The 43,145-nt window shown below is 39.6% G+C and carries 27 protein-coding genes (1 of these 27 only partly in view); 12 read left to right on the top strand and 15 right to left on the bottom strand.

Going from position 1 to position 43,145, the window contains the following annotated elements:
• Window positions 1-206: 206 nt before the first annotated feature.
• The 10 genes from ESV85_RS16995 to ESV85_RS16950 form a co-directional block, all read right to left on the bottom strand.
• Complete coding sequence (locus ESV85_RS16995) at window positions 207-1,097, bottom strand: alpha/beta hydrolase fold domain-containing protein (protein WP_146919697.1); 891 nt, start codon at window positions 1,095-1,097, stop codon at window positions 207-209.
• Between the two features lie 165 nt (window positions 1,098-1,262).
• Window positions 1,263-3,143, bottom strand: a complete 1,881-nt coding sequence (locus tag ESV85_RS16990; RefSeq protein WP_146919695.1) for a DUF885 domain-containing protein — start codon at window positions 3,141-3,143, stop codon at window positions 1,263-1,265.
• 152 nt (window positions 3,144-3,295) lie between these two features.
• Window positions 3,296-4,765 (bottom strand): M20 family peptidase, encoded by a 1,470-nt coding sequence (locus ESV85_RS16985; protein ID WP_146919694.1) that lies wholly within the window; start codon window positions 4,763-4,765, stop codon window positions 3,296-3,298.
• 315 nt (window positions 4,766-5,080) lie between these two features.
• Window positions 5,081-7,501, bottom strand: a complete 2,421-nt coding sequence (locus ESV85_RS16975) for an outer membrane beta-barrel family protein (RefSeq protein WP_146919692.1) — start codon at window positions 7,499-7,501, stop codon at window positions 5,081-5,083.
• A gap of 21 nt (window positions 7,502-7,522) precedes the next feature.
• Window positions 7,523-7,669 (bottom strand): hypothetical protein, encoded by a 147-nt coding sequence (locus ESV85_RS22350; RefSeq protein ID WP_191322041.1) that lies wholly within the window; start codon window positions 7,667-7,669, stop codon window positions 7,523-7,525.
• Between the two features lie 257 nt (window positions 7,670-7,926).
• On the bottom strand, window positions 7,927-8,742 hold the full coding sequence (locus ESV85_RS16970) for a helix-turn-helix domain-containing protein (protein WP_146919690.1): 816 nt from the start codon (window positions 8,740-8,742) through the stop codon (window positions 7,927-7,929).
• A 378-nt stretch (window positions 8,743-9,120) separates the two neighbouring features.
• The gene (locus ESV85_RS16965) at window positions 9,121-10,164 is read right to left on the bottom strand and encodes a flavin monoamine oxidase family protein (protein WP_146919688.1); all 1,044 of its coding nucleotides are present in this window, start codon (window positions 10,162-10,164) and stop codon (window positions 9,121-9,123) included.
• A 266-nt stretch (window positions 10,165-10,430) separates the two neighbouring features.
• On the bottom strand, window positions 10,431-11,237 hold the full coding sequence (locus tag ESV85_RS16960) for an SDR family oxidoreductase (RefSeq protein ID WP_146919686.1): 807 nt from the start codon (window positions 11,235-11,237) through the stop codon (window positions 10,431-10,433).
• A gap of 478 nt (window positions 11,238-11,715) precedes the next feature.
• Window positions 11,716-13,155, bottom strand: a complete 1,440-nt coding sequence (locus tag ESV85_RS16955; protein WP_146919684.1) for an alanine/glycine:cation symporter family protein — start codon at window positions 13,153-13,155, stop codon at window positions 11,716-11,718.
• A 248-nt stretch (window positions 13,156-13,403) separates the two neighbouring features.
• The gene (locus tag ESV85_RS16950) at window positions 13,404-13,763 is read right to left on the bottom strand and encodes a VOC family protein (protein WP_146919681.1); all 360 of its coding nucleotides are present in this window, start codon (window positions 13,761-13,763) and stop codon (window positions 13,404-13,406) included.
• A 441-nt stretch (window positions 13,764-14,204) separates the two neighbouring features.
• On the opposite strand from ESV85_RS16950, the gene ESV85_RS16945 reads away from it, so the two are divergent.
• A complete protein-coding gene (locus ESV85_RS16945; protein ID WP_146919680.1) occupies window positions 14,205-14,912 on the top strand; it encodes a hypothetical protein in 708 nt (235 codons plus the stop codon).
• Between the two features lie 56 nt (window positions 14,913-14,968).
• Window positions 14,969-15,187, top strand: a complete 219-nt coding sequence (locus ESV85_RS16940) for a hypothetical protein (RefSeq protein ID WP_146919678.1) — start codon at window positions 14,969-14,971, stop codon at window positions 15,185-15,187.
• Window positions 15,188-15,198: 11 nt separating this feature from the next.
• Here the strand turns inward: ESV85_RS16940 and ESV85_RS16935 are convergent, their stop codons facing one another.
• Together ESV85_RS16935 and ESV85_RS16930 are read right to left on the bottom strand one after the other, a co-directional pair.
• Window positions 15,199-16,365, bottom strand: coding sequence for a PQQ-dependent sugar dehydrogenase (locus tag ESV85_RS16935; protein WP_146919676.1), 1,167 nt, complete (start codon window positions 16,363-16,365; stop codon window positions 15,199-15,201).
• Window positions 16,366-16,503: 138 nt separating this feature from the next.
• A complete protein-coding gene (locus ESV85_RS16930; RefSeq protein WP_146919674.1) occupies window positions 16,504-17,469 on the bottom strand; it encodes a glycoside hydrolase family 43 protein in 966 nt (321 codons plus the stop codon).
• A gap of 903 nt (window positions 17,470-18,372) precedes the next feature.
• Here ESV85_RS16930 and ESV85_RS16925 point away from each other — a divergent pair.
• Genes ESV85_RS16925 through ESV85_RS16915 form a run of 3 tightly spaced genes read left to right on the top strand, consistent with a single transcriptional unit; the run spans window position 18,373 to window position 25,093 of the window.
• A complete protein-coding gene (locus tag ESV85_RS16925; RefSeq protein ID WP_146919672.1) occupies window positions 18,373-21,618 on the top strand; it encodes a SusC/RagA family TonB-linked outer membrane protein in 3,246 nt (1,081 codons plus the stop codon).
• 48 nt (window positions 21,619-21,666) lie between these two features.
• Complete coding sequence (locus tag ESV85_RS16920; protein ID WP_146919670.1) at window positions 21,667-23,691, top strand: RagB/SusD family nutrient uptake outer membrane protein; 2,025 nt, start codon at window positions 21,667-21,669, stop codon at window positions 23,689-23,691.
• Window positions 23,692-23,749: 58 nt separating this feature from the next.
• Complete coding sequence (locus tag ESV85_RS16915; protein WP_146919668.1) at window positions 23,750-25,093, top strand: Gfo/Idh/MocA family protein; 1,344 nt, start codon at window positions 23,750-23,752, stop codon at window positions 25,091-25,093.
• A gap of 134 nt (window positions 25,094-25,227) precedes the next feature.
• Here ESV85_RS16915 and ESV85_RS16910 read toward each other — a convergent pair whose 3' ends face one another.
• From ESV85_RS16910 to ESV85_RS16900, 3 genes are all read right to left on the bottom strand, one after another.
• Entirely contained in the window at window positions 25,228-25,410 is a 183-nt protein-coding gene (locus tag ESV85_RS16910) for a helix-turn-helix domain-containing protein (protein WP_223276031.1), read from the bottom strand.
• 180 nt (window positions 25,411-25,590) lie between these two features.
• Window positions 25,591-26,799: a hypothetical protein gene (locus tag ESV85_RS16905; protein WP_146919666.1), complete on the bottom strand. Its 1,209-nt coding sequence runs from the start codon at window positions 26,797-26,799 to the stop codon at window positions 25,591-25,593.
• 149 nt (window positions 26,800-26,948) lie between these two features.
• Entirely contained in the window at window positions 26,949-27,818 is an 870-nt protein-coding gene (locus ESV85_RS16900) for an AraC family transcriptional regulator (protein WP_146919664.1), read from the bottom strand.
• Window positions 27,819-28,198: 380 nt separating this feature from the next.
• Here ESV85_RS16900 and ESV85_RS16895 point away from each other — a divergent pair, with 380 nt between their 5' ends.
• The 7 genes from ESV85_RS16895 to ESV85_RS16865 form a co-directional block, all read left to right on the top strand.
• The gene (locus tag ESV85_RS16895; RefSeq protein ID WP_146919663.1) at window positions 28,199-30,166 is read left to right on the top strand and encodes an FG-GAP repeat domain-containing protein; all 1,968 of its coding nucleotides are present in this window, start codon (window positions 28,199-28,201) and stop codon (window positions 30,164-30,166) included.
• Window positions 30,167-30,286: 120 nt separating this feature from the next.
• Complete coding sequence (locus ESV85_RS16890; RefSeq protein WP_191322040.1) at window positions 30,287-31,645, top strand: DUF3748 domain-containing protein; 1,359 nt, start codon at window positions 30,287-30,289, stop codon at window positions 31,643-31,645.
• A gap of 3 nt (window positions 31,646-31,648) precedes the next feature.
• Complete coding sequence (locus ESV85_RS16885; protein ID WP_146919659.1) at window positions 31,649-32,596, top strand: dihydrodipicolinate synthase family protein; 948 nt, start codon at window positions 31,649-31,651, stop codon at window positions 32,594-32,596.
• 57 nt (window positions 32,597-32,653) lie between these two features.
• Window positions 32,654-34,150 (top strand): sodium:solute symporter, encoded by a 1,497-nt coding sequence (locus tag ESV85_RS16880; RefSeq protein WP_146919657.1) that lies wholly within the window; start codon window positions 32,654-32,656, stop codon window positions 34,148-34,150.
• Window position 34,151: 1 nt separating this feature from the next.
• Window positions 34,152-35,825, top strand: a complete 1,674-nt coding sequence (locus tag ESV85_RS16875) for a ribulokinase (protein WP_146919655.1) — start codon at window positions 34,152-34,154, stop codon at window positions 35,823-35,825.
• Between the two features lie 508 nt (window positions 35,826-36,333).
• Window positions 36,334-36,756, top strand: coding sequence for a hypothetical protein (locus ESV85_RS16870; protein WP_146919653.1), 423 nt, complete (start codon window positions 36,334-36,336; stop codon window positions 36,754-36,756).
• Between the two features lie 55 nt (window positions 36,757-36,811).
• On the top strand, window positions 36,812-43,145 hold the 5' portion of the coding sequence (locus ESV85_RS16865; protein ID WP_191322039.1) for an MBG domain-containing protein. It continues 23 nt past the right edge of the window; 6,334 of the gene's 6,357 nt are visible here — the first part of the coding sequence; it begins with the start codon at window positions 36,812-36,814; its stop codon lies beyond the right edge, outside the window.

Here is a 43,145-nt window from a genome sequence, read left to right as displayed (position 1 = left end):
TGAAAGCCAACCAAACGGCCCTATTTCCAACCTAGTGGGCTTACATTCCAATTTCACCCAAAAATCTCCTCTGATTAAGTTCTTTTCAACCTCTCTGAGAAATTCTTACTTTAGTCGGACACTAGTGGTTTCTAATAAGTCAATCAACTAAGAGGAGTTACTGACTTTATAAAGCAATGATCGCATATACCTTGTCAGGCATAGCTTTATTTGATTTTAAATCCCTCATTTATATATTCTATTGCTTTCAAATGTGCGGGAGTTTCAGTTTGAACGGACAGCCAATTTGTGACATCATGACCCACTCCTTCGTTCATGAAGCTTTTCGTAACCACATTTACATCTTTCAATTTCCGCATGAATAATTCTTCTTCTGCTCTGGATATTTCGTACTGACCAAAAATATTGAAAGTAGGAGGCAAGCCTGAAAGATTATCTGACCAAAGAGGGGAACCATATTCACTTCTAATGTCTTCAGCATCGTTAAAGTACAAATCTTTACATTCGCTCCATGATGAGCCTCCTCCATCAAGAGCAGCATAAACCAGTAGTTGAAAAGAAAATTTAGGGCCATCTTTTTTATCCCTCGATTTTAGTGCTGTGGCTGCAGTAAAGTATGCTCCAGTACTTTCTCCAGAAATTGCAAATTGTTCTGTATCTAAACCGAGTTCATTTGCATGATTCCATATCCATTCTACAGCATCATAAACATCATTATGGCCTGCAGGAAACTTATTTTCAGGAGCTAATCTGTAATTTATGGCTACAACGTTAACATCGCTTTTCTTAGATAAATATCTACAGATTTCATCGTGACTATCTAGACTTCCCGCAACCCAACATGCTCCATGAACATAGATTAATGTAGGTTTTACACTCGTTCCACTTGGTTTGTAAATCCGTATTTCTAATTCGCGCCCAGTTAATTCAATAGTCTTATTTGTAACCTTTAAGTCAAATTGAGATGAATCTGGCCTCATTGCCTCAACTCGTAACCTGAATTGATTAATACTTTCCGGAGTTGATAACCAAGCCTCTTGAGCTAAAATAATTGTTGGTGAAAAAAATAAGAGTAAAGCAAAAGTTGATATTTTCATTTGTGTGTTTTTAAATATTTCTAACGCTCAGGCTAAGAAACAAGCGGTTTTTGGAACGCGTGAATGGCCTTTGCACCGTGAATTATATTGAATGTAATTATCTTCATTATAACGGAAATCCCGCATGTTTTCCTAAGTGTTGTTGGCCTTTGTTTTTTTTAGGCTTTAACCATTCCCATTCTCTAAAGTGACTTTGATATAGTCATTAATTATCTCCTCTAAAATGTCTAAAGGAACAGCGCCATTTTGTAAAACTGCATTGTGAAACTCCCTTAAATCAAATTGACTTCCAAGTTCTTGTTTTGTTTTTTCTCTTAGTTCCAAGATTTTCATCATGCCTACCTTATATGCGCATGCTTGTCCGGGCATTACGATATAGCGCTCAATTTCTGAAGTAACTTCAGATGTAGTCACACCTGTATTTTCAACCATATAGTCAATAGCTTCTTCTCGAGTCCATTTTTTGTAATGGATACCAGTATCGACCACCAAACGTACTGCTCTAAACATCTCTCCCTGTAACCTGCCTAAATTACCATAAGGGTCATTTTCATAATACCCTAATTCCCAAGCTAAACGCTCGGCATAAAGCGCCCAACCTTCAGAATATGCTGTAAAAGGAATAACTGTTCTAAACGTAGGAACACCTTGAAGTTCATTTTGTAAGGCAATTTGAAAATGATGCCCAGGAATCCCTTCGTGGTAGGCCAAAGTTTTCATTTTGAACTTTATGGTCTCTCTAATATCTCTTAAGTTAGCATAGAAAACACCACCTCTGGAGCCATCCATGGCAGGGCCTTCATAATAGGGAGCCACAACGCCTTCCTCCTTGAATATTGGAGTACGTTTTACATCCATGCCTGCTTTTGGCATAATGTTGAATGCCTTACTCATGTCTTGGCTTATATCATCTATCATACTTTTATAATCTGCCAAGATCATTTCACGTCCTTCGTCGGTATCCGGATACAGAAATCGTTCTTCTTTATTGAGCTGTTGAATAATTTGACCAATGGTTTTAGTAGGATCAGCATAGCTTTCCGCCTCTAAAATAGCGTACATTTCTGCCTTGATTCTATCTACTTCTGAAAGTCCTAGGTTATGTACTTCTTCAGGCGTATAATTTGTAGTTGTCATTTGCTTTAACATGAAGCGATAATAGGCATCACCATTTGGCAATTTCCATACACCTGCATCATTGGTAGCTTTTAAATTTAGATTTTCGAAATATGAAATAAGATTTTGGTATGCAGGAAAAACCACCATCTCAATGGCATCAGCCACTTCTTTTTTATGTTTTGTCTTTTCTTCTTCTGAAATGTTTTCCAATAGATCAACTTTGGTTTCAAAATTGGTGTAGAGAATATTAGAAGTAACAGCATTCGGTTTTGTAGTTGATTTCCCTAAACTATCAGTTTTCAGGCCAACAAATCCCTTCATTTCATTCAGTAAAATGATATTGATAAATTCTGGCGTGATGATTCCTTTTGATTCTCTTATTTTGAGACCTTCTATAAGTTGAGAAAATTTAGTTTCGAATTTTGATAAACGTGAGATATAGGCTTGAATATCACTAACATCATTGAGTTTGTGAGCACTTACCATCATACTAGGTAAACCGCTTTGTATGCCGAACATTTGGTTAACCGGATAGTTATGGTAAAAGAAAAGCTCAGCTTCTACCGTATTCATTTTCATATAGTAGCCCAAAATATCAGTGTTCAATTGATTTTCTGGTGACTGGTTGTCATAATTATAGCTCAATAGGGTTTCATAATCCTCCTTAGATTTATTGAAGTTTTCCCTCTGCTTGTCATCTGAGATATCATCAAGCTCGTCTTTAGTCCAATCATAAACAATAGGAATACCCAATTGTGTAGTTATTTCAGGACTGTTTAATACAAGTTCTACGAACACCCTTTCATAAAAATGATTGATGTTGAAGGGACGAAACCAAATAAGGTTGGTCAACCACAATCCTCCAAGGATTAGCAATGTCAGCAAGGTTCTTCCTGTCCAAAATTTCCAAGTACGTTTTTTCTTCATGGTCAATGTTTAGGAATGGTGGTTAATAATAAAGGCTAACGGTTGGTATATGAAAAGGAGCGAATCAAAGTAACTTCTTTTTGGATTATCACTGACCTATATTTTATGTATATACTTTTATTGTTAATTTTTATACATGGTTTTATGAGTAGTTATTTAGAAGTACTATTTATTATTAATTGATGATAAAAGCGAATTGAATTTTCAAAATCACTAATTGGTAATCGTTCGTTCAATCCATGAAAAGATTTTATGTTTTCCTTATTTATTCTGATCGCAGAAAACCTATAAATATTATCAGAAATAGCATTGAAATGTCTAGAATCTGTTGCCCCTACTACTAAGTATGGTGCTACAAGTGCGGTTGGGTAAATTTCTGAAATAGTTTTATTAAGTGTTTTAAAGCCAAAGGAACTTGTACTCGACACTTTTGATGGTTCGGAAACAAACGCACCTGTTTTAATTGTAATGCGTTCATCATTTATAATTTGATTGACGCGATTTGTAACAGTAGCAATTGTTTCTCCAGGAATAATTCTGAAATTTATCACAGCACTTGCTGTTAGCGGAATAATATTATCCTTCACTCCACTATTAAAGATAGTGGGCGAGGTAGTTGTTCTTACAAGTGCATTGCCTGAAGCAGATTCTTCATATATGCCTGTAATCAAAGACTTGAAAATTGCTTTATTTGCAAATACTAATTTATTTGCAAATGGCATCTCTGGACCTAGATTCTCTATAAATTCTTCAATTGGTGGTGAAATTACAGCTGGGAAAGGATTTTGTTTAACTTTAACTATAGCATTAGAGAGTACATCTATTGCCGTTTCTCTCTCTGGCATTGATGAATGACCGCCTTCTATACTTACTGACAATTCTAAAGAAACAAAGCCTTTTTCTGCAATTCCTATAAGAGCAACGTCTTTTTCAATACCGGGAACTAGTTTCTGTACAATACTTCCTCCTTCATCTAAAACAAATTCTGCTTCAATATTTTCTTCTTTCAAATATTGAGCAATTTTGACCGCGCCATTTAACCCGCCTATTTCTTCATCATGTCCAAAAGCAATATAAATACTGCGTTTTGGTAGAAATCCATCCTTTAATAAAAGCTCTAAAGATTCCATGATGCCAATAACACCAACTTTATTATCTATAGCTCCTCGTCCCCAAATAGTATCATTTATTATTTCTCCACCAAACGGATCGTGTTTCCAATTTGCTCGATTTTGTTCAATAACAGGAACAACATCTAGATGTGCCATTAAAACAATTGGTTTAAGAGTTAGATCTGAACCCATCCATTTATAAAGAAAACTATATGAATTAAAGGTTTTCTTTTCTAGAAGAGAATCTACTAATGGATAAGTGTTTTTTAAAAAATCTGAAAAGTGTTGGAATTGAATCGAGTCAAAATCTATTGTATTCTCAGGCGATATTGTTTTTATTTTTATAGCCTTAGAGAAATTCTCTTTTGAAGATGAGTTAACCTTAAGAACTTCAATTGGATCAGAATTTAGTTGCTTTGTCTTAAAGTTTAGAGTATTAAAAACTAGATAGATTACAAAAATTGAAACTATTGATACTAATAGTAGAAGTGCTTTCTTAAATGATTTCATTTTTTAGTTGTTGTATTATTGCTCAAAATACCTGTATATACGCTATTCCCGACCCTTATTGAATCTATACTGCAATTGTCCATAGGTCATCATGGTTTCGCTAAGACCAAATTATAAATTTCGGTTAGATATTTCATGCTGTTTTTATAGCCGGTTCAGCTAAGTGGTTATCCATTACTTTTTTTGAGTATTTCCTACCGTTCAGAAACTTGCCAATAAATGTGCCTCTAACTAGATAATGATAAGTGACAAAACATATAATGGTTGTGCTGATAAGATTGAAGGAATGATCAAAAACAATCGTGCCGTCAACGTTTAATTTGATACTCTTCGCTGCTCGGCTTGGGATCCTACAGATCTGCTTCGGGTTCCTTTGACCTTATTGTTTCCGAAATTATAGGTGTAAGTGGCCATAAAGACCCGCTTATCAAACTTATATCTTCCTGAAAAACCAATATTGGAACCTTCAAAGGAATTCCACCTCAATTGGGTAGTTTCAAAAATATCATTGCAAGACAGTCTCAATACCCCAGCCTTTTCAAAATCTTTCTTGATTCCCAGATTGACAAATCCTCTGGAAAGCCATAGGAAATACCCGTTGATAGTTGGTGAATTATAATACCCGACCAGCTCGATGGCGTATTTTTTAGGAAGGGTAAACGTGTTGGTCGTAATCACTTGTACGCTTTTTTGATCCACTTCATAAGCCTCATCATTAAGAACAGAATTAGCCCTTTGGAAATTGGCAGTGAAGTTATTTTGCATTTCCCACCAGGGTGTAAGCTGTATCGGAAAAGCAAACATGATGGAGATGGTTTGTATTTGGTCAATATTCTCCGTTTTCAAGAATGTGGTATTGGTCTCTTCATCCAGAGTAGGCTGAAATGCTGCAATTGCATTTTTATCATGACTATACTGGGCCGAAACAATCAGGCTCTTAAAGGAATAGTCAACTTTTAGGTTATTCGTGTAGGTAGGAAGAATGTTGGTATTCCCGGCGAATAGGGTAAATCGATCCGAAAAAATGACCCAAGGTGCCATTTGGTTAAACGTCGGACGGGTGATTCTTCTTCCATAGCTAAAGGTAGTCTGGCTATTCTCCCCCATTTTTTGAGCTAATTGAACCGTTGGAAAAAAATCTCCATAGTTCCGATTGACCAGCTCTTTCCCGGATAAAGCTGTAAGATTTGTTTTGGTATTCTCATAGCGTAATCCTGCATTTAAAGACGTCTTATCATTGAAAACAATAGCTGCAGTAGAGAAGGCTGCCAGAATATCCTCCGTCAAAATCCCGTCGCTGCTATAGGTTGGATTGCCGATCCATTCTGATCCAAATTGCTCTTCAAAAACCACCGTATTGCTTAATTCTGAAAATGTGCCTTTAATCCCTGAGTCCACCTTAACCGATTTTCCGATTTTCATTGAGTGGTTTACGCTGCTCACCCACATATCTATCGGTGTGTCTTTTGAGATTCTAAATTCTTCTGAATCAATCACATTATCAGATTCATCAAAAAAGGTGGTAGTGTACCAAGTCGGATTAGTATTATTGTAAGTGAGGTAATCTAAATCTGCGCTGAGTACTTGTCCATTTTGAAAAGTATGTTGGATGTTAATATTACCCATAATGTGACTCCAGTAGTTTTTTTCAGTCAGGGTCATGTCTATAGTTGTATCTGGCGAAATGGAATACTGGGCTTCTGTAAGTATTGGTGCTACTTGATTCCATCTGTTTTCATACCCGCTGACCAATGCGCTCAGGGTGGTATTCTTACCAATCGAATAGTCAAATCCTGCCTGATAGTTGATTGTTTTTCTAGTGCTCGCCCGATCATCCGAGACAGTGTTAATAGAAATGTCCTCAAATCCATCATTATTACTTCGTCGGCTTTCCCAAATTCCAACTTGATTTATTACGCTTGGAGTTACTAGCGTAAACCAGCTGAATTTCGGTCCCTGATGATTAATGTTAAAACTTAAATTTCCTTGATATCCGGAGCCGTAGCCCTGGCCCACTGTCACCGAACCATTGGTGCCGATCATGCCATTATTTCGTTTCATGACGACATTGATAAATCCCGCATCGCCATCTGCATCATAGTTTGCCGGAGGGACAGTTATAATCTCGAGTTTTTCCACATCACTTGAATTCAACCCCGCCAACATCTGAAACGCGGCCTCCACAGGCATTCGGAATCGTTTCCCGTTCATCAGAATCACCACCCCATTTTTCCCGGCCAGAGACATGGTATTGTTTTGTCTGTTGACTATCACCCCGGGGGATCTTTCCAACAGGTCAATGACAGAAAAACCCGCAGATGTCACGCTGTTTGCGACATTGACCACCATTTTCCCCATTTCCATTTCAAAGAGAGGTCGGGAAGCACTTATAGTTACCTCTTCTAGGTTACTTGCTTCCTCGGTCAACGTGATTGGGTCTAAATCATGTTTTTCCATTCCCGAAAAATTGAAAACAGGGCTGTAGGCTTTGGTATAACCAAGGAAAGAAGTTTCAATAAAGTAATTCCCCTTTGGAATATTTGTAAAAGTAAAGACCCCAGATTCATCTGTAATTGCTCCTTTGATAAATGTAGAATCGGGTACATTTAGGAGAAGCACATTCGCATAGGAAACCTTATTAGATTGAAGGTCTATCACTTTTCCCTGAATGATCTCCTGGGAAAAAGCGCTCGTTACCCAAACGGATAGTAAAATTTGTATTAAGAGATTTTTCATAAAAATTTATTAAAAAAGAATTTAGTTATAGTTTATAAGCCATTCAGCTCCGTGTGCTATAGTATCGTAAGTGATTACAGAGTGTAAAACAATTCCAAGCATCATCATAATTGCTCTTAGAGAATCCAGAGAATGTAATCGTTCGGTCTTTGAGGCGGATGGGTTCATGTCTTTTTGATTTTGGGGATAAGGATAGGTGGAATTGAGGGGTCTATAGTTGTGCATGGCATAAAATCGGTAGACACAATGCCACAAAAAAAAGTGAGCTTTTCATTTCGTTTGGTTTATAAAAAATTTGACTCTTACTATAGTTTGGGTAGCAAGACTGATCTGTAATCCCTAAAAATAAGGCTGCTTTACTAACAAAATCTTGTACAAATGCGACATTCTACCTTGTTGATAATTAGTATACTGCCAATTCCTGATTATCTGTTCAGAAGGTAATTGATCAGCTCCATATCTAGCTGTACGATGCTGTTTGGGGAAACCTGCAAATACTCTCGAACGTAGCGCGACATATGAGACTGGTCATAATATCCGGTCTGGTTGGCAAGCTGCACCCAGGTAATACCAGGATTTGCATGCAAAAAATTGAAGAGGCATTTGAAGCGGTATATTTGGATATAAACTTTTGGAGAGAGTCCTACCATTTTTTTAAAACGGCGTTCTAAGGTCTTTCTAGTATAGGAAAAGTTTTGCTCTATATCGGCTAAGGTTTTCCCTCCATTCATTTCATGGATATAATCCAGCACCTGTTCAAATGTATCTTCCTTTCCATCTGTTGGAATTCTTTTTTTGAAAAAATTATTTAACACCTCTATTTGCTTCTCATTATCGGAATGATCCGTCAAATTTTTCCACAGAAGATCCGCTTCCTCCTGACCTAAAAATTCAGCTAATGTTTTGGAAGTATTAGTTAACTCTGAAAGATCGTTTCTGAAAAGGCGATGCATTCCGGTAGGTTTGAAAAAGACCAGAATAGTCTTTAATTCCCCAACCATTTGACCATATACAGGAGAAGTTACCTGGCCAGTAGCCACTGCGTTTTCTGTAAAAAAATCCCTGTTTTCAATTTTAGCGTCCAAGGAACCCGATCCGTTAACCACAGTAAATATAAATCCACTCATGGCCAATGGGGGTGAAAAAAAAGTCTCAGTTTCACCTTCAGGAATCTCCTGAATAACATAGGATGCAATAAAATCCTGAAGTTCGGGTATTGGAAGAAAACTGCTATTTTTCACGTAAACAAGAAACAAGAAAAAATTATAATGTCACTAGTAGAAGTCCTATTTTTTTATAATTGGTATTGCGAATTTTTACGCAACTCCCTTATTCTATTGTGCCTATATCGCAATTGTCCAGAGGTCAGAGAGTTTCGCTAAGACCAAATTAAGAATTTCGGTTAGACGATTTAGATAAATCTGAATGTTGAAAGGATTGGGAATCCACAGGTAAGGATTAGAGATTGCGTCCTCGATATTCATCGGTACTCGACGAGCGAGTATTTAGAAAGTAAAAACATGTAAATTCTCGATTAGGTCAGTTTAATCACTGTTTGTACAGTTAAGATAAAAAAGCTGACAAGTAACTGTCAGCTTTTAAAAGTGCGATGGGAAATCCTATTTTGAAGCGATTAGTTTTTTTGCTGTTATGTTTCCCGCATACACTGCACCATCCATATAACCCGGGGAATGAGCCGCAGATTCTGAGCTGGAAATGATCATTCGATCATCGTAAAAGGTGTTTTTGAAAATAGGGTTTCCGTTATTTTGATGGGGGAAAAGCTCAGGTTCCGAGGATTCATACGTGTGTTTTTCTTCGCTCCAGACGCATTCTGTGTACTCAATGAAACTCGTAGCTTCAGATCCAAAAGCATTTTGCAACTGCATGATGATACTAGCCTTTCGCTCCTCATAAGTTAATCTCTTAAAGTAGGAGTTGACAAATCCACACAGGGCAAAAGTGGATCGCTCCTGATTGCTGTGATCGTAAAACTCCGTAACTGGTCCTGTATTGCAGAATAGCATTCCTGAGAGCTTTTGTTTTTCCCAAAATGGCTCCTTATAACTCAATGCAATTTTAATGGAGTCTTCCATCCAAGTATGGGTGTGTACTGCCGTGTCCATCAAATTGCTCGGAAGAGGTGGGGAAAAAGAGATTTTCTGAGCCCATAGTTTAGGAGGAAGAGCCAATACTATTTTGCTTGCTTCAAAGGTTTCCTTTGCTATCACCTCTACATTAGTTTGGTGAAAATGTATCTCTTTCACTGCTTGATTTAGTAAAATGTCATCTTTATCAAGCGAAGCATATAGCGTATTGATCAGGTGAGATGTACCTCCAGAGATTCTATAGCTAGGAGCCTGAGGTGGAATTTGTATAGCTTCTGCGGGTGAGTTTGGAGAGTTCTGAAAGAGTACGCTACCATCCATGCTTTGCTCGAAGTAACCAATTCCCAATTCATTCAAGAGCGCGAGTAAATGCTGGTGCTGGGTTCCAAACCAAGTTGCTCCCATTTCTACCGGTGTATTATCTGATCCTACTACCGTGTTTATTCTTCCGCCAATTCTTGCTCTAGCTTCTAGAATTTTGAATGGAATTCCTTCCTTTTGTAGACGGTAAGCCGTCAATAGACCCGATAAGCCTGCTCCAATTAGTATGATCATTTTATTAAAAAATTCTAATTATCTCAATTATGCCAATTACCTTATTTTCTTTGGGTAGGTGGCTGGAAGACCGATGACCGATGACCGAAGTGCCGAATTTGCTAATTTTAACCATTTGCTAAGTCGCTTTTGTCTTTTACTGATGCAAGTACGGATATAAATAAATAATAGATGAAAACTTAGATGACTATACTATTGTGATTGATATTGTAAGTGCTACTAAAGAAAGGCTGAATTCTATATATGAAACATCGCTCTTTGGAATCTTATTTCTTTCTACCCACGAAGTGCTCCATAGTCTTGTAAATCCCCATCACAGATCCTGCAAACCAATCAAAAACTGCAATTGACATGATTGCTTGGCCCAAACGGGTGAATCGGTAAATGTATCCCGGGATCGTAACCATTTTTTTATTCCTCTCAATTGCTTTTACAATTGTCGCAGCTGCGGCCTCTGGTTCGAGAATGGGAATCCTCGATTTTACGCCATCAAACATGCCTGTATTGATGTAATAGGGCATGATAGTAGTGACATTCACGTCTTTGTTCAATTGCTCCATTTCCAGACGAAGGCTATCAGACCAGCCAATCAGCGCCCACTTACTTGCTGCATAGACTGACATTTTGGGGTTGGAGACTAGACCTCCGGAAGACGCTATGTTGCAGATATGCCCGGAATTTTGATTGATCATATCTCCCAAAAACTCCTTCGTGATAAGCATTGGCCCATTGGTATTTATCGCCATTGTCGCTGTAATGTCTGAGTCGGAATGTTCATGGAAGTATTTGCCTACCACGATCCCGGCATTATTTATTAGCACGTCAACTATGCCAATTTGCTGTTTTACCCGGTTGGCAGTTTCATGGATTTGCTCACTATTAGACACATCTACTTGAAAGCCAAAAATGGCTTCTCCGTTTCTGAAATCCGAGATAGTAGCATCAATGCTGGCTTGATTTATATCCCAAATAATCACCTTGGCTTTGCGCGCCAGCATCAAGCGAACCATTATTTTGCCAATTCCCGATGCTCCACCGGTGATTAGTACTGTTTTCCCCTTTAACTCTTTCATGCCTTATTTTAAATGGTCGCTATCATTTAGTGCTCTAAGTGCTGCTTATCCGAAAGTAAGGGTTTCTAAGTCAGGTTTAAAGAAAGATGAGATTACAAATCTCGAAGAGCGAGGATGATTTGTAGATTTGCTTTATTATTGGAAAGCTAAAAACGAAAAAGCCGACAATTAATCGTCGGCTTTTGGAAAAGGTGTTGAGATATTCTAATTCGCACTTTCAGCGCCTTTCCTTAGAATACTCTGTTTTATAACCCAGCCCTGTCGAGCCTGGCTTTGATATCTAGGGCTTTCAGCCCTTTTTTTATTTATTTATACTTGAGATTGGGAATTGATTTGCGTCCCAAGAGCCCAACTGTTTTCGGGTATGCAACGTCTAAACTTTGTGCACTCCGAGTTAAACTTGGTTAGTGAGCTTGTAGAACTACTGCAATCATTACAGTTGATTTTTTATTAACTAAGTTCCTTACGATATCCGCTGTTAATTTTCAGGATCCCGCTTTACCCAGAAGTCAGCATTATCAATCCCAGCATCCTTCGCAATGAAGACTGGATCTTTACCTTCTTTCTTCTGACGCTGGTAATCTTTCAAAGCTTTGAAAGCTGGCTTACGAAGAAGAATGATTGCAATAATATTTAGCCAAGCCATCAGTCCTACACCGATATCTCCCATAGTCCAGGCCATTTCGGCAGTTTTGATCGTTCCGTAGAAAGTGGCTCCTAGAATCGCAATTCTGAGTACCCAGATTCCCCATTTGTTGTGGGTCTTTCTGATCAAGTAACTCAAGTTGGTCTCCGCGATATAGTAATAAGCCATGATAGTGGTAAAGGCGAAAAACAGCAAAGAGATAGCTACAAAACCTGCTCCAAGAGTGGGGAATTGAGACGCCACGGCATACTGGGTGAATTCTGGCCCGTAAGCAACCCCTGGTAGATTTTCAACTATAAATCCTCCATCTGGGTTTTCGACATTATATTGACCTGTAAATAGGATCATCAAGGCAGTAGCAGTACATACAAACAGCGTGTCTACATATACCGAAAATGCCTGTACCAACCCTTGCTTTACAGGATGGCTCACCTCGGCGGCGGCTGCTGCATGTGGCGCAGTTCCCTGTCCAGCTTCGTTGGAGTAAATTCCTCTTTTGACACCCCAAGCGATCGCCATACCAAATACTCCACTGAAAGCAGCTTCCATGTTGAATGCTGATTTGAATATCAAGGCAAAGATCATAGGCACTTCTGTGATGTTTATAGAAATTATAATCACAGCCATCAGAATATAAGCCCCAGCCATAAATGGTATGACTACTTCGGCTACTTTACTGATTCTTTTGACTCCTCCTAAAATGATCAAACCCATCAGTATGGTGATCAAAATACCAGTGTACATCACCGGAATATCAAAGGCATTGGCCATACTCAAGGCAATACTATTACTTTGCACACCCGGCATAAAGATGGCAGTAGCCAGGATCGTAGCAAAAGCGAAAAGCATAGCGTACCATTTTTTACCGATTCCTTTTTCTATATAATAAGCAGGACCTCCTCTGTATTGTCCGTCATTGACTTCTTTATAGATTTGGCCTAGGGTGGATTCTACAAATGCTGAGGATGCGCCAAGGAAGGCAATCATCCACATCCAGAAGATAGCTCCCGGACCTCCCATTGCTATGGCTGTGGCTACTCCAGCAATATTTCCTGTTCCTACTCTTCCAGAAATGGCTATGGCAAATGCCTGGAAGGATGAAACGCCTTTGGCTGATGATTCACCCTTGAATAAGAGCTGAACCATCTCTTTTAAATAGGTGACTTGAAGAAATTTGGTGGCAAAGGAGAAATATACACCAGCTGCCAAGCAAAGAAAAATGAGGGCATTACTCCAAACAACAGCGTTAATAGCTTCTACTATCTCTTTCATGTATTTAATTTAAAACTTATAATTTCTATTTATTAAGTATGATTCGGGTTTATTAAGAACCCGAATAAAGTAAAAAATCAGCGATTAAAGCAGAAGAATCATTTTAAATGGTGCTAATACTTGATTGATTGCCTTTGAAAATTAGGTGTTGTTGGAAAAAGCTTACTTTTTAGTCAGCTTTTCAAACTTGGACTTTTACGATCAAAAGATGGGTTGACTTGGCGAGGATAGTTGAGTCTTAAGCGACTTTACTTATCGTATTCAATCAACTCAAATCTATTCCCCCAAGGATCTCTGAAAAAACATCGAGCACGACCTTCAATTACCGAAGAGAAACTGATTTCGATATTTTCCTTCTGCAAGAAAGCTTTTGCTGCTGATAAGTCTTTTACTACCACAGCTGCATGCCTCTCGGAATTATTTTGATGAATATCTTCTTCTCTTATGTGCAGTTCTATATCTCCGAATCTTACCCATATGGCTCCATTGGGATGATTTCCGAGGATTTCTTCGAGAGCTAGTGTTTGGGTGTAAAAGCGTATAGCTTCTTTTCTTGTATTTGTTGGGATGGTGATCAGCACATGGTCTAGGCGCTCAATATCAATCATAGTCAATCTGGTTTACCTAAAACTTGTAGGAGGGTTAAGGTATTAAAAGTGCGAAAAAAAGCTTATAAAAATCAACTTGTTTACAAGTTACTTTGGATGTTTTGAGAATCTATTTGGTCACTCTATGGAGGTTCTTTAACAAGTACATATGTCGGATTTGAAAGAAATACTAATCTGCTTTTGCTCCGGTCCAATCGCAAAAACAAGCAGACGAAAGCCTAATAGCCGAAATTACTGAGCATCGATTTTAAATAAGTATAAGAAAGCCCTCCGCAAATTGAGCAAATTTTGTCTCTTATTTTAGTTAGGAGAAATCCAGAAATGCTGTTTAAAGGCCATAGATAGGCTTATTAATTTCGGAGGAATTTTTGAATTGATTGAATTATAAGATTACAGTGTCCGGCAAATTTGAAATATTCTTAAACCCAAAATTTTTAACCAATGAAAATAAATTCACTTCCAGTAAATGACCCCTCTTACTTGGAATCCATGACTGAGGGAGTGATGTGGTTCTCAATTAAAAATAGGAAGGAATTAAAGCTAACTGTAGACAGGCTTCAGTCTGAAGGCATAAGCTCTATTCGACTTGGGATAGATTGTGCGGCGTTCAATACTAAAAGAGGACTTCAATGGTATGATTGGCTAGTGCCTACTTTGGCTGAGAGTTTCGAACTGGAACTATGCTTTGATAATTTCTCAAAGACTTCCCGAAGTTCAGTTTGCCAAAAACATTCCTTACTGGAAATAGTGGAGTATTTCATTCATAAGCATGGGCAACATTTCACCTTACTTGAACTATGGAGAAATCCGGCCAACAGGTTAAATCAAGATTATTCTGAGAATATTTTTGCAGAAGACATTGTGTTTGTTACTACTTGGGCTAGGCATTTGGGTAAAAAAGTAAGCCTTGGGAGGATTCAGACGACAGATTTTGAGTGGATTACTAAATTGATTTCTTCCCAGTTTCTTAAAAATATAGAATGTTTAGAAATTGATAAAGAAGAGGAGGATCTATGGAGTTCGAGCACTAAGTTTTATGAGCGAACTTTACGTAGCCTTTTTGCAGCGAAAGGATTAAACATAGAAATCCGACCAAGTGTAAAACTTCCTATTGATTTTCAAATCTCAACTGGAGGGATTGCCAGTTGAGATTTGAAATAATAGATTGACTTGTGATCAGCTTTTAAAACATAAAACACAGCACTATGAAACATGAAAAAAATAATGTCTTGTATGGTTTGAAGAAAATAACTCATTTTTCAGAAGGGTTGGCTTCCTTGATATCAGGGACCTATGTTTTGTCTCTTGCGGTAAGCAAGCGAAATATAGCACTAAGGATAGCTCTTGGTATCGCAGGAGGGTATTTGATACTAAGGAGTGGTAGCAAACTACACTCTGGTAGCTTTACAGAGGATACTTTCTGATTACAGTTGAGTTACTCGTAGCTGAGCTTGTATATTTTATCATCAAATCCACAGATGTATAACTCCTGATTTTGGTCAACACCAAAGGAGGAGATCGGGAAATCCGAATTCAATAATTCGGTGTTTATTGGTTGTTGAGGATCAGTAGTATCCAAACTCCAGATTCTACCGGACACATAATCTGCATAGATATACAATCCCTTTAATTCTTTGAGAGCAGCTCCATGATAAACAAAACCTCCGGTGATGGAAATATCTCCCTGAGAACGATCGTATTCCCAAACGGGTAACTCCAAACCGTTTCTATCACAATCGGGGGAATTAAAACAATGGAAACCTTCCATCGTATTCCAACCGTAGTTCCCGCCTTTCTTGATAATATCTATTTCTTCGTATTTATTTTGTCCTACATCACCAACCCACAATTGTCCATTGGCTGAGTTAAAGCTAAATCTCCAAGGGTTGCGCAAGCCATAAGCATAAATCTCCTCACGAAAACCTTCGGTATTTTTTGCAAATGGATTATCCGCAGGGATAGAGTAGTTGGTAGCTCCATTTTTCTGATTAACATCTATTCTGAGAATACTTCCCAATAACGTGCTTCTGTTTTGTCCATTTCCTTTTGGGTCTCCGCCATTTCCTCCATCCCCAACTGCGATATAGAGGTGCCCATCTGGCCCAAATGAAATTTGACCTCCATTATGATTGCCATAAGGCTGGTTATATTCTAATAAAACTAGTTCACTAGCCGCATCTGCCTGATTAGGATTTGAAGAGGAAACTGAAAAACGTGAAATCACAGTTCGCTCTGGATTGTTCGCAGTATAGTTTACATAGAAAAATCCATTGCTTTTATAGTTTGGATGAAAGGCCAGCCCCAATAATCCTTCTTCATTTCCGGAATCATCTACTTTACTTTCAATAGCCAGAAAATCAGTTTTCGTAGAAGCTCCAGCTTCATTTTGTAAAACGGAAATAACGCCCCGTTGCTCCACCACAAATACTCTATTAGAGTTGTCACCAGCATGCTGAAAATCCACAGGCCTGGTGAAGGAAAGCTTAGGATAGGCTTCCTCTACTGTAAACTTTAGATTAGGTGAATTAGAAGATTTGTCTTGTGAACAAGCCGAATTATAAGTCAAAAATAAGAGCAGGAGGGCAGGCAGGAAGGTCTTCATATTAATAGGTTTTTAATTTAGTTTAGTAAGCTAGTTATTTCTTAGAGGTCATTAGGTGAATCCCACCTTTAAATTTGTTGAGACGCGCCTAATAAGAGTGGTTTTTTGCTAGACAAGATTGAATATCTTAAGTAAAACTCACCTCGTTTTATCCGGAGTAAACATACTCAGGTTCCACTCATTATACCAGTGAATTTCCATTTCACCCTCTTCAGTGATGGTTATTGGTAGAAATACATATTCTGATTCAGGTTTTCCCCTGCCATTCCACCGATCGCCCATGTAGAGATAGGCATCTTTGTATCCCGGGATTTTAAAGATAAAACAGGGTTGGGAATTGAAAGAGTTGTTGCCAGCATCGCCGACAAATGGATTGCCATGCTTTGTGTATGGCCCCATGATATTTTCGGCTGTGTAATACGTAGCGGGGTTAGGCGTCCATCCAGAACATCCGCTCGTCAGCAGGTAGAATTTGCCATTTTTCTTCAAAATACCAGGGCCTTCACAATGCGCGTCTATATCTACGTCATTAGTGGTGGTAGATAGGTAGTCATCGGATAACTCTACCATTCGCACAGTTTTATTAATGTGATCTGCCGCGTAGCCTATGTATGCTTTCTTGGTGTCAGGCTCAAAGTACATTCCTATATCGCGGGATTCATGCCCATTTGGTCTATAATGATCCTGAACAACGAATGGACCGGTGGGGCTATCGCTGGTGGCCACGCCCAACTCGGCTGTTAAGTATTTTGAGTTGTCAAAGTGAAACCACATGACATATTTTTTATTTACTTCGTCATATACGACTTTTGGCCTTTCAAAAACTTCAATCTCTCCTTTTTCCAGAACCACACCTTCATTTTTCCAATTGTAAAGGTCTTTTGATGAATAACAGGAAGCGCCTCTAGGAGTACCTCTATGCTCGCCGTACCAGTAGTAAGTATGGGAAGATTCCACATAGATGATATTGCCTCCATGGCTATCAATGTGTTCTCCATCATCTGCCAGCCATTGTCCACCAGGTTTAAAGGAAGTGTTTTCGGTCATTTGCTGTGAAAAAGCGGCGTTGGTTTGGAAGACCAATGCTATTACACAGTATAGCATGATTGTTTTTAACTTTAAAAAGTAGCGTCTTCTATTCTCAATTTTCATGTTGCAGATATAATGTGTGTTTGTTAGAATGAACGCGTCCTTTAGGTTGATGCGCTCATCTATTTTCTTGGCTTATTGATATAAATTTAGTTCAATTAGTTGATCGATCCAATAGTAATGAGTTCCAATTGTATGGGATTATTGACTCAATTCAAGGTGATTATTGTGTATTTAACAATAGGAATGTGATTTGATTTTTCATATTTTAATTATATAAGGTAATAATTAGGATATTCATAATGATTGCACTTTCTGTTCTTAGTTAGATGTTGTAGTATTCTGCTTTCTTATGGTAATATTGTATAATAATTTGGCAAAAAGCGCTAGTAGCCTACTGATAATTTGGCGTAAATTGTGATATTCTTTAAATGTAATTCTGTGAAGCCAAAGAGATAATATAGAAACTCTTTATGTATTGTGGCGTCCTATTTCATTTTAAAGGAAAAATAAAATATGGGATTATTGCAACTACTTAAGTTGCCAATTCAATTCCCGTGCTGTTGAATAAGGCGGTCTAGCTTTATGAATTCCTATTGTTTTCAACTAGGAAAGCGCATCGATTTTCTAAGATTAGAAACTTGTGTTACAGGTTAATTATGACTCATTTTAGTTAGCTGAAATGGGTCATAGACCTCTATTTGTTATACAATAGAATTTAATCAGTATTGATTATTCACTAGCGATAAATACGAATTTAAATTATGCTTTTATTAAATAATAAATTGATTAGTTATACCTATAATAATGTATTTATGTTAGGTATTTACCTGTTTATGAGTTGCCTATGAAACAAAAGAAGTAAAACGATTTTGGAAAATATTTTTCCACGTCAATTAACTTTCAATAAAACCCATTATGAAAAAACAATTACATTATTGCTTAAAAATCCCCTTGAAATTTCTTGCTGCATTGGCCCTGTTTTCATTTTTTTCAGGAAGTCTATTTGCTAATGCAGAGATGACAAAATATGATTTAGAAAATCCTCATAAATCATCGTTCGAACTAAGTCATTACTACCTAGAGGATGTGTTACTCATTGAGCCATTTGAAGTCACAGTGAAAGGAACTGTTACAGATCAACATGGAGAACCTATTCCGGGAGTAACTGTTTCTGTGCCCGGAACAACGATAGGTACAGCTACCGATTTAGATGGTAAATACGCGCTCACTGTCCCTGATGGTGTTAGCCTTAAGTTTTCCTTTATCAGTTATGAGTCACAGACTATTGAGGTGAAAAATCAATCCACAATTGATATTATTCTATTGGATGACACACAAGCCCTGGATGAGGTCGTAGTTGTGGGTTATGGCACGCAGATGAAAAAGGACCTTACTGGAGCAATTGTCAATGTTCAAGCTAAGGATGTAATGAAGTACAAACCTACTAGCGTGTCAGAGATTTTGAGGACTACGGTGCCGGGATTGAGTGTTGGGTATTCTACTAATGCGAGAAATGTACCGGATTTCAAGGTAAGAGGTGACAATTCTATTAAATCTGACGATGCGGCCGAAAGGTCAGCAAACCAGCCACTTATTGTGCTGGATGGAGTGATTTTTCGTGGAGACCTTGCTGAAATCAATCCAAACACCATAGAAAGTGTCGATGTACTGAAAGATGCAAGTGCTGCAGCGGTCTATGGATCTCAGGCAACAAATGGTGTGGTTATTTTCACGACAAAGAAGGGAGCTTATGGGAAACCACAGATTTCTGTTAGTTCGCGGTTAGGTATCGTCACAGGTGCCAGAAGGCAACAAACTCATAAGGCAGGAGATGATGTATTGAACTGGCTTACAGATATGAATGAGTCGATTACGAATACCATCACTGAACCTTGGACTAGATTCCGTGACTATAATAGCATAGATCCTCAGTATCAACAGGATTGGCTAGCCGCCAACGGTATTCCAGGTGAAACAGATCCTGCTTCTATTAATGCGGCCAGAGTGAACAACTTCGGTTTTTGGGATAATGAATTGGAAAACTTTAACAATGGTGTCCAATATGATTGGCAAGATTTCCTGTTCCATACGGGGATTCGACAAGATTATGACATGAGTATTTCTGGGAGATCAGAACGAGTGGCTTACTATTATTCAATAGGCTATAGTGATAGAGAATCTGTCCAAATAGGAGATACATTCAAAACGATCACTTCCCGCTTGAATCTTGATGTGAATCTTGCAGAATTTTTAAGTATAGGTGCCAATGCGCAGTTTACTTACCAGGACGAGGGAAATCAGGCTATAGATAATGGAAGCTATAGAGTGTTTTCTCCTTATGATCAACCATGGAAAAATGGTGAGCCTAGAACCAAGGAGAATTTAAATGACCAAAGTGCAGGATCTAATATCAGTAATCCATATCAGGAGCCTTCTTGGAATAATAGGAGCTATACTAGGTTTATGATTAACCCTACCATTTATGCAAAGTTTTCTCTGCCGTATGGTTTTTCGCTGCGTACTGATTATACACCAAGGTTTGACTACAGAAAAAGATTTGATTTCGATGGAAGTGGCAACCCTCAAAGAGCAGTGGATGATGCAGAAAGAAGATATAATGATTCTTTTTCGTGGCAATCCAATACTATACTGAATTGGGATAAGGCCTTTGGACAGCACAGACTAAATTTCACCGGTTTGTATAACGCAGAGCGTAATAGTAATTGGGAGACCAGAGCTATGACCAATAACTTTTCTCCTACTGCTGCACTGGGTTACCATGGGTTACAATTGGGATTAAATCCCACGCAAAACTCCTATGATGAAGTGAACTCCAGGACAGGCTTAATGGGGAGAATTAATTATGCCTATGGAGATCGTTTTAGTATAGCCGCTTCCGTCAGAAGAGATGGTTATTCCCGCTTTGGAAAAGATAATCTCTATGCCAACTTCCCGTCAATTTCAGCAGCTTGGACACTTTCCAATGAGGATTTCCTCTCAGGGAGTAAAGCAATTAGTTATTTAAAACTGAGATTGAGCTATGGTGTAAATGGTAACAGTAGCGGATTGGATGATTATAACGCTTATGCAAGATTAAGTAATGGTCTTTATCTTAATTACGATGGTGGATATGTAGCCACTCCCTATACTGAAATCAACAGAATAGCTAATCCTGCCCTCTCATGGGAAAAAACAGGTGCATTTAATGTCGGAGTTGATTATGGCTTTTTTGATGGACGCCTAAGCGGTTCCTTGGATGTGTATAAGTCAGAAACAAAGGATTTGCTACTGGATCAAAAGTTACCCGACTTAACGGGATTTGGCTCCATCAAGACAAATGTTGGAAATCTGGAGAACACGGGTTTTGACCTTGGTATCAAAACCGTCAACTTTTCTACTCCGAATTTCATGTGGAAATCGACTTTCAATATCACCTATACTGTAAACAAGATAACTACACTGGGGAATGCTCCAGTTGAGTCGCTAGACAGTGAGGGGAATGTAGTAATGAAAGAACCTGACGATCTACAAAACGGATGGTTCATCGGTGAGAACAAGGACATTATTTGGGATTGGGACTTGAATGGTGTGTATCAGATCGGAGAAGAGGCTGAGGCAGCAAAATATGGACTTTATCCAGGTGACTTCAGATTTGTCGATCAGGATGGTGATGGAGATATTGATGTGGATGACAAAGTGTTTTTAGGCTTGAGAAACAATCCTTGGTACATCACTTTTAGAAATGATTTCGAATGGAAAGGTTTGGACTTAGGGCTTGTCTTTCTAGCTAAGCTGGGGTATAAGGGAGGTTCAACGGAGCCATTTAATAATTCCCAACAGTATATTAAAAACCATAATTGGTATACCATACCCTATTGGACTCCGCTCAATGGACAAAATAATTTTGCTAGAATTAATTCGATTAATCTAGGAGGAGGGAACGCATGGCTAAACAGGTCATACTTACGACTTCAAAATGTGTCCGTGGGATATACTCTACCTCCAAGTGTATTGCAGAAGGTGAGAGCTTCACGTGTCCGAGTAGCTTTGAACATAGAAAATGCAGCTGTATTAACAGGATGGATTAAAGGGCTAGGTGATCCAGAATCTTCCAGTGAAATGCCTAGGACTTATTCATTAAGCTTAGATTTTACTTTCTAAGTGATTATTTATCAGTTGTTTGAGGTGTTGAATTTAAAATAGATAAAGATGAAAAATAAATATATAAAGAATGGAATTGTTGCTCTGGTGATCTTACTGGGATCGGGGTCCTGTGGTGATGGTTTCCTTGACGAAAAGCCATTGTCTTTCCTAAGTCCGGAAAATACATTTAAAGATGCAGCAGGTTTACAGACTGCACTGGACGCTTCGCTGAGAGGGGTAATGAGTCAATGGAATGGAGATACTAGGGAATTAATGTTTAACAGTAATATGAGCGACGCATCTGTTGTATCTGCCACTGATAAGCCTGATGCATTTGTTGATTTGCGTACCTATGCTACTCCTACGAATAGTAGAAATAATGATGCTGGACGTACTCGTTCATTTTATGCAGACAATTATGATCATATCAAAAAAGTTAATACTGTAATTGATTACATCGATATCCCCGATTGGGATGGAGGTATGGAAAATGCACAGAGAAATCATTTACTGGGCTCTGCCTATTTTCTCAGAGCATTTTTCTACATGCAGCTCACCATGGATTTTGGAAATGTTGCATTTCCGCTCAACGTTGTTTCAGAGTCAAGAAGAGACTTTAAGGTCTTTCATATGCAGGGCATATGGGAGCAGATGATAGTAGATCTTGAATATGCTGTGAAGTATGTAAGGCCAAAAAGCGAATTGCCTACAGGCCAAGCTCCAAAAGATGCGGTAAGGATTCTTTTGGCTAAATATTACATGCTTGATATGCGTTTTTCTGATGCAGAGGCTGTTATGGATGATGTGATTAACGGTGGTGAATCGCGGTTATTTACTGATGCTATGATCCCTTCTGGAGTAATGGAAGTGGAGGTAGCCAATACAAACAATCCAAATACTGGTAATCCTTTGCCTGGCAGAAGTGGATATGCTCCTGCAGATGCAGTCAACTATCTACACATGGACAAGGGGGCACAAAAAACTAGCAATCCCGAGGGAATATGGCTTGTGGTGAATGAACCGTTTGTGTTGGGTAGCCAAGGTCGTTCTGCAAGAATCAGAGCATGGGGGCCAAATTTTGTAAGTACGAATCTTGGGATTTGGGAGCCTGGGACGACTAGAACAGGAACGGACGTACAGCAATCCACTAGTGATGATAGAGGTAGAATGATGAAAAAGTGGGGAAGAAGTCAAGGTTTTGCACGCCCTACCAATTATTCTCAATATGATATTTGGAACTTCAATGGCAAAGTCGATGAACAAGATTACCGACATAAAGACTTAAACTGGTTTGAAATGGAGGATCTTTTGTATGATAATCCTTCGCTCAAAGACGCAGACAGTCCTTACTACCTAAAACCATTACAATTGTATGATGATAATGGCAGATTGACATGTCAGGATACGATAAGATGTTGGTTTGGATACCCGAGGTATAAATTCTATTCGGTAAACCAGCAAGATCGTCCTGATAGACAAGACGGTGGAAAAATGGATATGTACATTATGAGAGTAGCAGAGGCTTATCTGGTAAGAGCTGAAGCTAGATTCTGGCAAGGTAACTTAGCCGGAACAGCAGCAGACATAAATATTATCCGCTCTAGAGCAAATGCGATAGACATGTATTCAGTTGCTGATATTGCCAGAGATGGCATAGGTGCTGTGCTGGATGAAAGAAACCGTGAATTGTTTGGCGAGGAATATCGCCATGATGAATTGGTAAGGATTTCTGTCATTCTGGCCAAAACTGGAAAGCCAGCCTATAACGGTAAATCGTATAGTGTCTCAGGAGATGATATTGAGAAATCATTATCTCAAAGCAGTTTTTATTACGATAGAATGATGGAGAAGAATACCTTCTTTAGAGACGAGGTGCCGTGGGCGACTTATAGCACTACCAAATATACTATGGATCCTATGCATGTTTTTTGGCCTGTTTACCAACCATACATTGTTGGTAATGTGGAAGCTGTATTAAATCAGACGACAGGGTACAATGGTTCGGAACAGAATATAGAGCCTCTTACTCACGTTGTTCAGCAACCAGGAGTTCCCAATGTTGATCCAATGAAAGCTATTGATGGAGGTTGATTGTATTTCTTTAACTAGGATGAATTAAGTCAAACAAAAACCCTTAAAACCGAATACAATGAATAAAGAACCATCAAGAAGAAACTTCATTAAAAAAACAGCAATTGCCGGCACCGCTGCCCTGGTACTACCTACCATCATTCCAGCGTCAGCATTTGGAGCAAATGACAGAATTAATGCTGCTGTATTGGGAATCAATGGTAGAGGAAAAAGCCATATTCAAGGCTTTATGGCCCAGAAAGACGTTCAGGTAACGACGCTTTGCGATCCGGACATGAACTTATTGACGGCTGGTAAAAAGACTTTCAAGGAGAAATACAACATGGATGTGGCCTTGGAGCAGGATCTACGAAAGGTATTTGACAACAAGGACATTGATGTAGTAAGTCTGGCAACTCCCAATCACTGGCACGCATTGGCTACTATCTGGGCTTGTCAGGCGGGTAAGGATGTCTATGTAGAAAAGCCAGGCTCTCATAATATCTCTGAAGGACGAAAGATGATAGAGGCAGCCGCCAAGTATGACCGTATTGTTCAACATGGTGTGCAATTGAGAAGCTCTCCGGCAGTTCAGCAAGCGATAAAATTGATGCGGGAAGGCTACATCGGTAGAGTCTATATGGCACGGGGTCTTGTGTTTAGAATGCGTGGAGATATTGGCGACAAAGGTGTTTCTCCAGTTCCTGAAGGATTGGACTACGACTTATGGACTGGCCCTGCACCTAAAAGACCCTTTACACGTAACCTAGTGCATTATAACTGGCATTGGAACTGGGACTATGGCAATGGAGATGTTGGCAACCAAGGGATCCATGAAACGGATCTTTGTATGTGGGGACTGGATGTAGGTTTCCCTACAAAAATCACTTCTATGGGCGGTAAGTTCCTTTGGGATGACAGCAAGGAAGTGCCCGAGGTACTTACTTCTATCTATAATTATCCAGAGGAAAATAAGATTATACAATTTGAAGTTCGCCCATGGTACACCAATTCAGAAGGCGGTGCTTCGGTAGGAAATATCTTCTATGGTGACAAGGGATACCTTGTTGTCGATGGTTATGATAAGTTTCAGACTTTCCTTGGTGAAAAGGGAACTCCAGGTATATCAGGAGATGATGGAGCAGCAGCTTCTTCGGGTATGGATAGAGGAGCCGGCGGAACGGATGGACACTTTGCCAACTTCATAGATGCAGTTCGCAAGCATGACAAGTCCATCTTGAATGGACCTGTGGAAACAGCACACCTCGCTTCAGGTTTGGCTCACTTGGGAAATATTTCTTATAGACTGGGAAGAGTTTTAGATTTTGATCCAAAATCGGAGACTTTTGTCAATGATCCTGAAGCGGATAAAATGTTAACCCGCGACTATAGACCAGGATTTGAAGTGCCTGATCAGGTTTAGAGAATTGATTTCCTAATTATATAAAAGAGGCCTGTCAGGATAATATCCTTGACAGGCCTCTTTTTGTAATGTTCAAATAGTCAGAATTTTACATGTGAAAATTGCACCAAGAAATAGCAAATCTTCATTGGCTATTATATTGGGATATTCTGCATGCAATAATGTTTTTTATACTCAAATGGAGTCATTCCTTTTACTTTTTTAAAGTGCCTGTAAAAATTTGAAAGGGTGTTAAATCCAGATTCATAGCAAATTGCCTGAGTGGTGAGTTGGTTTTGAATCAATTCTCTACATGCATTTGAAATCCTTATTTCAATAACATAAGCGAAAGAATAAATATGATGGGTTCCCTTGTGAATTACGATTGGCTCAGGAGCTCGAAATTTTGGTTTTTAATTTTCAATAAATACTGGTTGAATATGTGGACTGGCTATAAATAGAAAATCACCCTGTCTAAAATGCAGGGTGATTTTTACTAGTAAAGTTCAAATTAACTATTATGGAACGGCAACTAGTTCTGGTAATTTGGCCTCAAACAACGCAGCGAATTCCTCACTAGTCAAAATTTGACCTTGTTTTTTAGCAGTATTAGCAACTTGGTATCCCCATTCTGCTGCAGCCATTCTCTGAAGTGGAGTACCGTGATGTCCGCTGTTATCAAATCCACAATCACCTATGTTAAAGAATACCTCTAAGAATTGTTGAACTCTTTTCCATTGCATTGTAGCTCCCCTAGCATGAGACAAATAATAAGCTGAGTAGGCATCAGCCATCATTTCAGTTCGTCTTGTTGCCTCAGCAGGGTCAGTTATTGGGCTGTCAAAAAGTCCCAGTTGAAACTGAATATGATGGCCAAATTCATGTGCAAGTATTGCCTGAGGTGCTACATCATCAAATCCTAGAGCAGAGTAAGCTTCCAGAATTCCATCACCCATTATTATTTTAGGTGGAATATCGCCTCCTGCAGGAGGGAAAAAGAAACCGCTTGTGGCGAAAGCGTTAAATGTAAATATCGGGTGGTCACCATTCCTGTATTGGGGAAAGTAATCCAATAAATCTAGAATTAGATCAGCATAATCTTCAGCTGTCTCTTGATCATCACCATATAAGATTTTATCTATTCTAATTACTTTTTCTCTATCCAATAACATATTTCCATGCATGGCAGCTAATACAATGCCCTTCGAATCTATATTCCAAAAGCGTTGTAAATCTTTAAAAGCTTTGGTAGTAGATTGAGTGTATTCTCCATCCTTTCCGAAATATTGACCTTCTGAACTGTTTTCGAAAAGGAATGCGTCATAAGTTGGGAAATCCAACATTCCAGAAACAATTGCATAAAAAATTACTTCATCATCCCAATCTGCAAGTTCCTCATCTAGCCATAAGTATAGGTCTGTGTCACTACATTCTGAATCTTCCACGGCGTTTAATATTCTCCGTACTATTTCTCTATACTGTTGATCTGTTTGTACTCCTAAATTAGTTTGCCGAGCCGATTCAGATCCAAAGTTGAGTTTAGGATCAATTCTGGCCTGAAATCCTTCAGGAAGTGATTTGAATCTATCCATCATGTTAGATGAAATCCCTTCAGCCCCAGGTGGGGTAATGGATTCTTTGGGTTCTATTTCACATGCCGTTAGCAGGAAAATCGATAGAGCAAACATTGTCATTAAATGTTTGCTCAGGTTTTTGATGTTTTTCATAAATAATTAAATAATTGTGAGAAAATGAGAAAAGTAGAATTTCCTTAAAAACTTAAAAATTAATCTGTTATGTAGAAAAATCCTCCAATAATATAGGGTTATAAATTATATGATTATTAAATACTGTTGAAAAATTTTGAATTATTCTACTAAGTCAGGTATTGTTTTTTATACTCAAATGGAGTCATTCCTTTTACTTTTTTAAAATGCCTGTAAAAATTTGAAAGGGTGTTAAATCCAGATTCATAGCAAATTGCCTGAGTGGTGAGTTGGTTCTGAATCAATTCTCTACATGCATTTGAAATCCTTATTTCAATAACAAATTCAAAAAATGTTTTATTGGTCATTGTTCTGAAATATCGGCAAAACGAAGAGGTACTCAGGTTAGAAAGTGAAGCAATTTCTGATAGATTAATTTCTCCCCTATAATTAGCTAGGACAAATGAATAGATTTTCTCTAATCGGTGCATTTCAGACAAGTTTGTCAAATGGCTAAAGGCATAGCTTGGTGAGATCGTTTGATATTCATCTGTCTCTGACAAAATTTCAATGATCTCAAGTAAAAGAATTATTCTATTCAGATCAGTGGCTTGCTCTAATTGCTGAAGCAGTTCAGCTACTTTTAGTTTGGTATTTCCTGAGATTACCAATCCTTGCTTTGCCTTTTCAAATAGAGCAGGAATAGCTTGTGCCTCGGGGAGTTGTAGAAATTCTTGCCCTAAAAAAGTTGGATGAAATTGAAGAACGTAAGCGCAAACATCCAAAGTATTGTTTTCTTTGAAATACTCTTCTTTGCACCTCCAAGTATGCGGTAGATTCTCACCTAAGAGAACCATGTCTCCATTTTTAAAATTACTTACGCTATCTCCAATGTATTGTGTGCCTTCACCTTTGATGATGTAGTGCAGTTCCAACTCTGGATGGTAATGCCATAATGTGCCAAAGTTTGGCTTTTGATCCAAGCGGATATTAAAGGATTTTGCTGGTTCGATTGCAACTTTGTGGAAATGGGCTTTCATTCGAATTTAAAGGAGTTATTGATGTTTTTTTCTGTAAATCTATTTTTTTCAAAATAAATTGGAATGTTTAATATAGCAACCAATTATATGATTTTGCTAGGGATTGGCCTCAATTCATATATTAACATGGTAAGATTGTGGAATTTTTTAATAAAATTGACTAGGCTTGGTGTGTAAATTCAACTGATATTTAGTAAAGTAAAAACAGCACCAAAATCAATGTGATGATGGATTTTCAGCTAAATAAAAATTCACTGTCTCAACTTTTATTTAGCTTATTAGTTTATCACAAGTATTATTTTTTGACCTGAATCAATGGTTGAGAAATATGAGTTGGAGTCTTAAGACCTGAAAAAATGAAATCCAAAACCTAAGTAAGTATGCCGCCTCTTTCCAAAGTAAAGTGCTTCCTGAAAAATACGATCACTCTTAGCTTATGCGCTACTTTTTGGGTGAATTTGAGTTATGCTCAGCATGCCACCACTGACTTCGAAATCGTCAAGTACAATAACGCAAACACCACTTCTTTTTTGGGAGTAGGACTTTGGGCCTGGCCGCTACCGATGGATTACGATGGGGATGGAGATATGGATATGCTGGTTTCCTGTCCTGACAAACCGTTCAATGGATTATACTTTTTTGAGAATACTACGGGGGATGATTTTCCTGATTTCGCAGCACCCGTCCGAATGGGCGATGCGATCAAGAATGTGCAGATTTCCCACATCGATGAAGGTGTAAAAGTCAATGTTCCTGGAGTTGAATTGGTGGATTTCAAGACTAAGCTGGCACGTAATGAACAGGTGCTTTTTGATGCAGATGAACTAAAGAAAGGCTTTGAGAAGGTTCGTTTCAACCAATGGAAAATGGTTGATTATGAGGGTGACGGAGACCTAGATGTGGTTGTGGGTATTGACGATTGGGCAGATTATGGATGGGACAATGCTTTTAATGACACCGGTGTTTGGATCAATGGACCTCTTCATGGCTTTGTGCTCTTGCTTGAAAATCAAAATGGTATCTATGTAAATAAAGGAAGAATAGAAGCCGGAGGAAAAATGCTTGATGTCTATGGAGCGCCTTCGCCGAATTTTGCGGATTTTGATGGAGACGGTGATCTGGATCTGATCTGCGGAGAATTTTTGGACCGTATGACTTACTTCGAAAATATTGGGACTAGACAAAGGCCAAGGTATAAGGAAGGTGTTTTTCTGAAAAATGATGCTGGCCTGATCAAAATGGATCTGGAGATGATTATTCCTGTTGCCGTGGATTGGGACAAAGATGGTCATGTAGATCTGGTCGTCGGAGACGAAGATGGACGTGTCGCTTTAGTGAGGAACACGGGGAAACAAATCGGAAATGTCCCTCAATTTGAATCGCCAAGATACTTTCGCCAGCAATCTGATAACCTGAAGTTCGGAGCTTTGGCTACGCCAGTAAGCGTGGACTGGGACAATGATGGGGATGAAGATATCATTACAGGGAATTCAGCAGGTTATTTTGCTTTTATAGAGAATATTGGCGGAGGAGAAAAGCCAAGTTGGAATGAACCGAAACTTCTGGAAGTGGGAGGAAAACCTATACGCATTCAGGCAAATGAAAATGGATCTATCCAAGGTCCAGCCGAAGCCAAATGGGGTTACACCACACTGTCAGTGGCAGACTGGGATGGCGATGGGAATAAGGATATTATTTTTAATTCCATCTGGGGAAAGATAGAATGGATCAGAAATACAGGCTCGGGCTTAGAAGCACCCAAACCTATCCAAGTTAATCGAGGCAAAGAAGTGGCTACTTCTCCCGCCTGGAACTGGTGGAAGTCAGCGCAAGATGAATTGGTCACTCAGTGGCGGACCACTCCATATGCCATAGACTGGGACAAGGACGGTGTGATGGATTTAGTCATGCTGGATTTTGAAGGATATCTGTCCTTTTTCAAAGGTGTAAATGAAAATGGTCAGCAAGCCATTCTTCCCGGTCAGCGGATATTCTATGGTGACAATGTTTCTGTCTATTCGAATAGGGACAAAGCTGAAAATGCTGAAGGCGGCCCGCTACGTCTGAACAATGCAGAGGCCGGTGGAAGTGGGAGAAGAAAAATCTCATTGGTGGACTGGGACAACGACGGAGATCTTGATCTGTTAATAAATAGTGTGAATGTGACTCTGTTTGAAAATATCAGTGAAGAATCAGGCAAAGTTACCTTCAGCCACAAAGGCCCACTTTCAGAAAAAGTATTGGCTGGACATACCACCAGTCCGACCTTTGTCGATTGGAATAAGGATGGCGTTTGGGAGATTTTTGTGGGCGCGGAAGATGGGCATTTCTATCATTTTCAGAAATGATTTTTGACGGAAATGACTAAGAAAATAAAGGGTCATGCTTTAACCTCCAGGGTATTTTCCCTTCTATTGCTGAATGCGATGTGTTTTTCGATGGTACAATGTAATCCCAGAATCTCAAACGTGAATACTCAAAACGAAACTCTTGATACAATAGAAATAGTGGAAATCCAGCTTACCAGTGATCCTTCAGGACACTTTTTAAATCAACGACAGGCATTTTCTCCTGATGATAAACTGCTTGTGTTTGACAATAGAAACGATGATTCCAAAATTGGGGAAAATGCTTCTATCCAAGTGGTGGATGTGGAAACACAGGAAGTTAAAACCATCTACCAATTGGAAAATCAAACTGTTTTCGGCCCTGGTACAGGTGCCGTAAGTTTTCATCCCTCAAGGAATGAAGTGGTTTTTATTCATGGATTGATGAATGCTTCCCAGGAGCAGCCTTATGGATTTACGGCTCGGGTTGCTAAGCAAGTTAGCTTGGATGAATCGAATAAATCTGAAGCTATGGAAGCTCGGGATGTGCAGGTACCATTCACTAAAGGCGCACTGCGTGGAGGTTCACATGCTTATTCCTACAGTTCAGATGGGCGGTTTGTTAGCTTTACTTATAATGACCAAGTTCTTGAGAGTGAATCAAAAGTAAATCCTGCTATCAAAGACCTTAGGACAGTAGGTGCTTTTATCCTAGGAGAGCGAGTAGCTATCAATGGAAAAGTAGATGATGAAAATTTTGATGGGACGAGTTTTGCAGTTCTGCTGGCAGAAGTGACTGCTGATCCTAAGCCAGGATCTGATCAGGTTGACAAAGCCTATGAAGAATGCTGGGTAGGGAATTCTGGCTATACCAAGCTAGACGGTACTAGGCAAAATCAGGCGTTGGTTTTTTTGGGAGATGTGGTATCTGAGACTGGAGAGAAGGTTACAGAAGTATTTATCGCTGACATTTCTTCCAGCATTTCTGAACTTATCTCGTCAGTTGATGGGGGAAGTCTTACCTCTTTGCCTACTATTCCGGTGGGTGTCAAACAACGCAGATTGACTTTTACAGCTGACCAGAAATTCCCAGGAGTGCAAGGGCCAAGACAATGGTTGCGCTCTTCACCGGATGGGGATTCCATCTATTTCTATCAAAAAGATGATGCAGGAATAGTACAGATTTATACAGTCTCTCCCAATGGCGGAGAGATCAAAGCGATCACCAAAAATACATTTTCCCCTGATACCAGTTTCAGCTTGAGTTCCGATGGGAAATATCTCGCCTATGGGGCAAAAGAAGCTATATATATCACAGGAGTGAGTGATGGTATAACTCAGCAGGTTTTAGCTGCTCCGGATAATTCAAACACAAATCTTAGCAATATTAACTGGTCCAATACAGGGCACATATTAGCATACAATAGGAAAGTAGACTTAGCGGGTAAGTCTTTCTTCCAGATTTTTACAATAAACCTATCAAACGTAGTTGACAAATAACTTATGACATTACTTACTACTTCAAAAGAACCTCTGAGAGGGATTGTTCCTCCTATGATTACACCACTTCATGCCGATGGATCTCTGGATTCAGAAAGTGTAGAAAAGCTAATCGAGTACTTGATTGCTGGAGGCGTTCATGGCATTTTTATACTGGGCACCACTGGTGAGTTTTCTGGTTTGAGTTATCAAACTCGTAGAGATTTGATCACGCAGACCTGTAGTCAGGTTGGCGATAGAGTGCCGGTATTGGTCGGAGTTACCGATGTGTCCATTGAAGAAAGTACCGCCTTGGCAGAATTTTCAGCAAATGCTGGAGCCTATGCTGTAGTAGTGGCGCCACCTTTTTACAATAATATTGATCAAAAGGAATTGACACACTATTACCTTCAATTGGCTGACGCGATCTCTCTTCCGATGTTCCTTTACAATATGCCGTCACATACCAAACTGGTAATTGAAGTGGATACAGTGATAGAACTTTCAGCTCATGAGCGTATAATTGGCCTGAAGGATAGCTCAGCACACGGGGTGTATTTTCAGTCTCTATGTCATGCATTAAGAAATCAGCCAGACTTTGTATTGATGGTAGGTCCGGAGGAAATGATGGCAGAAACTGTACTGATGGGAGGATTTGGAGGAGTTTGTGGTGGCGCAAATCTTTTTCCCCAGCTGTATGTGGCACTTTATGAAGCTGCTGCTAACAGAAATTTTGAGAAGGTGAAGGTCTATCAAGCAAGTGTGATGGAAATCAGCAGAAATATTTATCAGGTAGGTCAATATAAGTCCAGCTACATGAAAGGTTTGAAAACTTCGATGTCGTTTTTAGGACTATGTCAGGCTCAGTTTGCTATGCCACTCTATCCTTTTTCTGACTCGGAGGTAAAGGAGTTAAAATCACGCTTTGAGGCAATAGCTGCAAATCTTACTTTGCATTCAGCCAAAGAATAGAATTTATTTTCTTTAGGAGAAGTGAAATTCTCCTCAACCCAAAATACCCAAGAATTAATGGATTTACCTTTAATTGATTTAGTAGTTTTTCTTGTTTACATGGCTGGGATAGTGGTTTTCGGGATTTCATTTTCCTTTCGGAAAAGAACTGCCTTGGAGTACACCACAGGTGGTGGAAGGTTGCCAAGTTGGGCTATCGGCATGTCTATCTTTGCCACCTTTGTAAGTAGCATCAGCTTTTTGGCTCTTCCCGGAAATGCCTATTTGTCCAATTGGAACGGTTTTGTTTTTAGTCTTTCTATTCCATTGGCAGCTTGGGTTGCGGTCAGGTATTTTGTGCCTCTTTACAGAAATCTGAAAAGTGAATCAGCCTATTACTATCTCGAAACACGATTTGGCCCTTGGGCGAGAACATATGCTTCTATCTGTTATCTCCTGACGCAGTTGGCTAGAATGGGAGCGATTATGTATCTGCTTGCTTTGCCGATGAATGCACTTTTTGGATGGAGTATTCCATGGATTATCATTTGTACAGGAATAAGTGTGGTCGTATATGCTATGCTTGGAGGAATTGAAGCGGTGATCTGGACGGATGCCATACAAGGAATAGTACTTATAGGTGGAGCAGTGGTTTGTCTCTTGGTAATTATGTTTTCCATGCCCAATGGACCTGGAGAAGTATTTACCATAGCTGCTGAGGCCGATAAGTTCAGTCTGGGCAGTTTCGAATTCAATTTTGTGGAATCCACTTTTTGGATGATTTTGGTTTACGGCCTATTTATTAACCTTCAGAATTTCGGTATTGATCAAAGCTATATCCAACGCTATATCACAGCTAGGACTGAGAAAGAAGCTGTGCGATCCACCTGGTTAGGTAGCCTTTTATATGTACCGGTTTCGCTATTGTTTTTCTTCATCGGAACTGCCTTGTTTTCCTATTATCAGGCATTTCCTAACTTGTTACCGGCTGAGTTGCAATTGGCAGAGAATGCGGATAAGGTATTTCCATACTTCATCGTATCAGGGCTTCCTACAGGACTTACAGGTTTATTGATAGCCTCAATCTTTGCGGCCGGCATGAGTACAGTTTCTACCAGTATCAATAGCTCAGCGACTGTTTTTCTATCTGATCATTATCGAAAGTATATCAATAAAAACACTACAGAAAAGCAATCCATGCGCGTGCTTTTGATCACCTCTTTCGTCATGGGCGGATTGAGTATTGTGGTTGGTTTGGCGTTCAACGGGGTCACCAGTGCTTTGGAAGCATGGTGGGCACTTTCATCGATCTTCAGTGGCGGAATCCTCGGATTATTTCTATTAGGTTTTGTAGTCAAAAAAGCTCCAAGTAAAGCGGCTGCAATCGGTGTGCTATGTGGAGTAGTAGTGATAGGATGGATGAGTCTTTCGCCAGTCTTGTTGACAGGAACTTCTTTGGAGGGGTTTAAAAATACACTTCATACCAATCTGACTATAGTGATGGGGACGCTTACTATTTTTATCGGAGGTTTTCTGCTCACAGGTCTTCTTTCAAACCAAAAATCAGAAAAGTAATATGGCTTATGTAATAGGTTTGGACTACGGAACCGACTCTGTTCGTGCGTTATTGGTAAATACAGAAAATGGAGACATCGTTGCGAGCTCGGTGTATAGCTTTCCAAGATGGGCGAAGGGTCTATTTTGCGATCCTGCTAAGAATCAGTTCAGACAACATCCTTTGGATCACTTAGAGGGATTGGAAAATTCGATAGCAGAGGTAGTACGAGAGTCAGGGATAGCAAGGAGCCAGATCAAAGGGATTTGTGTGGATACTACTGGATCATCCCCTATGGCAGTTGATAAAAATGGTGAGTCCCTCGCCATGAAGGCAGGATTTGAAGAGAATCCAAATGCTATGATGGTGCTCTGGAAGGATCATACAGCAATCAAAGAAGCAGCTGAAATTACGGAGTTGTCAAGAACTTGGGGAGGGGAGGACTTTACTAAATATTCTGGTGGAATTTATTCTTCAGAATGGTTCTGGTCTAAAATCCTTTCGATTCATAGAAAAGATAAGGAAGTGGCAAGTGCTGCATTTTCCTGGATGGAGCATTGTGATTACATCACTGGGGTACTTACAGGGATTGATCCTTTAAAACTGAAAAGAAGCAGATGTGCGGCAGGACATAAGGCATTGTGGCATCAAGACTGGGATGGTCTTCCCTCAGAGAGTTTTTTGACTATACTCGATAGCTCATTGGCTGATCTTCGCAAAAACCTGTTTACTCATTCCTATACCTCCCATGAAGTGGCGGGTAAAATCAGCAAGCAATGGGCATTGAAGCTTGGACTTTCAGAAGACACGGTGGTAGCTGTAGGGACAATTGATGCTCATGCTGGAGCAGTGGGAGCAGGGATTGTCGAGCATTCTTTAGTAAAAGTGATCGGTACTTCTACCTGTGATATTTTGGTGGCTTCAACTGCAGAAATGGGTAAAAAGCTGATCAAAGGCATATGCGGACAAGTGGATGGTTCTGTTTTGCCAGGTTATATTGGTCTTGAAGCTGGACAGGCAGGTTTTGGAGATGTGTTGGCCTGGTTTAGTAAATTGCTTTTAACTCCTTCTATTCAACTCATCCAAAACACTGATTTTTTAGATTCCCATACAAAGGAGAATTTGATTCAAGAAATGAAAGATGACATGTTGATTACTTTATCTGAAGAAGCAGGCAAATTATCAATAGAGGATTGCACACTTGTTTCCTTGGATTGGATAAATGGACGACGCTCTCCAGATGTGGATGAATCTCTGGAAGGGGCTGTTGCCGGCTTGAATATGGGGACTTCATCTGCGCATATTTTCAGAAGTTTGGTTGAATCACTTTGTTTTGGTTCCAAGCTAATAATTGATCGATTTGAAGAAGAGGGTTTGAGGATTGATGAGGTAATCGCAATTGGTGGTGTAGCTCATAAATCACATTTGGTGATGCAGACTATGGCTGATGTGCTGGGGAGAACCATCAAAATCACAGCATCAACCCAGACTCCTGCTTTAGGAGCTGGGATGTATGCAGCTGTCGCCTCGGGTGTTTTTAATACTATGGAAATAGCTATAAAAGCAATGGGTGCAGGGTTTCGCCAAGTTTATATTCCGAACTTAGAACTGAAGGCAGATTATCAGGAAAAATATCAGCAGTATAAATGGTTAGGAGAAAAAATGGTCATGATTAATTCTGATAAAATTAGTTAGTATTTAAATCCATATGATAAAATAGTTTGGCGAACGATATTAATTATAAGTGATGAATAGTATGCTTAATTTAACATTAAAAATAAATGCCTGTATTCTTGAATTATGGGTATTTAAACTGTCTTTTTCAGGATAAATTATGTGTTGATTTTTCAATTATAATTTTTACAGTAAGAAAGAGAGTGCTATATTCTCAAATAGCAACGCGCTTTTGAGGTAGGTGATGTCTCTAGATTTTCTTTAATGTCTGCCTCGTTAAGAACAGAAAATGGGTCGGCGATTCATTGATATAGGTGTCACAGGATTTATTCAGTATACGTGTTTATACGTATAGGTAATATGGAAGTGTATCTGTATTTTGCTTGGGTAAATCTTGAAGATAATTACATTTAGTAAGAATTTTAAGATATAAAACTATTACTTTAATCTGAGTTGATTTATTATTGAGATGGCTTTATTGTCATGAATATTCTCAATATATTATTTTTAAACTTAAACTTTTAATATTTTGATTGCTTCGTGTGGAGTCTTCTCAGTTGATTTGGAATTGCCGGTTCTTGGGAGCCGAACAGCAATTAGCGAGAGTTATGGCGCTGATTTTTTAGATGTTAGTGGAGTCCAGTTTGTAAAAACTGAAAAAGCAATTCATTCCTTTTCAAACCAAAATCAGATTATAGACTACAGTTATGCTTTAGATACAAGGCCTGCTGCAGTTAATTATGTATCTGTAAATCCCCGGCTACCATTAAGCTGTAGAAGGCCGGTTTACTTAGCGATTGCTGCTCTAAATACGCCTAATTCATCTTTGCCTATATATTTGATTCAGGATACAATTGGAGGGTGTTTGTTCAGTATTTCACACTCTTATCATTCTTCTTACTATAGTGATTATACAATAAGTATTTCAGAAAATTTACCTTTTAGAAATTAGAATTCATTGTGCCTACTCTTATTGGAGTAGGTATTTTTATTTAAAAACTACTATGATGGAACGTCCAGTATTCAAACTCGTTTTTTGTCTATTTTTATTCATTTGCAGTACTGCGTATTCGTTTTCGCAGACTACTGTTAATTTTAACAGTTACACTGAGAACCAAGGTTTGAGCACTCCGCATGTGGAAGGTGAATTGGAATTTGAAGTGATAAAAGGCCCTGCTGCGACCTGTGTAAATTGCATGGGTATTGATATTAATGAGGGAAAGGATGGAGGTCCTGGGCTTGATGATGCCAATTTCGAATTAGAAGGAATTAAAGGATGGAAGATTTCAAAAGCGGATAATTCCTCATTTCAATTTATAAGTATATGGCTTCAAGAGCGAGGTTTAGCAGGAATTTCAACTTCGGGAACAATCAAGGCTTTTTCAGGTGGCTTACAAGTAGGGTCAACAGTAAATATTGACTTCAATAGTTCAACCGCTGGATTAAAATCTTTTTCATCGAATCCGGATTTTTATAATGTAGATGAAGTAAGAATTGAAGGAGTTGATTTGTATATTATTTTAGATGAAATTACCTATGGAGTGCCATTTGTCGTAGGTGATGCTGATCCGGCAGAAGTGACAGCTATCAATTTGATAGGATCTCCATTGAGCACTGCTACTTCTGTACAATACCAAGTAGATTTTTCTAAAATAGCTCAAAATGTCAGTTCTGATGATTTTACGCTGACCAAAACAGGGACTGCAAATGGAACGATTGGGACAGTTACGGGAAGTAACGCCACTTATACGGTTCCTATTTCTGGGATTTCTGGTGAGGGAACTCTGCGGCTTGATCTTAAAGTTGGAACAGATATTACAAATGAGAATGGGGTAGATGGGACTGCAGCTTTTACTTCGGGCCAGGTACATAATGTAAGCCCATGTCTAGTCGAAGACTTTGAAGATGAGACGGTTGGAGCTAAGGTGTTTAGCTATGGAGGATTTGATTTTACAATTACTGGAAACCTCGAAGTTTATACAGAAACACCTTCTATAGGAATCAATGGCTCCAAAAATGTATTGAAAAATACCGGAACTGGAACGTATACGATTCGTCCCAATTCAGGTGAAATCAATTTTAGAAAAATCGCATTATTCCTTTCTTCAATTCCTACTGGTGATAGCCCTACTAATGATGGTAATATCACTGTTGTGGGTAAAAATGGAGGGGCAACTGTTTATACTATTTCCAAAGCATCTGGATTCCCAACAGATTTCAGTGCTAATAGTGGCTATTATATTTTGGATTTAAAAACAGAAGGTGGCGTTGACAATTCAGTGATATCTGTAGATGAAATTGACATTACCTTAGGAGGATCTTTCCAATACCTCAATGTTGACAACTTCGAATTCTGTGCCGATGACGTAGCACCCTCGGGTTATTCAGTAACCATTGACCAAGATCCAATTACACCAGATAACGATGATGCTGTAAGCTTTACTTTTGCTGGAGCAGAAGTGGGAACGACCTACGAATATATTTTTACAAGCTCAGGAGGGGGTACTCCAGTAACTAATACAGGAACAATTATAACGGCTACAGATCAAATTACTGGAATTGATTTAACTGGTTTGGGATTGGGAACAATTACCTTATCAGTTAACCTAACTGATGCTTCAAATAATGAAGGTCTTCCGGCACAAGATCAGGTGGTCAAGAGAGTATTGACTCCTCCAGTAGCGACTCCTCCAACAGCACCAGTGGTCACAGAGGATGATGTAAATGTCGCTCTGGCTGATGACATTCAAGTGGCCGATGCCGATGGAGATGACCAGACAATTACGTTTACCATCACTGGAGGAACAGTAACTCTTGGTACTGCAGGGATCACATTTGGAGGATCAGGAAATGGGGCAGCAAGCTTCACAGCAGCTGGTACGTTAGCCGCTTTAAATACGGCATTGGATGCTGCCACTTTTACACCTACACCGAGTTTAGTTGGAACAGATGCAGGTACGATAGCCTTTGTAAGCAATGACGGAACAGATGACTCTAATACTGCTTCTGTTACTTTTGATATTGCGCCAAGCAATAATCCTCCAATAGCTCAGGCTAAAGATCTTTATGCCAATGTGCAGGGAAATTGTGTGGCACCAATACCAGCAATTGCCTTTAATAATAATTCAAGTGATCCGGATGGTGATGATTTAACCTTTACTGCAATTCCAGCAGGACCTTATCCTGTTGGAGTTACTCAAGTGATATTGTCAGTAAGCGACGGGGTGCTTACCACACAAGCTGATCCGGTAACCATTACTGTGTATTCGGATGCGCCTACGATTGATGGGATTACCCCAGGAGTCACTTTCTTATCTGTTGACTTTACTTCAGGAAGTCTTGGTGGACCTGCCATTTCGAATTATGAGTACACCCTCGATAATGGAGCAAATTGGATTACCCCTAATCCTTCACAGACGTCGAGTCCTATCCTAATTGAGGGCTTGACTTCAAGTACCACTTATCAGGTTCAGCTTAGAGCAGTAAATGATCAGGGGGTAAGTTGTGAGTCAAATATTTCAGAGGGCACTACCTTGGATCCAATTCAATTAGACATTACGTTAACTCCAAATCAGTCTAAAGTCTTTGGAACAGGAGATCCGGTACTTACTTATTCAGCAACTGGCTTCCAGGATGGAGACACTGAAGCTTTACTTACTGGTTCATTAGGTAGAGAAGCGGGTGAAAATGCGGGATTATATAGCATTAACCAAGGTGACTTGGATGCAGGATTGAAGTATACCATTGTTTTTACTGCTGCTGATTTTGAAATTACGGCACTAGAGGTCAATGTAACCGCACAGACGGATACCAAAGACTACGATGGAACAAACAGTTCATCATTATCACCTGTAGGAGACGTCCTACAGGGCACAGATGCTTGGATATCAGAAGGTACTCAGAGCTATGATGATGAGAATGTAGGCACGGGCAAGACGATAACCGCAATCGGTGCTTCAATTGAAGACGGTAATGGTGGAGCAAATTACAACATCAACTATGTGACCAACAGCGAAGGGGTGATCAATAAGATTGATGCTACACTAACAGTTACCCGAGCTGGCGGAGATTATGATGGAAATCCGTTTGAAGCTACAGGTACTGTTACTGGTTTGGAAGGAGCCTTAAGTCCATCAGTAACTTTTGAATACGAAAAATATGACGGCAGTAATTGGGCTGGAATTGCAGGAGCCCCTACTGATGCGGGCGCCTATCGCGTTAGATCCAACTTTGCGGGTAACACAAACTACAATGCGGGTTCCAGTGATTGGACTGCCTTTGCGATCAATCAGATCGCTGCAACAATTACAGTTACCCGAGCCAGCGGAGACTATGATGGAAATCCATTTGAAGCTACGGGAAGCGCTACCGGTTTGGAAGGAGCCTTGATTCCTGCGGTGACATTTGAATACGAACAGAATGATGGCAGTAATTGGGCTGGAATTAGCGGAGCACCAACAGATGCAGGCGCCTATCGCGTTAGATCCAACTTTGCGGGTAACACGAACTACAATGCGGGTTTCAGTGATTGGACTGCTTTTGCGATCAATCAAATCGCTGCGACAATAACAGTTACCCGGGCGAGCGGAGACTATGATGGAAATCCATTTGTAGCTACTGGAAGTGCTACCGGTTTGGAAGGAGACTTGAGTCCATTAGTAACTTTTGAATACGAAAAATATGACGGCAGCACTTGGGCTGGAATTGCAGGAGCACCAACAGATGCAGGCGCCTATCGCGTTAGATCCAACTTTGCGGGTAACACAAACTACAATGCGGGTTCCAGTGATTGGACTGCCTTTGCGATCAATCAGATCGCTGCAACAATAACAGTTACACGAGCCGGCGGAGACTATGATGGAAATCCATTTGTAGCTACAGGTAGTGTTACCGGTTTGGAAGGAGACTTAAGTCCTCCGGTGACTTTTGAATACCAAGAAAATGACGGCAGTAATTGGACTGGAATTAGCGGAGCACCAACAGATGCGGGCGACTATCGCGTTAGATCCAACTTTGCGGGTAACACAAACTACAATTCGGGTTCCAGTGATTGGACTGCCTTTGCGATCAATCAAATCGCAGCAACAATTACAGTTACCCGAGCCGGCGGAGACTATAACGGAAATCCATTTGTAGCTACTGGAAGTGTAACCGGTTTGGAAGGAGCCTTAAGTCCTGCTGTGACAATTGAATACCAAGAATTTGACGGCAGCACTTGGTCTGGGATTGCAGGAGCACCAACAGATGCAGGTGCTTACCGTGTAAGATCCAACTTTGCGGGTAATACGAACTACAATGCGGGTTCCAGTGATTGGACTGCCTTTGCGATCAATAAGATCGCTGCGACAATAACAGTTACACGAGCCGGCGGAGATTATGATGGAAATCCATTTGTAGCTACAGGTAGTGTTACCGGTTTGGAAGGAGACTTGATTCCTTCGGTGACATTTGAATACGAACAGAATGATGGCAGCACTTGGTCTGGTATTGCAGGAGCACCAACGGATGCAGGAGCTTACCGTGTAAGGTCAAACTTTGCTGGTAACACGAACTATAATGCGGGTTCCAGTGACTGGACTGCCTTTGCGATCAATAAGATTGATGCGACTATCACGGTTACAGGTTACGCAGGAACTTACGATGGAGCAGCTCATGGAGCGACAGGATCAGCAAAAGGCCTAGCAGGCGAAATATTAGCAGGACTTAATCTTGGTGTTAGCTTCACTAATGTGCCAGGTGGCACAGCCTACTGGACGTTCACCGATGTGACTGGCAACTACAATGACGACAACGATTCAGTAGTGATAGGAATCACTATGGCTCCAACTACAATTACTATTAGTAACGCTTTAGCAAATTGTGACGGTGGTCAGGTAACGTTAACTGCAACTGTGAAAACTGTCAATACTGGAATCCAATCAGATGTTAATAGTCTTGGAGGAGTAGTTACCTTCAAAACCGGTGGTACCACGATAGGAACTGTCAACGTAGCCTCAGTTACTGATGGAGTCTTCTCCGGAACATTCACCATTAGTTTAACACCTGGATCGCCTTATCCAATTTCTGCGGAATTCGAGCCGGTCTCTGGAAATCTTATTCGCTCGGAAACGACAGAAACAGCTCAATTGACCGTGTTTGAGGCATTCGTTAGTTCAAGTATTCCTAAAAACGCAAATGGCAATGTGGTCATTTTTGATGGAGCGGAAAGTTCCCTGGGATTACCTTCAAGCACTACTCTGACAACAACTTATCAGCCTTCTCCATATTCTGGATTATCTTACCAATGGTACGAAAGAAATGAAGGTGGATCTTTCACTCTAATTTCAGGAGCTGAATATTCAACTTTCCAGATTGTTGCAAATGGTGACTTTGTGAAAGACTACAAGGTAGAGTTGATTGTTGATGGACAGTGTGTAGGAAATGAAATCTTCTCCAAGGTAATCTCAGTTGAAGCTTCTTGTGGTAAGGCTGGACAAAACAATGTTCAGGTCTGTCGTATAATGCCGAATGGCAAGAGAAAAACTATGTGTATTAGTGCCAATGCAGTCGAGGCTTTACTCGCAGTAAGTCCTGGGTCCTATATCGGAAGCTGTAACGTTACTTACAGAATGGAGGAAGAACCTGAATTAATTGCTGTTCCATGGAATACTCCACTTGAAGTGATAAATGATAAAATCGTTTCTCAGAGCGAAAACTGGTTTGACAGTAAGAAAATCAAGCTAACTATCAATACTGAATCGTACAATGCGCTACAACCAGGATTCTATGAGATGAAAGTTGACCTGCAAGAAAACGAATGGTTTGAACTTGAGGAGCCGATTACTGTCAATGTACTGGTGGCAGATAAGCCTCTGGCTACAGATATTCAACTGAGCAATTCAATTCTGCTTAGAAATATTCATAACGGTAGCTTGATCGGAGATCTGAGAACGATTGATCCTGTGGATGATCAGCATACCTATTCAATCGCTGAGCACACAAACTTCGAAATTAGAGGTAAGTCACTTATCTGGAAGGGAACTGCAATTCCGGCAACAGCCAGAATAACAGTCTTTAGTACTGATAGAGCAGGGCAGACGATCGAAAGAGCAATTGAGCTAAGTCGCGAACCTAGATTCGGAGAATTCAAAATGTTCCCAAATCCTTCAAGTTCTGAAGTGAATTTGGAAGTAGAGTTGGAGCAAAGTATGAATGTGGGAATCAGAATCTATGATGCAGTCGGAAGATTGGTTTATCAGGAAGAAGGAGTGCAAAATGGCATTGCTACTTACCAGATTGCTATAGATCACTTGAGTCCGGGACTTTATACCGTTCAAATGAAAACAGGAATACTTGTGATGA

Origin of the sequence: Algoriphagus aquimarinus, assembly GCF_007997215.1 — a bacterium.
GTDB classification, from domain to species: domain Bacteria; phylum Bacteroidota; class Bacteroidia; order Cytophagales; family Cyclobacteriaceae; genus Algoriphagus; species Algoriphagus aquimarinus_A.
The sequence above is the reverse complement of the archived record's forward strand: the minus strand, read 5'-3'. Positions and strand labels throughout refer to the sequence as shown.

What these genes read in the sequence shown, in the direction of transcription:
- ESV85_RS16995 (WP_146919697.1), bottom strand. Translation starts at nt 1,097, where the DNA reads ATGAAAATATCAACTTTTGCTTTACTCTTATTTTTTTCACCAACAATT.
- ESV85_RS16990 (WP_146919695.1), bottom strand. Translation starts at nt 3,143, where the DNA reads ATGAAGAAAAAACGTACTTGGAAATTTTGGACAGGAAGAACCTTGCTG.
- ESV85_RS16985 (WP_146919694.1), bottom strand. Translation starts at nt 4,765, where the DNA reads ATGAAATCATTTAAGAAAGCACTTCTACTATTAGTATCAATAGTTTCA.
- ESV85_RS16975 (WP_146919692.1), bottom strand. Translation starts at nt 7,501, where the DNA reads ATGAAAAATCTCTTAATACAAATTTTACTATCCGTTTGGGTAACGAGC.
- ESV85_RS22350 (WP_191322041.1), bottom strand. Translation starts at nt 7,669, where the DNA reads ATGAACCCATCCGCCTCAAAGACCGAACGATTACATTCTCTGGATTCT.
- ESV85_RS16965 (WP_146919688.1), bottom strand. Translation starts at nt 10,164, where the DNA reads ATGATCATACTAATTGGAGCAGGCTTATCGGGTCTATTGACGGCTTAC.
- ESV85_RS16960 (WP_146919686.1), bottom strand. Translation starts at nt 11,237, where the DNA reads ATGAAAGAGTTAAAGGGGAAAACAGTACTAATCACCGGTGGAGCATCG.
- ESV85_RS16955 (WP_146919684.1), bottom strand. Translation starts at nt 13,155, where the DNA reads ATGAAAGAGATAGTAGAAGCTATTAACGCTGTTGTTTGGAGTAATGCC.
- ESV85_RS16950 (WP_146919681.1), bottom strand. Translation starts at nt 13,763, where the DNA reads ATGATTGATATTGAGCGCCTAGACCATGTGCTGATCACCATCCCAACA.
- ESV85_RS16945 (WP_146919680.1), top strand. Translation starts at nt 14,205, where the DNA reads ATGAAAATAAATTCACTTCCAGTAAATGACCCCTCTTACTTGGAATCC.
- ESV85_RS16940 (WP_146919678.1), top strand. Translation starts at nt 14,969, where the DNA reads ATGAAACATGAAAAAAATAATGTCTTGTATGGTTTGAAGAAAATAACT.
- ESV85_RS16935 (WP_146919676.1), bottom strand. Translation starts at nt 16,365, where the DNA reads ATGAAGACCTTCCTGCCTGCCCTCCTGCTCTTATTTTTGACTTATAAT.
- ESV85_RS16930 (WP_146919674.1), bottom strand. Translation starts at nt 17,469, where the DNA reads ATGCTATACTGTGTAATAGCATTGGTCTTCCAAACCAACGCCGCTTTT.
- ESV85_RS16925 (WP_146919672.1), top strand. Translation starts at nt 18,373, where the DNA reads ATGAAAAAACAATTACATTATTGCTTAAAAATCCCCTTGAAATTTCTT.
- ESV85_RS16920 (WP_146919670.1), top strand. Translation starts at nt 21,667, where the DNA reads ATGAAAAATAAATATATAAAGAATGGAATTGTTGCTCTGGTGATCTTA.
- ESV85_RS16915 (WP_146919668.1), top strand. Translation starts at nt 23,750, where the DNA reads ATGAATAAAGAACCATCAAGAAGAAACTTCATTAAAAAAACAGCAATT.
- ESV85_RS16905 (WP_146919666.1), bottom strand. Translation starts at nt 26,799, where the DNA reads ATGAAAAACATCAAAAACCTGAGCAAACATTTAATGACAATGTTTGCT.
- ESV85_RS16900 (WP_146919664.1), bottom strand. Translation starts at nt 27,818, where the DNA reads ATGAAAGCCCATTTCCACAAAGTTGCAATCGAACCAGCAAAATCCTTT.
- ESV85_RS16895 (WP_146919663.1), top strand. Translation starts at nt 28,199, where the DNA reads ATGCCGCCTCTTTCCAAAGTAAAGTGCTTCCTGAAAAATACGATCACT.
- ESV85_RS16885 (WP_146919659.1), top strand. Translation starts at nt 31,649, where the DNA reads ATGACATTACTTACTACTTCAAAAGAACCTCTGAGAGGGATTGTTCCT.
- ESV85_RS16880 (WP_146919657.1), top strand. Translation starts at nt 32,654, where the DNA reads ATGGATTTACCTTTAATTGATTTAGTAGTTTTTCTTGTTTACATGGCT.
- ESV85_RS16875 (WP_146919655.1), top strand. Translation starts at nt 34,152, where the DNA reads ATGGCTTATGTAATAGGTTTGGACTACGGAACCGACTCTGTTCGTGCG.